The 57,671-nt window shown below is 57.4% G+C and carries 48 protein-coding genes and 4 tRNA genes (2 of these 52 cut by a window edge); 22 read left to right on the top strand and 30 right to left on the bottom strand.

Going from position 1 to position 57,671, the window contains the following annotated elements; translation table 11 throughout:
- The 6 genes from MHM85_RS10825 to MHM85_RS10800 all read right to left on the bottom strand — a co-directional run.
- Positions 1-230, bottom strand: the 5' end (the start) of a protein-coding gene (locus MHM85_RS10825) for a VacJ family lipoprotein (RefSeq protein WP_231125525.1). Its footprint begins 574 nt before the window's first position; 230 of the gene's 804 nt are visible here — the first part of the coding sequence; the start codon lies at positions 228-230; its stop codon lies beyond the left edge, outside the window.
- Between the two features lie 79 nt (positions 231-309).
- Positions 310-1,431, bottom strand: coding sequence for a beta-ketoacyl-ACP synthase III (locus MHM85_RS10820; protein WP_239285905.1), 1,122 nt, complete (start codon positions 1,429-1,431; stop codon positions 310-312).
- Between the two features lie 97 nt (positions 1,432-1,528).
- Complete coding sequence (hrpA, locus tag MHM85_RS10815; protein ID WP_239285915.1) at positions 1,529-5,440, bottom strand: ATP-dependent RNA helicase HrpA; 3,912 nt, start codon at positions 5,438-5,440, stop codon at positions 1,529-1,531.
- 203 nt (positions 5,441-5,643) lie between these two features.
- Positions 5,644-7,317: an AMP-binding protein gene (locus tag MHM85_RS10810; protein ID WP_139525629.1), complete on the bottom strand. Its 1,674-nt coding sequence runs from the start codon at positions 7,315-7,317 to the stop codon at positions 5,644-5,646.
- Between the two features lie 164 nt (positions 7,318-7,481).
- The gene (locus MHM85_RS10805; RefSeq protein WP_139525628.1) at positions 7,482-8,261 is read right to left on the bottom strand and encodes a class II glutamine amidotransferase; all 780 of its coding nucleotides are present in this window, start codon (positions 8,259-8,261) and stop codon (positions 7,482-7,484) included.
- Between the two features lie 27 nt (positions 8,262-8,288).
- A complete protein-coding gene (locus tag MHM85_RS10800) occupies positions 8,289-8,714 on the bottom strand; it encodes a hypothetical protein (RefSeq protein WP_139525627.1) in 426 nt (141 codons plus the stop codon).
- Positions 8,715-8,776: 62 nt separating this feature from the next.
- On the opposite strand from MHM85_RS10800, the gene MHM85_RS10795 reads away from it, so the two are divergent.
- A complete protein-coding gene (locus tag MHM85_RS10795; RefSeq protein WP_239285903.1) occupies positions 8,777-10,852 on the top strand; it encodes a prolyl oligopeptidase family serine peptidase in 2,076 nt (691 codons plus the stop codon).
- On the opposite strand, the gene MHM85_RS10790 is transcribed toward MHM85_RS10795, so the two are convergent.
- The 4 genes from MHM85_RS10790 to MHM85_RS10775 are packed head-to-tail and all read right to left on the bottom strand — an operon-like array spanning position 10,824 to position 17,470.
- Positions 10,824-11,438: a biliverdin-producing heme oxygenase gene (locus MHM85_RS10790; protein WP_139525625.1), complete on the bottom strand. Its 615-nt coding sequence runs from the start codon at positions 11,436-11,438 to the stop codon at positions 10,824-10,826. The genes MHM85_RS10795 and MHM85_RS10790 overlap by 29 nt on opposite strands.
- The gene (locus tag MHM85_RS10785; RefSeq protein WP_239285901.1) at positions 11,428-12,918 is read right to left on the bottom strand and encodes a GAF domain-containing protein; all 1,491 of its coding nucleotides are present in this window, start codon (positions 12,916-12,918) and stop codon (positions 11,428-11,430) included. Before MHM85_RS10785 ends, MHM85_RS10790 begins: the two co-directional genes overlap by 11 nt.
- Positions 12,915-14,432, bottom strand: coding sequence for an EAL domain-containing protein (locus MHM85_RS10780; protein WP_239285899.1), 1,518 nt, complete (start codon positions 14,430-14,432; stop codon positions 12,915-12,917). The genes MHM85_RS10785 and MHM85_RS10780 overlap by 4 nt, the downstream gene beginning before the upstream one ends.
- Positions 14,342-17,470 (bottom strand): chemotaxis protein CheB, encoded by a 3,129-nt coding sequence (locus MHM85_RS10775; RefSeq protein WP_239285897.1) that lies wholly within the window; start codon positions 17,468-17,470, stop codon positions 14,342-14,344. The genes MHM85_RS10780 and MHM85_RS10775 overlap by 91 nt, the downstream gene beginning before the upstream one ends.
- A gap of 243 nt (positions 17,471-17,713) precedes the next feature.
- Here MHM85_RS10775 and MHM85_RS10770 point away from each other — a divergent pair, with 243 nt between their 5' ends.
- Together MHM85_RS10770 and MHM85_RS10765 are read left to right on the top strand one after the other, a co-directional pair.
- Entirely contained in the window at positions 17,714-21,688 is a 3,975-nt protein-coding gene (locus tag MHM85_RS10770; protein WP_239285895.1) for an EAL domain-containing protein, read from the top strand.
- 173 nt (positions 21,689-21,861) lie between these two features.
- A complete protein-coding gene (locus tag MHM85_RS10765; RefSeq protein ID WP_168444442.1) occupies positions 21,862-22,032 on the top strand; it encodes a hypothetical protein in 171 nt (56 codons plus the stop codon).
- 60 nt (positions 22,033-22,092) lie between these two features.
- Here MHM85_RS10765 and MHM85_RS10760 read toward each other — a convergent pair whose 3' ends face one another.
- From MHM85_RS10760 to grxD, 8 genes are all read right to left on the bottom strand, one after another.
- Positions 22,093-22,551 carry a YcgN family cysteine cluster protein gene (locus MHM85_RS10760; protein ID WP_239285893.1) on the bottom strand — a complete coding sequence of 153 codons (459 nt, stop codon included), beginning with the start codon at positions 22,549-22,551 and terminating at the stop codon, positions 22,093-22,095.
- A gap of 31 nt (positions 22,552-22,582) precedes the next feature.
- Positions 22,583-23,161: an ACP phosphodiesterase gene (locus tag MHM85_RS10755; protein ID WP_239285891.1), complete on the bottom strand. Its 579-nt coding sequence runs from the start codon at positions 23,159-23,161 to the stop codon at positions 22,583-22,585.
- A gap of 25 nt (positions 23,162-23,186) precedes the next feature.
- The gene (locus MHM85_RS10750) at positions 23,187-23,480 is read right to left on the bottom strand and encodes a YcgL domain-containing protein (protein ID WP_153842435.1); all 294 of its coding nucleotides are present in this window, start codon (positions 23,478-23,480) and stop codon (positions 23,187-23,189) included.
- The gene (gene rnd / locus MHM85_RS10745; RefSeq protein ID WP_239285889.1) at positions 23,477-24,610 is read right to left on the bottom strand and encodes a ribonuclease D; all 1,134 of its coding nucleotides are present in this window, start codon (positions 24,608-24,610) and stop codon (positions 23,477-23,479) included. The genes MHM85_RS10750 and rnd overlap by 4 nt, the downstream gene beginning before the upstream one ends.
- A 47-nt stretch (positions 24,611-24,657) precedes the next feature.
- Positions 24,658-25,269, bottom strand: coding sequence for a recombination mediator RecR (recR, locus tag MHM85_RS10740; RefSeq protein WP_139525617.1), 612 nt, complete (start codon positions 25,267-25,269; stop codon positions 24,658-24,660).
- A 3-nt stretch (positions 25,270-25,272) separates the two neighbouring features.
- Positions 25,273-25,599, bottom strand: coding sequence for a YbaB/EbfC family nucleoid-associated protein (locus MHM85_RS10735; RefSeq protein WP_139525616.1), 327 nt, complete (start codon positions 25,597-25,599; stop codon positions 25,273-25,275).
- A 48-nt stretch (positions 25,600-25,647) separates the two neighbouring features.
- Positions 25,648-27,573: a DNA polymerase III subunit gamma/tau gene (dnaX, locus tag MHM85_RS10730; RefSeq protein ID WP_239377726.1), complete on the bottom strand. Its 1,926-nt coding sequence runs from the start codon at positions 27,571-27,573 to the stop codon at positions 25,648-25,650.
- A 160-nt stretch (positions 27,574-27,733) separates the two neighbouring features.
- Positions 27,734-28,084: a Grx4 family monothiol glutaredoxin gene (grxD, locus tag MHM85_RS10725; protein WP_139525614.1), complete on the bottom strand. Its 351-nt coding sequence runs from the start codon at positions 28,082-28,084 to the stop codon at positions 27,734-27,736.
- A gap of 218 nt (positions 28,085-28,302) precedes the next feature.
- Here grxD and argF point away from each other — a divergent pair, with 218 nt between their 5' ends.
- Complete coding sequence (gene argF / locus MHM85_RS10720) at positions 28,303-29,223, top strand: ornithine carbamoyltransferase (protein WP_139525613.1); 921 nt, start codon at positions 28,303-28,305, stop codon at positions 29,221-29,223.
- Between the two features lie 135 nt (positions 29,224-29,358).
- Here argF and MHM85_RS10715 read toward each other — a convergent pair.
- A tRNA-Ala gene (locus MHM85_RS10715) sits at positions 29,359-29,434 on the bottom strand.
- Between the two features lie 174 nt (positions 29,435-29,608).
- On the opposite strand from MHM85_RS10715, the gene uvrY reads away from it, so the two are divergent.
- The 7 genes from uvrY (at position 29,609) to nadB (ending at position 34,938) form a co-directional block, all read left to right on the top strand.
- The gene (uvrY, locus tag MHM85_RS10710; RefSeq protein WP_139525612.1) at positions 29,609-30,259 is read left to right on the top strand and encodes a UvrY/SirA/GacA family response regulator transcription factor; all 651 of its coding nucleotides are present in this window, start codon (positions 29,609-29,611) and stop codon (positions 30,257-30,259) included.
- Positions 30,260-30,305: 46 nt separating this feature from the next.
- Positions 30,306-32,120 carry an excinuclease ABC subunit UvrC gene (uvrC, locus tag MHM85_RS10705; RefSeq protein ID WP_239285885.1) on the top strand — a complete coding sequence of 605 codons (1,815 nt, stop codon included), beginning with the start codon at positions 30,306-30,308 and terminating at the stop codon, positions 32,118-32,120.
- A 98-nt stretch (positions 32,121-32,218) separates the two neighbouring features.
- Complete coding sequence (pgsA, locus tag MHM85_RS10700; protein WP_139525610.1) at positions 32,219-32,767, top strand: CDP-diacylglycerol--glycerol-3-phosphate 3-phosphatidyltransferase; 549 nt, start codon at positions 32,219-32,221, stop codon at positions 32,765-32,767.
- Between the two features lie 98 nt (positions 32,768-32,865).
- Positions 32,866-32,940, top strand: a tRNA-Gly gene (locus MHM85_RS10695).
- Between the two features lie 31 nt (positions 32,941-32,971).
- Positions 32,972-33,045: transfer RNA gene (locus MHM85_RS10690), tRNA-Cys, on the top strand.
- A 39-nt stretch (positions 33,046-33,084) separates the two neighbouring features.
- A tRNA-Leu gene (locus tag MHM85_RS10685) sits at positions 33,085-33,171 on the top strand.
- Between the two features lie 180 nt (positions 33,172-33,351).
- Positions 33,352-34,938: an L-aspartate oxidase gene (nadB, locus tag MHM85_RS10680; protein WP_239285883.1), complete on the top strand. Its 1,587-nt coding sequence runs from the start codon at positions 33,352-33,354 to the stop codon at positions 34,936-34,938.
- 4 nt (positions 34,939-34,942) lie between these two features.
- On the opposite strand, the gene MHM85_RS10675 is transcribed toward nadB, so the two are convergent.
- Both MHM85_RS10675 and MHM85_RS10670 read right to left on the bottom strand, forming a co-directional pair.
- Positions 34,943-35,341, bottom strand: a complete 399-nt coding sequence (locus MHM85_RS10675; protein WP_239285881.1) for a hypothetical protein — start codon at positions 35,339-35,341, stop codon at positions 34,943-34,945.
- Positions 35,301-35,594, bottom strand: a complete 294-nt coding sequence (locus tag MHM85_RS10670; RefSeq protein WP_139525608.1) for a succinate dehydrogenase assembly factor 2 — start codon at positions 35,592-35,594, stop codon at positions 35,301-35,303. Before MHM85_RS10670 ends, MHM85_RS10675 begins: the two co-directional genes overlap by 41 nt.
- Positions 35,595-35,812: 218 nt before the next feature.
- Between MHM85_RS10670 and MHM85_RS10665 the strand changes: the two genes are divergently transcribed.
- From MHM85_RS10665 to lapB, 3 genes are all read left to right on the top strand, one after another.
- Positions 35,813-36,109: an integration host factor subunit beta gene (locus MHM85_RS10665; RefSeq protein ID WP_139525607.1), complete on the top strand. Its 297-nt coding sequence runs from the start codon at positions 35,813-35,815 to the stop codon at positions 36,107-36,109.
- 95 nt (positions 36,110-36,204) lie between these two features.
- Positions 36,205-36,510, top strand: coding sequence for a LapA family protein (locus tag MHM85_RS10660; protein ID WP_139525606.1), 306 nt, complete (start codon positions 36,205-36,207; stop codon positions 36,508-36,510).
- Positions 36,511-37,704, top strand: a complete 1,194-nt coding sequence (gene lapB, locus MHM85_RS10655; RefSeq protein ID WP_239285879.1) for a lipopolysaccharide assembly protein LapB — start codon at positions 36,511-36,513, stop codon at positions 37,702-37,704.
- On the opposite strand, the gene pyrF is transcribed toward lapB, so the two are convergent.
- On the bottom strand, positions 37,705-38,406 hold the full coding sequence (gene pyrF / locus MHM85_RS10650; RefSeq protein ID WP_139525604.1) for an orotidine-5'-phosphate decarboxylase: 702 nt from the start codon (positions 38,404-38,406) through the stop codon (positions 37,705-37,707).
- Positions 38,407-38,680: 274 nt separating this feature from the next.
- Between pyrF and MHM85_RS10645 the strand changes: the two genes are divergently transcribed.
- Positions 38,681-38,965, top strand: coding sequence for a ComEA family DNA-binding protein (locus MHM85_RS10645; protein WP_239285877.1), 285 nt, complete (start codon positions 38,681-38,683; stop codon positions 38,963-38,965).
- Between the two features lie 66 nt (positions 38,966-39,031).
- Here MHM85_RS10645 and prpF read toward each other — a convergent pair whose 3' ends face one another.
- From prpF to MHM85_RS10620, 5 genes are all read right to left on the bottom strand, one after another.
- Positions 39,032-40,210 (bottom strand): 2-methylaconitate cis-trans isomerase PrpF, encoded by a 1,179-nt coding sequence (gene prpF, locus MHM85_RS10640; RefSeq protein WP_239285875.1) that lies wholly within the window; start codon positions 40,208-40,210, stop codon positions 39,032-39,034.
- Positions 40,211-40,289: 79 nt separating this feature from the next.
- Entirely contained in the window at positions 40,290-42,929 is a 2,640-nt protein-coding gene (gene acnD / locus MHM85_RS10635; protein ID WP_239285873.1) for a Fe/S-dependent 2-methylisocitrate dehydratase AcnD, read from the bottom strand.
- Between the two features lie 31 nt (positions 42,930-42,960).
- Entirely contained in the window at positions 42,961-44,088 is a 1,128-nt protein-coding gene (prpC, locus tag MHM85_RS10630) for a 2-methylcitrate synthase (RefSeq protein ID WP_139525600.1), read from the bottom strand.
- Positions 44,089-44,143: 55 nt separating this feature from the next.
- A complete protein-coding gene (gene prpB, locus MHM85_RS10625; RefSeq protein WP_153842428.1) occupies positions 44,144-45,043 on the bottom strand; it encodes a methylisocitrate lyase in 900 nt (299 codons plus the stop codon).
- 12 nt (positions 45,044-45,055) lie between these two features.
- Positions 45,056-45,841, bottom strand: a complete 786-nt coding sequence (locus tag MHM85_RS10620; RefSeq protein WP_139525598.1) for a GntR family transcriptional regulator — start codon at positions 45,839-45,841, stop codon at positions 45,056-45,058.
- 252 nt (positions 45,842-46,093) lie between these two features.
- On the opposite strand from MHM85_RS10620, the gene pabB reads away from it, so the two are divergent.
- A complete protein-coding gene (pabB, locus tag MHM85_RS10615) occupies positions 46,094-47,452 on the top strand; it encodes an aminodeoxychorismate synthase component I (protein ID WP_139525597.1) in 1,359 nt (452 codons plus the stop codon).
- 118 nt (positions 47,453-47,570) lie between these two features.
- Positions 47,571-48,191 (top strand): phosphoadenosine phosphosulfate reductase family protein, encoded by a 621-nt coding sequence (locus MHM85_RS10610; protein ID WP_139525596.1) that lies wholly within the window; start codon positions 47,571-47,573, stop codon positions 48,189-48,191.
- A 93-nt stretch (positions 48,192-48,284) separates the two neighbouring features.
- Here the strand turns inward: MHM85_RS10610 and cysB are convergent, their stop codons facing one another.
- Positions 48,285-49,259 carry an HTH-type transcriptional regulator CysB gene (cysB, locus tag MHM85_RS10605; protein ID WP_139525595.1) on the bottom strand — a complete coding sequence of 325 codons (975 nt, stop codon included), beginning with the start codon at positions 49,257-49,259 and terminating at the stop codon, positions 48,285-48,287.
- A gap of 276 nt (positions 49,260-49,535) precedes the next feature.
- On the opposite strand from cysB, the gene trxA reads away from it, so the two are divergent.
- Complete coding sequence (gene trxA / locus MHM85_RS10600) at positions 49,536-49,919, top strand: thioredoxin (protein ID WP_009722702.1); 384 nt, start codon at positions 49,536-49,538, stop codon at positions 49,917-49,919.
- Positions 49,920-49,981: 62 nt separating this feature from the next.
- Here the strand turns inward: trxA and MHM85_RS10595 are convergent, their stop codons facing one another.
- Positions 49,982-51,103, bottom strand: a complete 1,122-nt coding sequence (locus MHM85_RS10595; protein ID WP_139525594.1) for an AI-2E family transporter — start codon at positions 51,101-51,103, stop codon at positions 49,982-49,984.
- Between the two features lie 194 nt (positions 51,104-51,297).
- Here MHM85_RS10595 and MHM85_RS10590 point away from each other — a divergent pair, with 194 nt between their 5' ends.
- Positions 51,298-52,128, top strand: coding sequence for an SIMPL domain-containing protein (locus MHM85_RS10590; protein ID WP_239285871.1), 831 nt, complete (start codon positions 51,298-51,300; stop codon positions 52,126-52,128).
- Here MHM85_RS10590 and serS read toward each other — a convergent pair.
- A complete protein-coding gene (gene serS / locus MHM85_RS10585) occupies positions 52,070-53,347 on the bottom strand; it encodes a serine--tRNA ligase (RefSeq protein ID WP_153842426.1) in 1,278 nt (425 codons plus the stop codon). The genes MHM85_RS10590 and serS overlap by 59 nt on opposite strands.
- A 242-nt stretch (positions 53,348-53,589) precedes the next feature.
- Between serS and MHM85_RS10580 the strand changes: the two genes are divergently transcribed.
- The 3 genes from MHM85_RS10580 to MHM85_RS10570 all read left to right on the top strand — a co-directional run.
- Positions 53,590-54,843, top strand: a complete 1,254-nt coding sequence (locus MHM85_RS10580; RefSeq protein ID WP_239285869.1) for a dicarboxylate/amino acid:cation symporter — start codon at positions 53,590-53,592, stop codon at positions 54,841-54,843.
- A 111-nt stretch (positions 54,844-54,954) separates the two neighbouring features.
- Complete coding sequence (locus MHM85_RS10575) at positions 54,955-55,545, top strand: DUF4202 domain-containing protein (RefSeq protein WP_239285867.1); 591 nt, start codon at positions 54,955-54,957, stop codon at positions 55,543-55,545.
- A gap of 89 nt (positions 55,546-55,634) precedes the next feature.
- Positions 55,635-57,671, top strand: the 5' portion of a protein-coding gene (locus MHM85_RS10570; RefSeq protein WP_239285865.1) for an FAD-binding and (Fe-S)-binding domain-containing protein. Its footprint extends 1,065 nt past the window's final position; only the first 2,037 of its 3,102 coding nucleotides appear in the window; it begins with the start codon at positions 55,635-55,637; its stop codon lies beyond the right edge, outside the window.

Genomic DNA, 57,671 nt, shown 5'->3' with positions numbered 1-57,671 from the left:
TTATACCCCTGCGCTACCGGCTTGAGAGCGTAGCGGTCCAATACGTCGTTGAACGCAAACACGCGTCGATTGAAACCTTCCCATGGATCCTGTGGATCAGCGGCCACTTGCGCCTCCGCCGCTCCCTCCTCTTGAGAAGCCCCTGTGCTCGCGCAGCCGCCCATGCCGAGCATCGTGAATAGCAGAAGCGGCAACAGCTTCTGCCATCCATTTCCCGCTTGTCTTTGCATTGCCCACCCCTTCAGCATGCGTTGTCCTCTTCCCGTATTGCTCGCGCTTCTCAACATTCACTCTCGAATCGCCACACGCTTACTGACGGCGCACCACCACGCTGCCCGCACTGTAACCTGCACCGAACGAGCAGATAACGCCGATATCCCCGTCCGTTAACGCCTCGCGGTGAAGGTGGAAAGCGATGATCGAGCCTGCCGAGCTAGTGTTGGCATAGCGATCGAGAATGATCGGGGCCTGTGTCTCGCTAGGTTCTACACCCAGCACTTTACGTGCAATCAAATCATTCATATGGCGGTTGGCCTGATGAAGCCACATACGCGTCAGATCAGCACCCGACAGCTCGAGCGAGGCAAGATGGTCGGTGATGAGCTTAGCCACCATCGGGCAGACCTCTTTGAAAACGCGTCGTCCCTCTTGCACGAATAGCTTGTCCAACGCCTGCGGATCACTGTCGGTCACACGGTTCAAAAACCCAGCATTGTTGCGAATCGCGTTGGAAAATTTGGTGACTAGCCGCGTGCCAAGGATCTCATAGCGTTCCCGGGCCACCGCCACGTCGTCATTTTCCAGTACCATAGCCGTACAAGCATCGCCGAAAATAAAGTGGCTGTCACGGTCTCTAAAGTTCAAATGCGCCGAACAGATCTCCGGGTTGACGATCAAGGCCCGCTTGACACTGCCTGCCGCAATCGCATTCGCCGCCGTCTCCAGCGCAAACGTGGCGGAGCTGCAGGCAACGTTCATATCGAATCCGTAGCCAGACGTACCCAATGCTTGCTGTACTTCTACCGCTACCGCTGGATAAGCGCGTTCTAAGTTAGAGCACGCTACGATGACCAGCTCGATATCTGCGGCATCCACCTCAGCCGCCGACAAGGCTTGGCGTGCCGCCTGGGTGGCCATCTCACACTGGATGGAGGGCTCGTCATTACGACGCTGCGGCAGTTTGGGTCGCATGCGCTGGGGATCAAGGATGCCGTCAGCATCGAGCACGTAGCGGCTTTTGATACCCGAGGCTTTTTCGATGAACTCACTGCTAGAATATGCCAATGCTTCTTGTTCGCCCCGTGCGATGGCGTTGGCATGCTGGGCGTTGTGCTGATCGACCCAAGCATTGAAAGCAGCGACCAACGCCGCGTTGTCAATGGCGTTTTCCGGCGTGTAAAGCCCAGTACCGGTGATCACTACGTTGGCCATGCTGTCTCCTTAAGAGGCCTCGACACGTCAAGCCGAAACCATCAGTCAAATAGTATCGTGCAGGCAGACCATCCTGCTCTGTCTGACGAGCGCTGTGTTAGGGATGCGTGATCTCTTCCCAGCGTTTTTCCAGGCGCTTTACTGACACCGGCATTTTTGTTCCGAGCTGCTGCGCAAACAGAGAAACACGCAGCTCCTGGAGCCACCAGCCGAATGCCACGAGTGCCGGGTCTTCAGCGTTACCGCGTCGCTCGCTTTTGCGTCGCGCATCGAAGCGTTCTTCGAGCGCCTGGACATCCTGCATCATCATTTGATCACGACCTCGTTCGCGGGCCGCCTTTTCAAGGCGAATCAACGCGGCTTCGGTATAGCGTGGATACTCATCGAGCCACTCCCCAGCATCGCGAATGAAGCCAGGATAGACCAACCGCTGCATCTGTGCGCTCACATCACTGTAAACGAGGGCTAGCGCAAAATTGAGTTTCCCTTTTAGCACCTTGGTGACGGCTAAATGCCCTTTCAAGGCGTTTTCAACCCGCTCCAAAAGCGTTACCGCATAGGGAATCAGCGAGTCGCCGGTCCTATCGAGACGCTCGGCGAGCTCAGGGGCAGAGCGGGGCAGCGGATGTGTCGCCACCACCTGGGTAAACACTGCTAGCATCAAGTCGTCCACGAGCACCTGCTTAGTGCCTACTTTAGCAAATAGCAGCGCGCACTTTTCCACCCCAGGCAAGCGTTTGATCGCTTTCACTTGCTCGGGCTGCTTTGCGATGGCTAACCGGGCAACGCCCTCTTGGTGGGCCGCAGTGGCTTTCGCAGGGTGATCGAACAGGCTGACGTTGAAATGATGCCCATTGGCGACTAGCGCTGGATAGGCTTCTACACGAATGCCCGCTTGCGTGGTCACACGCGACTCGGGCAGCGGTGTCTGAGGTAGTTCGTCCATCGAAGGCGCTTGGCTTGCCTGATCGGCCAACGCCTGGGCCCCTGCACTAGCCGCCTCTTCGAAACGCTTCTCTAGTGCCCTCACGTCGCGCCCCTGGCCAAGCATGTCACCCGCATGATCGACCACTCGCACGTTCATGATCAGGTGCGGGGGTAGCAAATCGAGACGCCAATCGTCTGGATGAACACGGGTGCCGGTACGTCGGCGAATGAACTCACCCAACGCTTCGGTAAGCGGCCGCTCATCGGGCGCTAGCGTCTCCAATGCAGCATCGACCCAGTCAGGAATGGGCACTACCTGACGACGAATGCTTTTCGGCAGCGATTTCAAAAGTGCAATACACTTCTCGCGTAGAAGCCCCGGCACCAACCACTCAAGGGCATGAACGGGCAACTGCGGTAGCATGGCCGCAGGCACGGTTAGGGTCACGCCATCGTCGGCGGCATCCGGGTCGAAGTGGTAACTGACCGGGTACGCGACGCCAGACAGCGTTAAATGATCTGGATACTGCGCCAGAGTGACGTCATGGGCATCCCGGGCCTTGAGAGCATCGATATCGAACTTGAGCAGCTCAGGGTCCTGACGCTCGGCCTGCTTACGCCAGTGCTCGAAGCCCTTGCCATTGACGACATCTGCGGGTATGCGCTCGTCGTAGAAGGCAAAGAGCGTCTCTTCGTCAACGAGAATATCCCGCCGACGGGCGCGATCTTCTAGCGCTTCGACTTCATCGATTAGCGCACGATTATGGGCGAAGAACGCCCCTTTGGTTTGAAACTCGCCTTCCACTAGCGCCCGGCGGATGAACAGCTCCCGCGACTCCTGTGGCGCAATGGGCCCATAATGAACACGACGGCGCGCTACGATAGGTAGGCCAAACAGAGTGACCTGCTCGAAGGCGACCACCTGGGCACGCTTCATCTCCCAGTGAGGCTCACTGTAGCTGCGTTTCACCAAGTGTTCCGCCTGCGGTTCGATCCATTGGGGGTCGATTTTGGCGACGGTGCGGGCAAACAGCTTGGTGGTTTCGATCAACTCGAAGGCCATGACCCATTTGGGGGTTTTCTTGGCCAGCCCTGAGCCTGGATGAATCATGAACTTGCGGTTTCGCGCGCCGAGGTACTCGCGGTTTTCAAGTAACGTGCCCAAATGGGAGAGCAGACCCGATAGTAACGCCTGATGCAGCTTACCGGACGTTTTCCGTCTGGCTTGCTTGGCCTGCTCTTCGCTTTCGTTCTCATCACGGGGTAGCGGCGCGGGCACCTCGATATCCATATCCCGCAACAGCTGGCGTAGCTGGCGAAACGTATCGTGCCACTCGCGCATGCGCAGGTAGTTGATGTAGTGCTCGCGACACCAGCGGCGCAGCTGGTTGCCGGATAGCGCATCGCGGGCGTTATCAATGCCATGCCACAAGTTCAACAACGCCACGAAGTCGGAATCCGGATCGTGCCAGCGCTGATGCGCCTGGTCGGCGGCTTGGCGCTTGTCGGCGGGCCGATCGCGGGGGTCTTGAATCGCCAGCGCCGATACGACAATCAGTACGTCACGCAGGCAGCCCCGCTCTGCACCAGCCAACACCATACGGGCCAAGCGAGGGTCGATGGGCAGCTTCGCCAGCTTACGGCCCAGTGTGCTCAGTTGCTGCTTCTCGTTGACGGCACCGAGCTCGAAAAGCAGCCTAAAGCCATCTTTGACGAAGCGACTATCGGGCGGGTCGACGAAGGGGAAGTCTTCGATACTGCCTAGCTTGAGTGCCAGCATCGACAAAATGACCGACGCCAGGTTGGTACGCTGGATCTCCGGGTCGGTGAACGCGGGCCGAGACAGAAAATCCTCTTCGTCGTAAAGACGAATACAGACGCCTTCGGCGATCCGGCCGCAGCGGCCCTTGCGCTGATTGGCGCTGGCCTGGCTGACTGGCTCGATGGGCAGTCGCTGAATTTTTGCCCGGTAGCTGTAACGGCTGATGCGCACAAGGCCCGGATCAATGACGTAGCGTATCCCCGGCACGGTGAGTGAGGTTTCGGCCACGTTCGTCGCCAGTACGATCCGCCGTCCCCGGTGAGGAGCAAACACCCGATTCTGCTCTTCGTTGGAGAGGCGCGCGTACAGCGGCAAAATCTCGGTGCCTTTCAAGTCAGCACGGCGCAACGTATCGGCAGTTTCACGGATCTCCCGCTCGCCGGGTAAAAACACCAGTACGTCCCGGGGGCCATGCAGCCAGCCTTTTTCTCGTTCGATCGTTTCGATTTCTCGCACGGCGTGAACGATGCCTTCTTGCAGTGTGCGGTCCTCTTCATCCTCATCGCTGCGCGCCAACGGACGGTAATGCACGTCTACCGGGAACGTTCGGCCCGACACCTCGACCACCGGCGCTGGCGTTTCAGGCGTGCCGAAATGCGCCGCAAAACGCTCCACATCGATTGTGGCCGAGGTGATGATGACTTTCAGATCAGGACGCTTAGGCAGCAACCGTTTGAGGTAGCCAAGCAAGAAATCGATGTTCAGGCTGCGCTCGTGGGCTTCGTCAATGATCAGCGTGTCGTAACGGAGCAGCAGAGGATCGTGTTGAGTCTCGGCCAGCAGGATTCCGTCGGTCATCAGCTTGACGAGCGTGCTCGTTGAGCTTTGGTCGTTGAAACGGACCTGATAGCCCACTTGCTCGCCTAGTGGTACGCTCAACTCCTCCGCCAGACGCCCCGCGACGCTGCGCGCCGCCAGACGCCGTGGCTGAGTATGGCCAATCAACCCTTTACGGCCACGACCCAGCTCCAGACACATTTTAGGTAACTGAGTGGTTTTACCCGACCCCGTCTCCCCGGCCACGACCACCACTTGATGGTCACGGATCGCGGCGAGAATATCCTCACGGCGCTCTACCACCGGCAGCTCTGCCGGGTAATCCAGCGTCACGCGGAGGCTTTCCCGCTGGGCCAGCAATTGCTTGGCTTGGTCGACCTCCCGCTCCACCTCGTTCAAACCGCGGTCGATCGGTTTGTTCTCTCGCTGCCGCCGCCGTAGGCCCGCCACCCGACGCGAGAGCCGCTCCTGATCACGCCGCATGACGTGATCTAGCGACGCCTTGAGCGTTGCTAGTGAGGAAGCGTTGTCTTGCAGGGTGTCGATACGGGATGAGTGCGTGTCGGTGGTCACGTTAGGCTCGGTTCCATCTCAGAATAAACGTCGGCCCACTTGCAAGTGGGCCGACCATTGTAACGCTTTCGCGAACGAGACGCCTAACGTCCGCTTGACCGAGTACTCACGCTTTATGGCGTAGAAGGCTTTTCCTGATCACGCAGTTGGCGGCGCAGCACCTTGCCCACGTTGGTCTTCGGTAGCTCATCGCGGAACTCGATGTATTTGGGCACTTTGTACGCAGTTAGCTCTTTCTTGCACCAAGCCCGTAACGTCTCGGCATCGAGCTGGCTGTTTTTCGACACCACGAATAGCTTGATGGCCTCACCCGCGTTCTCATCGGCGACGCCCACGGCCGCTGCTTCCAACACATCTGGATGTGCTGCGACGACGTCCTCGACCTCATTGGGGTAGACGTTGAAACCCGACACCAAAATCATGTCCTTCTTACGATCCACGATTTTGATGTAGCCGTCGCTCTGTAATACAGCGATATCTCCTGTCCGGAACCAGCCGTCATCATCGATGGCGTTACGCGTTTCCTCTTCACGCTGCCAATAACCTTTCATGACCTGAGGGCCCTTCACACACAGCTCCCCTGGCTCTCCAAACGGCATATCTTGGCCATCGCCATCCACCACTTTCACCGACGTACCCGCGACCGGTTTGCCAATGGTGCCCAATTGAATGGCATCGTTGGGGTTGAAGCTGACGATAGGCGACGTCTCGGTAAGGCCGTAGCCTTCGGCAATCGGGCAACCGGTGGTCTCTTCCCAGCGCTGAGCAGCCGCCTTGGTCAGCGCCATGCCGCCGGAAATGGTCAGTTTCAATTTGGAGAAGTCGAGCTGTTTGAAGTCATCACGATTACATAGCGCGTTAAATAGCGTGTTGAGGCCGATAAAACCGGTAAACGGCAGCCCTTTGAGTTCTTTAACGAAATTGGGCAAATCTCGAGGATTGGTGATGAGCAGCGAGTGATTGCCGGTTTCCATCAGGAACAAGCAGTTCACGGTAAAGGTGTAGATGTGGTAGACAGGCAACGGCGCAATCACCAGCTCTTCACCATCGGTGAGATGTTCACCGATGGCTGAACGGGCCTGTAGCATGTTCGCCACCAAATTGCGGTGGGTCAGCATGGCCCCTTTAGGCATACCGGTCGTGCCGCCCGTGTACTGCAGCGCCGCCAAATCCTCCAACGTGCGCTCCACAGGGGTGTGCTTTAGCGACGCGCCTTTCTTCAGTGCGTCTCTAAAGCCAACGGCGCTGGGCAGCGAGTAGGCAGGCACCATTTTCTTGACGTGCTTCACGACGGCATTGATGAGCCAACGCTTGGGGGCATCGTGCAGGTCGGCAAGCTGCGTTACCAATACATGCTTGATGTCCGTTTTATCGAGCACTTTTTCTAGCTTGTCGGCCATATTGGCCAAGATCACGATGGCCTTGGCATTGGAGTCTTTGAACTGGTGCGCCATCTCCCGCTCGGTATACAGCGGGTTGGTGTTGACCACCACGAGCCCCGCCCGCAAGGCACCAAACACTGCCACGGGGAACTGAAGCACGTTCGGCAACTGGATGGCGATCCTGTCTCCTGGCACCAAGTCGGTCTCATGCTGAAGCCAAGCCGCGAAGTGAGCCGAAAGACGGTCAAGGTCGGAAAAACTCAGCGTTTTGCCCATGCAGGTAAACGCGGGCTTGCTTGAAAAACGTGAGACGGCTGAGTGAAAAACATCCGTAATAGAGTGGTAGTCTTCCAACCCTTCAAGCGCTGGTCCGCTTAAAATAGAGGTGTTGGCGTGTTCGCTCATGGGCTATCTCCGCTATCCGTGTCGATATGAGACCGACCTTGTTATTGTGGTGGGGTTGTATAAAGCGACTAAATGCCAACGATATACGACGTTTAGGGCACTGTAAAACGATCGATTGAAACTTACGTTTCAACTTTAGCTTATACCCTTCGAACCCTATTGCATTATGGACAATATCGCGCGCTGATTTCTCCCTCACGCCATACCAGTAACTCCCCTGGCACCATGCGCTGCCATGCCTCGTTTTGAGTGAGCGGCTCAGTCGCAATGACCGATACGATATCGTTGGGCGTCGTATGCTCGATGAAATTGACCGTCATCTCAGCATCAGATAGCTCCGCCTCACCAAAGGGCGCACGCCGAGTGATGTGCGCCAACTTGGTGGTGCAATAGCTATAAAGATAGACGCCGTCAGAAAGGAGTAAATTAAAAACGCCTAAACCCCTGAGCTGCTCACATAGTGAATGCAGTGTTTCCCATAGTGCCTCTGGCGAAGCCGGTGGCATAGGAAACGTGCGCCGCAGTTCACCCATGATCCAGCAAAACGCATGCTCGCTATCGGTATTGCCCACCGGGGTGTACATCCCTAAGGGCAGCGACTGCCAGTTGCTCAGTTGACCATTATGAGCGTAACACCAAGGCCGACCCCACATTTCACGGGTAAACGGATGCGTGTTGGCCAGCCTTACCCCGCCCACGTTGGCTTGGCGAATATGACTGATGACGACGTTGGATTTGATCGGATACTCACAGATCAAGCGGGCAATTGGTGAATCCACGGACGGGTGAGGGTCTCTGAATTCGCGATAGCCGCCCTCCTCATAAAAGGCGATACCCCAACCGTCGCGGTGCGGGCCTGTGCCTCCACCGCGGTGCAAGAAGCCTGAGAAGCTGAAGCAAATATCGGTGGGCACGTTGGCACTCATGCCCAGCAATTCACACATGGGCGCGCTCCTTTGCTGCTTCTCCCACTAGCGGATGACCGGTTCACGGCGACGTGTCGGCTGGGGGGCCTCTTCCGCTTGATGGCGCGGCGGGGTGTGCTCTTCAGGCAACGGGCGACGCCACCACCACAGCGCGATGCCAATGCCTGCCCCCAGCGCTACGCCCAGCACGGCCCACAGCAGCCCGGTGCGCATGGCGCTTGCGCTGTGCTCAAAGAAACCAACGGCCGCCACCATCGCCGAGGGCGCCCAGCCGGTATAAAACTCCCCCTCCTCAACCAGCGGCAAGCGGTAGTTCGCAGGCATCCACATGGCGCCCGCCACGCACCAAGTGATCACTAATCTTGGCAGACGTGGAAACAGGGCCAACGCAAAGTACACCGCTAACAGAACCAGCAGTGAAAGACCGTAATAACTTAACCACAGCAGTGACATTGAGTCTGCAAACAGCATAATACCCCTCATGTGGGTGGAATCACCCGACGTTGATTTCCCGTTATGGTACCTGTCAATTTATGAAAGCACAGCCTGGTATGCACGAAGGCTCGCCCGTCGCGCACTATTATCGCGCCGATGATCCTGAATGGCACTGGTTAGAAGACCGCGAGAGCACCGACGTCAGCGATTTCATCACTGCGGCCAACCAGCAGCATGCCGACTGGTTTGCCCCCCTCTCACCCCTAGCGGATACGCTCTACCGTTCGCACCTTGCACGCAGGGAGTTAGCGGTCAAGAGTCTAGAGACAGCGCTTGACCACTTTACGTTCTGGAGCGAGACCGGCGCGGAAGATGATTACCCTTGCTGGTGGCGTTACCCCAACGGCCAGCCAGAGCAAAAAACCTGTTTTCTCGATGTCCGCGAGCGCGCTGCTCATCAGCCGTTCTTTGATATGGGGGACATGGCCCTCTCTCCCGACGAGCAGTGGCTGGCCTGGACGGAAGATACTCAGGGTGACGAGCGTTTTACGCTGTGGTTGAAAAGGCTGCCTAACGGAGCGCCCCGTCAGCTACTTAGCGATATCGGCCCTAGCGTTTGCTGGGCGGAAGACCAAAGCGCCGAGGGTGCCACGCTTCTATTCACCCGCTTCGACGACACCCAACGACCAGACAGCTTATGGCGTCTGTGGGTCGCTTTTGCCAAGGACGGGGGTCAGCCATCTCCTGAATTGATCTTCCGCGAAGCCGATCCGGAATTCTGGGTCGGCGTGGGCAAAACACGCTCGAAAGCCTGGTTAATGATCGAAACTGGGTCGAAGGAGACCACGGAAGTGCTTGCTCTTCCAGCCCACCGGCCAGCCGTCCCGCCGGTATGTCTTCATGCTCGCCAACCGGGTGTAGAGGTAAGTATCGATCATCGCCCTGGCACGTTCTATCGCTTGAACAACCAAACGGGACCACACTTCCAGTTAGACATCCGCACCGATTCGTTGAGCAACCCACAGGCGCCTTGGCAAACGCTGATTCCTCACCGCGACGATGCAACGCTCGAAGGTATGGATGCATTCTCATGGGGGCTAATTCTGGCCGAGCGCAGCCATCAAGATGCACAGGTAAGGTTGCGCCGTGTGGAACTGGATGCGCAACATCATTTCCTATTCGATGGCTATTTGGCGCTGCCGGAAACGCTTTGCTCACAGCTTCTGGAAGACTCGCCCCACTTCGATACGCGCACGCTGCATCTTCGAGAAGAGTCGTTCACCCGCCCGCCAAGCTGGTACGCCCTGGATCTCGATAGCGGTCAACGCAAACTGTTGAAGCGCGTCGCCGTTCACGGCCACCTGACACCTGAGCAATTGACCAGTCGCCGAATATGGGCGACCAGCCACGATGGGGAGCAGGTGCCCATCTCGGTGGTCATGCGGACCGACTTGACCGACCAACCGCTGCCCACTCTGCTGTACGGTTATGGTGCCTACGGGGACGCACTGGACCCCTGGTTTTCGATTGCCCGACTGGAGCTTCTGGAACGCGGCGTCGCGTTTGCCGTGGCTCATGTGCGGGGTGGTGGTGAGCGCGGCGAACCGTGGTACTTGAAGGGCAAGATGGCCCACAAAGAAAACAGCTTTCACGACTTTTTAGCCGCCCGTGAGGCCCTCGTCACCGCCCATGTCAGTCAACCTGAGCGGGTGATCGCCTATGGGGCCAGCGCCGGTGGGCTACTGGTAGGCACCTGCCTTAACCGCGCGCCCGAGGCGTTCTGTGCCGCCGTATTGGATGTGCCTTTTCTGGATGTGCTGCGCACCATGCAAAACCCAGCGCTGCCGCTCACCACGGCCGAGTACACGGAATGGGGGAATCCTGAAGACCCAAATGTCGCCAAGCGTATCGCGGGCTACTCGCCTATCGACAACATCCAACCGCAGCGTTACCCAGCGCTGTGGGTCGAAGGAAGCTGGTTCGATACTCGGGTGAGCTACTGGGAGCCTGCCAAGTTCTACGCCCGCGTCACACAGGCGCAGCAGGGAGACGCGCCCATTCTGCTGCATACCGACATGAGCAGTGGGCACGGTGGCGCCTCGGGCAGGTTCAAAGCCTGGCGGGATGCCGCACGCCAAGACGCATTCATTCTATGGGCGCTAGGGCTGGCGTAATGGCGTCGTCGGCGGGAAGCGCCGCAGTGAGCGCTTGGTTGAACTCACCAAAGGCTTGGCGAGCGCCCATAACGACGTCGGGCCATGTGGACTCAGGACACACGGCTTCGGCATAGTGCCAAAAAGCAGCCCATGCGTGGGGAGTCAGCGGCACATCGGTAAAAAAACGGCATGGCACCTGCTCCCCCAGTAAGCGCCGAACATGCCGACCAATCAGCTGTCCGCCCAGTCGAGACCCCTCTAGCACGTACATCATTCCCACCTTTTCGTATGCGTTGGCGGGGGCGGTGAACGGCCAAGCCGACTGCTGCGGTTGATTCAGGCCTACGAGGTCCTGGCGAAGCAGTGGCTCCCGCAGGGTCAATGGATAGCGCGCTTCGTCATCTACTGGCGACTGATCTAACGTAAACTCCAGCCCGGCAATGGCAGGATAAAGCGCCGCAAGCCCACGTCCAAAGCGGGTCCTATCAAGGTGAGGACTCAGCAGTGTCACCAATGCCGGATGATGGTCGATGCAGCGATGGTCGGCTTTCGTCGCGAGCCTTAGTGTCTGCGCCAGTAGCCCCCCTGCATCTTTATGCTTCATTTTGCCGCCACGGTATTGTCTTGGCTTGCTGGAGCAGCGCACGTAGTTTTAAAAGATGAAGACGGGTACTTTTGGTCCAGGGTCGGCTGTGCCCCAGTCGCTGTTCGACCCAAGCTTCGAAGGACCGCCTTGGTGACACCATGCTGCCTCCTTCGCGGTAATCCACCGGCTTATCGGGATTACCTCCCCAGGTGACGTTGTAAATGTGCTCCACGCGGCATAAGTAAAGATTGACGGTATGATGCGAGTCGAAGGGAAGATCGCTGATCAATGCCACACCCGCCACTTCACTAAGCGGCATCCCCGGGCAGTCACGCTGCAGACACTCGCTGACCCAAACATTGCTGGACTCCTTCGCAGCCTGGGTTGCGACCATCGCCATCACATGAGGCGTCAACCCTACGCCTTGCTGGTAGTACTCCTCCCCCATCTGCAGTATGACGCCATCTACACTGAAGGTGTCCATCAACCACTCGCTCAACTCGTCCCAGGCGCTTTCAAGCTCGCCGTGACGCATCAGCACCGACTTAGCGTGATCGAAGTAGCGCTGCAGACCATCGATGACTTGCTGACGCCGACGCGCTTTGAAATCGCGCAGACGTAAGTTAAACCCCTCACTCAACGTACGTATGGACTCAAGCTGGCTGAGCGTAAGCTGTTTGGGCATAGCAGCATGGCAAGAGATAAGCGCATCCAACTCTCCCCCCTGGATGATCGGTAGCGAGACGGCACCCTCAATGCCCATATTGGCCATGTACTCCAAGTGCACTGGCGAGGCACTGCGCAGGTCGACGTAGCTCAAGTCAGGCGTTGCATCGGCCTGGGTCGCATAGATCGGTACAGGGGCGGCCGTGGCATCGGGAATCGTACGCCACGGGTTCTTCAAATAGAGTTGGCGAGCGATATAGGGTATGTCGCTGGCGGGAAAACGCAGCCCACGATAGCTGCCCGTCACGCCCTCGCGGCGCGCCTCGGCGATCACCTCACCATCACCCTCTGGCATGAAACGGTAATAGAGCACCCGGTCGAAACCACTCACCGCCAGCAGGCTATCCATTAGCGCCTGACACTGGCTTGCCAGCTCATCAGCACTCTCCGGCACAGCCGTAGGAGGGCTGACGGCAACCATCGGTGCGGCATGGGCATCGACAGGATACAATTCATAGATCCAACCGCGCCCATGATGCTGAGTCACCACGACATCGAACTCTTGCCGGGGCGTTTCGCATTGACCCGCATGCCGCTCTCCAGGACCTAGGTTGGGGAGCGTTTTGACGATACCGTCAAGAAAGGCGGGCAACGGCTTTCCCAGGGCTACTTGGGGCTCCACATCCCTCAATAGAGTCTCTGCATTGGCCGAAACGTGTGAGACCGTGCCATCGACATCGGTAATCAGCAGCACACCATGGGGCTGAATGGCGCCAGAAAGGTGTAGCGCCTCCTGCTCACAGTGGTGGATAAAGCCACGGGATTGGGTCATGACACTACATCCTGAGAGGGGGCATCGTGGGGGTGACCACTGCCGGTAATCAAGGCCGTGAATTCGGCCAGCGGTAACGGTTTCGAGAGTAGGTAACCTTGAACAAAGTCACAGTCGTTTTCAATCAACCACGCTAATTGAGAGGAGGTTTCGACCCCCTCCCCCACGGTGCGAATGCCCAAGGCCTTTGCCATACCCAAAATCGCCAGCGCAATGGCGCGATCACCCTCGTCTTTTTCCCCTAAACCATCCACGAAGCTTTTGTCTATTTTCAACTCGGCCAAGGGCAGCCGCTTCAAGTACGCTAGCGATGAGTAACCAGTGCCGAAGTCGTCCACGGCCAGTTTAATGCCCGCTTCACGCAGTTTTTCGATATTGCCCAACGCCGAACTCGACCGATCCACTAGGGTACTTTCCGTGATTTCCACCTGAATCAGCGAGCAAGGCACCCGGTACTGTTTCAAGCAGCCGAACAGATGCGTAATGAAGCGCTCCTCTTGAAAACTACGCGCGGATACGTTCATGGCCACTGGCGGCGGCGTCAGTCCATTGTCACGCCACTTGGCCAATTGGCGAATCAATTGCAATGCTACGTAGCGGTCCAGCTCCAGAATCAGGCCGGTCGCTTCGGCCACCGGTATGAAATCGACAGGACTTACCTGTCCCAGCGTGGGATCGACCCACCGCAGCAGCGCCTCGGCTCCGGATAACGCGCCTTGGTCGACACAGACGAATTTCGGCTGGTACACCAGCTGTAAACGGTCGTGTTCCATTCCGTCGCGCAGGGCATGCTCGATGGCGACATCACGCATCAGGCGTGCTTGAAGCTCGGGTTTAAACAATTCGAACCGATCACGACCATTTTCTTTGGCTCGATACATTGCCGTATCAGCGGCTTTGGTGAGCCCAGCCACGTCGTCACCATCATCGGGGCAGAACGCCAAGCCAACGCTAGAGGTCACGAACAGCGCATGACGGCGCACGTCGAAAGGCTTGGAGAGTGCCTCGACAATCCGCTTAGCGACCTGCTCGGCCCCTTCGATGGAGGTATCCACGAGGATGACCGTAAACTCGTCACCGCCTAGGCGGGCAACGGTATCCATGTCCCGCACCAGCTCTTTCAGACGATGCGCGACTTGAATGAGCAGCTCATCCCCAACGTCATGCCCCAGGGTATCGTTGATACTCTTAAAGTTGTCCAAATCCAAAAACATTAGTGCGCTGGCCTGCTCACTACGCTTGGCGTGAGCAATCGCTACTTTGAGACGGTCCTGAAACAGCGTTCGATTCGGCAAGCCGGTCAGCGCATCGTGGGTGGCCAAATACTCTGCTTGGCGCTGCGACTCCTTGATATGGCTGATGTCCGAAAAGACCGCTACACATAGCGCTTCGTCTTGGCTATCGGGCTCGATCATATTGAGCGTTAGCCACTGCGAAAATAGCGTGCCGTCTCGGCGTTTGTTGAACACTTCACCCTGCCAATATCCGTGCTGTTTGACGATGTCCCACAGCACATAGCAAGTGCCCCGTCGTTGCCTACCCTCCTGGCTGTCATCGTCGCGGTACAGCAAGGGTAGCGCGGGCTGTCCCTCGACAGCGTCAGCCGCGTACCCGTAATGCGACTAAACGCATTATTGACCGACCTAACATTGCCTTGGGCATCGATGACGACAATCGCCTCGCCAGCTTGCTCGAAGACCTTCGAGGCCACCAGCATTTCTCGTTCGGCGTGTTTACGCGCGGTAATATCTTCAGACTCAGTCAAAATCAAGTAGGGATGGCCTTGCTCGTCACGTAGCACTTGATGCACGCAGGACAAGACACGCGCAGTGCCGTGATCGCTGGGGAGCGTATGCTCAGCCTCAACGATTTTTTGAAAGCGCACCGCATCCATGTCCCGCGCCCATACCGAGCCTGCGTATGCGTCTGGGAAAAGCTCGAAGACACTTCGCCCAATCAATTGCTCTTTCGTGAGACCAAACGTTTTGAGAAACTGCGGATTGGCAAACGTGTAGCGTCCGTTGAGATCTTTCAACGCGACCATGATCGTGCTGTTTTCCATCAGCGCTTGCATTTGCGCTTGAGATTGTCTGAGCTTCGCTTGCACTTGGCTCAGGTCGGTCACGTCCATCAACGTAACGACCAGTAGCTCCACCGTCCCTTGCTGATTGATGCCGGGGGTGATCAGCCGCTGTAGTAGTCGCCCTTCGAGTTCGATAACGCTCTCCACCGGTGCAGCCTGCCGGGCAACGTCTGCCATGGCGTTCTCTAGATCATCGAACACCTGCGGTAAGCGAAGCCCCGACACATGGCGCATCAGCGCGGTTGGACGAACATTGAACGAGCGTGCAGCAGGCGCATTGTAGCGTTTGAGAAAAAGTGCACCATCGAATACTAGTAGCGGAAAATCGAGCGCATCGTACAGATAGGTATATTCTTCGTTGAGCTTCGTCAGCTCGCCGGTTTTCACGTTGAGCTCTTCATTCAAGCTGATCAGTTCTTCGTTCGTCGCTTGCAGCTCTTCGTTGGACGCTTCCAACTCTTCGTTCGTGGCCTGAAGCTCTTCATTAGACGCTTGGGCCTCTTCGTTGAGCGACTGCATCTCCTCATTGGCGGTCGCTAGCTCTTCAATGAGCGACTGTAAATGTTCGCGAGTGGCCTCTAGCTCATCCTCTAAACTATCGGCGCCATCGAGTAAAGGTGGCTCCATGAGCTGGTCGAGCGGCATTCGAGTTGGCTTTTCGATATCCGCCAGCGGTGCCAAAACGATCAAGATACGCCGCTCGTCTCCTTGGTCGGTAAGCCCACGAACGCTGAGCTGCCACCACTCATCGTCAAGCCGCCGACGTCGCCCTAGCTGTGGCGTTCGCTGTTTGTTGAACTGGTGTAACAAGGACATCAGTTCACCGCAAAAAGGGTCGATCATGACATCCTGAATGCCCACCTGCGTGCGTCCGGCAGGAAAGCGTAAGAAACGTTTTACCTCCCCGGCGGTATGCTGAACGTTACCCTGAGCATCGCATAAGGCCACGGTGATCCCCATGTGCGCAACTAGGGCATCCAATAGCTGCTGCAGGTCTCGATCTTGGCGCTTCACGGGAGACATGATGCTTCTGGACGTCGGCGCGTTATTCATGATCTCGTGACTTTCGCCCTGTTTGGCAAATAGTCGTTCGCGACGGTCGACTGGAGTAAACAGTGGCTCACAGTGTCCAATGCTCTCGGAACGCCCTAAAAACAGAGTGCCTTTTACCCTGAGACCAAAATGGAAGCGCTGCAGGACTTTAGACTGAAGCTCACTATCGAAGTAAATCAAGACGTTCCGGCAGGTAATCAGACTCAAGCGCAAAAAGGGTGGGTCGTCGACCAAATTGTGCTTTGCAAACACAATCATATCCCGCAAGGTTTTGTTCACTTCATAAAAGTGTTCGAGGCGTGTGAAATAGCGGGCCAATAGGTCGGGCGATAGCGCCTCTAATGCAGCGCTTAGGTAACGACCACGCCGGGCTATCTCTAGTGCATATTCGTCAATGTCCGTGGCAAAAATCTGCACCACCACGCTGCTATCGAGCATGCGCTTCGCTTCAGCGATCAACAGCGCAAGGGAGTATGCCTCCTCGCCGGTCGCACAGCCCGCTACCCAGATACGCAGCGGGCCCGCATCGGCCTCTTCTACCATGGAATGAATCACTCGTTTGAGCGCGTCAAACGCCGTGGTATCTCGAAAAAAAGCCGTTACGGAGATCAATATATCGCGTCCAAGCTGTTCAAGCTCAGAGGGGTCGCGCTCCAACAATGCAACGTACTGCTGAATGTCCGCGACGTGAGTGGCCACCATACGACGGCGGATCCGGCGACTCAACGTGCCCAGTTTGTAGCCGGAAAAATCCAGATGGCGACGCTCTTTTAACAACGAAAGCACCCGCGGAGGCACCGCTATTTGGTTTCCTTCGAGGCTCGCGCACTCTAGGCGCGCCAACTCAGACAGCCGAGCAGCCATCTCGTCGACGTCGAGAATATAGTCGATGACCCCGGCATCAATCGCCGATTGGGGCATCCCATCGTACTTGGCGCTACTTGGCGTTTGCACCATGGTGATGCCACCGGCGGCTAAGATCGCCCGCAACCCGGCAGTGCCGTCCGATCCCGTCCCAGATAGCACGATGCCGACGGCAGATTCATGTGCATCACTGGCTAATGATGAGAAAAAATCGTTGATTGAGGGCTTAGGCACGATATGGGGCAACGCGGGCGTCGTGTGAAACGCACCTTCTTTGATCGTCGCGTTGGTGTTGGCGGGCACGACATAGATGACCCCTGGCTCAGGGCGCTGTAGATGTTCGAGCCTCACCACCTGCAGCCGTGTTTCTCGGCTGAGGATTTCCACCAGCATACTCTTGTGATTAGGAGACACATGCTGCAGCACAACAAACGCCATAGGCAACGCAGGGTCGAGCGGTCGGATCAGGTTGGAAATGGCTTCGAGCCCGCCAGCCGAGGCTCCGACCCCTACCACAATGGGCGGTACAGGCGCAGAAGTTGCAGCGGTCATGAGGTGTCCTTGCAAATCGAGAGGTCTTTCCCCAGTCTACACAGCTCTATGGTAAAGCTATATGTCCCCAACCGATAAACTATAAACGCAGTCGCTATTTAGCGTTGATAGGCGCACCTTGTAGAGCCGACTTTCGACGGATGGCGCCTTGCCAGCCTAGGGGATCGCTGAGAGTATTGGCCTGTACTGTGCAATCGCTATATCGATATCGATTCCCACCCTGTTTTAGGTGGCCGCTGCCTAATGGATGTCAATAACCGTGAGTTAGCGTTACAGACGGGCCTACTCATGCTGTTAACCACCACGGTCATTATCGGTGGTGCCAGCTTGATATTTGGTACTGTGCCTCGCCTGCCCCAGCCGCAAGCACTGGCGATACTTCCCGATAGTTCGCTCGTCATCCTACTCTCGGGATTGGGCTTGAGCGCCGTCATGGCAAACGCCCCTCGCTGGCGACGTATCGCGGGCATTACCCTGTTGTTGTTGGCGCTTTATACGGCTATCCATAACACCTTTGCTGGCAGCTCGGGCGTCTCTTGGCTCACCGGGCAGCCCAGGCTACCCAGCCAAGCCGCGCCTATTTCTCTGCTCGCGGCGTTCTGTTTATGGGTCGGACCCAAAGGTGCCTGGCAACGTCGCATATGGCAGAGCGGGGGGATGGTGCTGTGGGGGATCGGTGCAATAACGCTCCTCCACAATTTAGGTGTCGCACTGCCTAACTGGCTGCCTCGCGCCAGTGCTCCGTTACCCGCTTTTTTGTGTTTCTCGTTTGGCTTGGCCATGATCATGGTGAGTCGGCACGTCCCACACTTGGCGGCCTCGTTGAGCAAAGCCGCTGTTGCTGCAGGCATCGTGGGTGTAGCGCTGAGCATGAGCGCTTGGTTTTTATTGAGTTGGAGTCAGCATGCCACCATCCGCACAGAAGCAGAGAACACGCTCGCCAGTGTCACCACCAGTGTCGAACGTACACTGAACTCTCGTGCCGTCATCCTTGAACGTCTCGCTGAACGCTGGCAAAACCTGCCCGAAGAGGAGACCTTTCGCCAACAGGAAGTGGCTCGCTACTGGCGTGATTATCCCAGCATCCGCGCCCTGGCCTACTTCCTCCCCTCAGCGCGAGACGTCTGGCGACATGCTCAGCAGGAAAACGAACTTTTATGGCTGGATGACCAGCTCGTCAGTCAGCCGGTATTACGCTGGCTGAATCAGCCACGAACCGTTCAGTGGCTCTTTCCTGATCCACAGCGCCCTGATATGGCTCTTTTGGCAGTGACCCCCTCGGTCGAGGAGCGGGCTCAGCTCGTGGCCGTCATCGATATAGCCTATCTCATTACTCAAGAGACCCAAATTGCGGATCAAGCTTTCTCGCTTTCGATCAGCCATGCAGGCGGTTCCATCCTCTCAGCCGACACCGCGACAGATGAGCAAGAAGCACGACCACAGGACGCCCCCCTTAGCGAACAGCGACTTGGGCTGCCAGGTGATGCGGCGCTAAACTTGAGCCTTTGGTCGCGCCCTTCACCTACGTTCGATGTCGCTCAATTCCTTGCTGCCAGTATCGGCATAGCGGGTTTGCTACTCACCTATCAACTGGTGCTTAGCTTCGCCTTGATCGCGGCAAGAGCTCAGCGGACACGGGAGCTTGCCAAAGCCAAAGAGGCACTGGAGGATCAGCACCGCATCCAAGCCATGATTGCTCGCGACGAGCCCTGCAGCGCCACCCTTCTGCAAATTTGCCGGCTCTTGGAACAACAAAGCCCACACTGCCACGCGGCCATATGGCGGCTAGACAACACAGCGACCTACCGAGTGGAAGTACTCTCCAGCAGTCTACCGTTTGCCCTCCAAGACTCGCTATCCTTCAGCGAGAGCCTCGTCACGCTGGCCAGAGAACTACATCAGCAAGGGCAATCGACGACGCGTCTTACCCCAGATACCAACATGTCGCTGACGTTTACCCAAATGGCGGCCGAGAATGGCTATGTTTGCGCCGACGTACATATCATAAGCGGCTCAGAGGCACTGCCTTTGGGCGTGGTGGTACTGCTGTCGCAGCAGATGCCCGCATCGGCAGCCAACCACACCGCCGATACCGAACCAACGCTGCTACCTAGCGCTCTGCGATTAATGCGTTTGGCTATCGAGCGTTATCACCACCAGCAAACCCTACAAGACAGCGAACAGCGCTTTCGCTCACTGTTTACTCAAAATCCAGACGGCGTGTTTTCGCTGGATATCGACGGCCACTTCCTCAGCGTGAACCAATCACTTCTGACGCTGATGGGCATGAGCGAAGCCGATATCATCGGTCAACACCTTGACAGTTTCGTGCCCACCGAGCAGCGCGAATCGATCGACGAAGTCTTTGGCCAGGCGCTCACCGGCGTGGCACAGCGTATAGAAATCGAGCTTCCTAGCCAAACGGGGCAACTGCACTTCGTCGATATCTCGTTTCTACCGACAGTGGTCATGGAAACGGTGGTAGGCGTGTACGGCGTGGTAAAAGAGATGACCGCCCTGCGTTTCAACGAGGCGCAATTGCGTATCTTTCAGCGCAGCCTGGAGGCGAGCAGTAATGGCGTGTTGATTTGTGAGGCTCGCGGCGACGACTTCCCAATCATTTACGTCAACCCCGCCTTCGTTGCGATCACCGGCTATGAACTCGACGATGCCCAGCAACAAAATTATGACTTTTTAAAGGGACCAGATACTGACCCCAAACAGGTACAAGAGATCCAAGACGCGCTCACCCGTCAGCAAGACATCAGCTTGACGATTCGTCACTATCGTAAAGATGGACGCGCATTCTGGAACAACGTGTTCATATCCCCCGTGCGTGCGCAAGATGGCAAAGCGACCCACTTTGTGGGCATTATCAACGATATTTCAGAACGAAAAGATCACGAAAACGAGCTGGCATTTCATGCCACGCACGATGCGCTTACTGGACTTGGCAACCGGGCGCTGTTCGAAGATCGTTTACGCCATGACGTCGACTTAGCCAAGCGACACCATCAGCAGCTCGCCGTGCTGTTCATCGATTTGGACGAATTCAAGCCGATCAATGACACCTTGGGCCATGCCATCGGCGATCAAGTATTGATCCACGTGGCACGTCGTTTGGAGGACGTGATTCGCCCTTCGGATACGCTTTGTCGCTTTGGCGGCGACGAATTCGTGCTTCTGCTGCCTGATTTGGACGCTCCCCATCAAGCACAAGAGGTGGCCGAACGCTTGCTCTTAGAACTCGCCCAGCCCTATCGCATCGACCGGCACGAACTCTATCTCTCGGCGAGTATCGGTATCGCGCTCGGCGATGAGGGCCTCGATAATCCGGCGGCTCTGCTTCAACAGGCAGACATGGCGATGTACAAAGCCAAACAGCAAGGGCGAAATACCCAGCAAATCTTTACACACGATATCAATCAGAAGTTGACACAGCGCGTCACGTTGAGAAACGACCTTCAAGAAGCCATCAGCCAAGAGCAATTCGAACTGCATTATCAACCACTGCTGGGTCGAGAGGGCGATGTACGCGGTTTCGAGGCGCTTCTTCGTTGGAATCATCCTATCAAAGGCCCCATTTCACCTGCGCTATTCATTCCCATCGCCGAGGAGACGGGACAAATCATCGGCTTGAGCCAGTGGGTCATGGAGCGTGCCGCCCAAGACTTCATGAAACTGCCACCAGATCTACCAAGCGACTGCCGCATGGCGATCAACCTATCTCCCATGCAATTTCATCGCCCTAGCTTTTTGAGCTCGCTACGCAACACCCTCGACGCCGCCGGTCTCCCGCCCACCGCACTGGAGCTGGAACTGACCGAAGGTATTTTAATGAACGACACCGACGCCGCCATCGATACGCTGCACGCGCTGCGAAACATGGGGATCAGTATTGCGATCGATGACTTTGGCACGGGGTTTTCGAGTCTTAGCTACCTACGCCACTTACCCATCGATAAAATCAAGATCGATCGCAGCTTCATTATCAATATTGGTGACAACGGCAAAGATGCCGCCGTCGTGCAGGGAATCATTGCACTCGCTCATCATTTAGAGCTCACCGTGGTTGCCGAGGGTGTCGAAACCCACCAACAGGAGCGACATTTACTGTCGCTGGAGTGCGACGTGCTACAGGGGTATTTGTTCGCCAAACCCATGCCATTCAATACCCTCATTGGTTGGCTAGCCAAGCATAGGACTCCCCAAGGGTGAGTCTTGACACCAGCAAACCAGCAGCGCCGAGGCGCTGCTTTTTTATGAGTACGTGTTGGCGTCGAGTTTATTTATGAAAACATTTTCCATAAAACTTCACAGGGCGCTTTTTTTACGTCATACTAGCCATAAGTTTCATATACCAACGTCTAACCAACATGACGAGGCACACCATGAATTATCAAGATAAGTTTCTGACCATCTGGGACGCACCGGTCACATCAGCGGCGCAAGAAAAAGCCAAGCAAAGCGTTCAGCAGCGTGCCAACAGGCCTCAATCTTCGGCGCTGAAAGAAGCGTTCCTAACGATTTGGGACAGCACGAAAAGCAAAACCGCCAGCTAACCCAGAGGGCAGCTAGCGGCCGAATTGCCAAGGAAGGCAAACACCACAACGAGCATCACATCATGTCATCGGGATCACGGCAATAATGTGCTCTTCGAGATATTTCTCTGGCACGTCATCCTGCGACACGGCAAACCCACGCACACTCACGCCTTTGCGGTGCACCCGCTCGGCATCGTTACTCAACAATGGGTGCCAACCCGCCAGCTTTCGCCCTTCCGCTACGCGCCGATAACCACAGGTGTGCGGCAACCAAGTAAACTCTTTGACCAGCTCAGGCGTTAGCTGCGTACAATCCGGCACGCTGTCAAAGCGGTTCTCATAATCACTGCACTGACAGCTATGGGTATCCAGCAGCCTACAAGCTACGTTCAGAATGGCGAGCTCTTTCGTCTCGTCATCGTGCAGCTTGAGCAAACAGCACTGGCCGCAACCATGACACAGCGCTTCCCACTCGGGCTGAGTGAGCTCTTCCAGGGGATAGCGTTCCCAGAAGCGCTCGCGTAGCGCGGTATTCATCTCTTATCACCTCAGCAAACCGTTACGTCTATTAGTGACTACTCTCAGCGCCATCGCTGGTTAGCTCGGCGCGGCACTCGCTCCACAGTCGACTGAAATCGCATTCCAGTGCAGCGTAATCTTCACGCAGCCAGGGAACGAGCTCGGCCAAGCGGTTAGTGCCTGACAGCCGCTGCCCAATGCCCGATACCGCACGGCAGGTAAAGTCGAAATCCGCATAGCGGCGGAGCCAGTCTTGCTCGACCAGGACCGGCATCATCGTCGACAGCCGCTGGGGTGCAGGCCAAGCACTCAGTAGACGATAGCAGCGCTCGACCAAGGCGTGCTGCTCTGTGCCTGCATGCTGGCGGGCAATGAAGTGATCCCAGACGATATCCAGCGCAATGCCCGCGTAGCGTCGCTGCGTCTTCGGGGCACGCCGTTTGGCCAACAAAACACTCGGGTGCTGATCTACCCAGGCATCCACCCGGCGATGATGGCGAATACCGCCTGCAACACTCGGCGACCACCCAGAGAGATCGCTGCCTTTTACGCCATCGGCAATCAAATTGCCGTACAAAAAGCCATCGTCGCCTGGCTGTGCCAGCCAGGCGTGGGCCAGAAAGTTCATAATGCCCTACGCTGCCTTCGTTCGTTCACGAGCGGTCAGCTGACTGTGCTCGATGAATGTCGAGTAAGTAAGGCTCTTTGGCAGGCGGCATTTGCAAATAAAACCCCTGTTCATCGATGGCCGTCATTACGTCGGCTGCTTTGACTCGGGCAAGCGTCTTGTCCGCCGTCAGGATCATGGTCAGCACGGGCAATGGCTTACCAAACGTAGCCATCAGCGCGTCAGGCACACTCTCCAGACCTTGACGCTTGTCCACATAAAGATACATTTCGTCTTTGCGCGAACTTTTAAAGATCTCGCAAAGTAACTTTTCACTCATAAAGATGACTCCTCGAGCGCTTGGTGAATCGCCTGGGTAAGGCAGCGGGCCCGCCAGCCGCTAAGCTCCGTCAGCGGCTGGTGCGCGAGCCGCTGCATGACCAGCGCCTCGATATCCCGTCGGCGCAGTAACATTTCAGGCGCGATGTTCAGCTCAGACGCCGTTTCCGTCACCACGCCTTTGATGATTTTGAATCGGCGTTTGAAAGCAGGTTGCATCGGGTCAGGCCAGGGTGTTGGCAACGCGTTATCGGGACAGTGAAGCGCCTGTTTGACGAGCGCCAACAGGGCATCGCCCTCTTTTTTGACCAGCGACGGTTTGACGCCGTCTATCTCGGCGAGCTCATAGCGGTTTTTAGGCATCTTCTCGGCGATGGCAAACAGCAGCTTATCGCTCACCAGCCAGTTACGCGGCAGATCGCGGCGACGCGTTTCACCCTCACGCCAGATGGTCATCAGCCGGTACGCCTCGAGTTGGCGTGGTGAAAGCCGCCACAACTGACGCTGGCGAGTATACCACTGACCATCGTTCTCCTCGCTGCGCCCTGCCTGCTCAATCAAATGGGTGCACTCGCTGTCTAGCCACTCCCGTCGTCCTAGACCGTCCAGTTTCTCAGATTGAAGTTGCCATACCTGGAGTAGATAGATGACGTCCAGCGCCGCATATTCGCACTGAGACGGCGTCAACGGCCGCTCCAACCAGTTGGAGCGCGTTTCTTCTTTTGGCAGCGTCTCACCTACCCAGTGCTCGACCAGCTTTTGATAGCCCATGCCGGGGTTTTCCCCCAAAAAGGCCTGCGCGACTTGGGTATCCACCAGCGGTGTAGGGAGAACGCCCGCCCAATGCTGGAAGACCTCCAGATCTTCGCTGCAAGCATGCAGCAGTTTCACCGCATCGTTTTGCAGCAGCGCTTTGAACGAGGTCGTGCAGGGTGTACAGAGCGGATCGACCAAATAAGCGACGTCATCACTTGCAAACTGAATCAACGCTGGGACGGGGAAGAAGGTGTTCTCACGGAAAAACTCGGTATCGAGGGCAATGACACTAGCACCGGCTACCGCTTCACAGGCGGCATCCAATGCCTCGGCATTTTCAATCCATTGATAGTAAGAAGAGCTTGAAGAGGACAAAGCAGTTTTCCGGGTTGGCACAACCGCATCAGCGCTTGCGTTTCTTGTCAGTATTCGTCGCTAGCGAAAGGCTGGCGACCGTTAAAGGCGCGACTCAGTGTGCCACCATCGACATACTCCAGCTCACCGCCCATGGGCACCCCGTAAGCAAGACGCGAGAAAGCGACGCCGTAATGTGCTAACTGAGACGCAATGAAGTGGGCGGTCGCTTCACCTTCTACCGTGGGATTGGTAGCCAACACCACTTCACGAACGCTGCCCTCGGCCACGATACTCTCGAGCACATCGAGCCCAATAGCATCTGGCCCAATACCGTCGAGCGGCGAGAGATGGCCATGTAGCACGAAATAGCGCCCTTGAAAGCCACCGGCCTCTTCGATCGCTAGCTGATCAGCAGGGGACTCGACGACACAAAGTAGCGCATCGTCTCTGCGCGGACTCTCACACAGCGCACATATCTCGGCTTCAGTCAGCGTTCGACAGCGCTGGCAATAACCGACCTCATCGATCGCTTGCTGGATCACGGCGGCCAAACGCTTACCCCCCGGGCGCTCACGCTCCAAGAGATGCATGGCCATACGTTGAGCCGTTTTCGGCCCAACGCCGGGCAGCACGCGAAAGGCGTCCATCAATTGCTCGACAAGCGGAGAAAAACGCATGGTTTAGAAGGGCATCTTAAAGCCAGGCGGTAAATTCAGGCCGGCCGTTGCTTCTTCCATCTTCGCTTTAGAGTTGGCTTCTACTTTGCGAACGGCATCGTTCACTGCGGCGGCCAGTAAATCTTCCAGAAGCTCCTTGTCTTCTTCCAGCACGCTAGGGTCAATCGTCACATCGATGACATCGTGACGGCCGTTCATGGTGATTTTGACCATCCCAGCGCCTGCCTCACCATGTACCTCCGCCTGAGCGACTTCTTCCTGTACACGCTGCATTTTTTCCTGCATTTCTTGGGCTTGCTTCATGATGTTGCCCATTCCGCCTTTGAACATGCGGTGTTCTCCTCAATTATTGAAACGGATAAAGATAGCCGGTAGCCATTAAGAGCGTGCCGCTGGCGTCGGTTTGACGGACGACTCAATGAGCGTAGCCCCAAACGCCTGCTGTAGCTTCTGGATATTGGGGTCGTGATGCAATAGATCAACTGCCTGTGCGTGGCGCTCCTGCAGCAGGCGTTCTTCTTGCTGGCGAGGCGTTTCCAGCGCCGTGTCTAGCTCGGCGACGCTGAACTGAAGCTTTCTTGTCAACCCCAACGCCTTGAGCGCACGCTCGATTCGTCCATTGTGCACATCGGCTTGCATGGCCGACTGACTGGGGTCGAGCCGCAGTATCACGGTCTGCCCATCATCGCTCTCCAACTGGCAATGTGCCGCCAAATTGCGCGTCAAGCCTCCCAAGCCCAACGCGTCAAAATGGGCTAACCACGTCTTATGGTCCCAACGACCAAGCTCGGTCACGGGTTCGGGTGTGACTTCAGACGTAGCAGCAACCAAAGAGGCGTCATGTGGCTCTGGCTCTGGCTCTGGCTCTGGCTCTGGCTCTGGCTCTGGCTCTGGCTCTGGCGCGAGCGTAGCCGTATGTTCCACTTCTTCAAGCGACCAGGGCGGGGGCTCCGACTCGTCTCGTTCGGCGCCAGTCGGCAAAGACAAGGCCGAGCCCGCATCATCCTCATGAGCCGCTGAGGCCTGCACCTCAGCAGGCGCTTGGGGCGAGTCCCCGGCGACTACGGATGCAGGCTCAGGCTTTTTTGTGCTAGATCCGTCGACAGAAGTAGCGGTCTCGGTTGATGCCTCGGCGGGTGCGCTCGTATCGGAGGCGGGCTCGCGGCGTAGCGGTAACGGCGTTACCGGCGGTTTCGGCACGCCCTGGGGGCGGAAGGCCAGCATACGCAACAAGGTCATTTCCAAGGCGCTGCGCAAATCCGGGGCATGCACCATGTCGCCACGTCCCTGAATACCAATCTGGTAGTAGAGCTGAATGTCTTCGGCGGTAAAACGGCTGGCCAACTGCTGGATCTGCGCACGATCACCGTGACTGTTATCCACAGCATCGGGCACCATCTGCGCCACGGCCAAGCGATGAAGAGTGGCCGTCAGCTCGTCTAGCACGGCGGCAAAATCCGGCCCCTGTTCGGCCAACTGCGCCACTTCCGCCAACAGCTTCTGCACGTCCACATCTGCCAAGGCATCGACGAGCGCGAGCACATGGCGATGATCCAGCGTACCCAGCATGGCCGCCACATCGGCGTGCCGAACGGCGCCTTGGCCGAACGCAATCGCTTGATCGGTCAGACTCATAGCGTCACGCATGGAGCCTTCGGCGGCTTTGCCCAGCAGCCACAGCGCGCTCTCGTCGTAATCGACGCCCTCTTGCCCCAGCACGTAGGTCAAATGCTCGACGACACGCTCAGGCGGCATGTGCTTGAGCGTAAACTGCAGACAACGTGATAAAACGGTGGCCGGGAGTTTCTGCGGGTCGGTCGTCGCCAGCAGAAACTTGACGTGGGGCGGGGGTTCTTCCAGCGTTTTCAGCAGCGCGTTGAAACTGCTGGTGGACAGCATGTGCACCTCATCGATGAGATACACTTTATAGCGCCCTTGTGTAGGCGCGTACTGGACATTATCGAGCAGCTCGCGGGTGTCTTCCACTTTGGTACGCGAGGCAGCATCGACTTCGATCAGGTCGACGAAGCGCCCCTCGTCGATGGCTTGGCAGCTATCACACTGACCACAGGGGGTCGAGGTAATGCCTTCGTCGCCGCGCCCATTCGCCGTGCAGTTGAGGCACTTTGCCAAGATGCGCGCCAGGGTGGTTTTGCCGACGCCTCGCGTGCCGGTAAAGAGGTAGGCATGATGCAAACGGCCCTGGTCAAGAGCATTGACCAGGGCGCGTTGAACATGGGCCTGGCCCACGAGCTCGTGGAATGTACGTGGCCGCCACTTGCGGGCCAGAACCTGATAGCTCATTGAGCAACACTTCCTTTGGCGGGCTGACAATCGGTGCGACGCGGCCCATCGTGAACCGCGTTTGCTAAGAGTAAGCGCTTAGTGATTGCGCACCATTCTAGCGGCTGCACCGCAGCCCGCCAACCGCCGGGCGGTCTTCAAACGGCTTGTGGCATCACGCTCAAGCGTTTTCACCACCTTCGGCGGCTGCAGCGCGCTGGGCGGCTTCTTTGACGAGTTTTTCCAGCTCGCCGTTTTGATGCATTTCGACCACGATATCGCAACCGCCAACCAGTTCGCCCTCTACCCACAGTTGCGGAAATGTCGGCCAGTTGGCAATTTTGGGAAGTTCTGCACGGATATCCGGATTGTCCAGAACGTTGACGAAGGCAAAGCGCTCACCGCAGCTCATCAGCGCCTGAACGGTCTGCGCGGAGAAACCACACTGGGGCAACTGAGGTGTGCCTTTCATGTAGATCAGAATCGGGTTTTCGCTGATTTGACGCTGAATGTTTTCGGCAGTCGTGCTCATGATGTGCTCCTAACGAGTGTTGTGTTCCGCGCCAGTCTACGCGATCCGCTCACTGGCTTTAACCCCATGACCGGCAGAGTAAGGTAGGCGCGGCTGCCGCCAATACCCGAGCAAACGACTCGGTCTTAACGCGTGGCCGCCATTCTACGCATGCTGCTCGCGTTGCGCATCCCCTGCCGCATCGCTAGGATGGTGTTTTTGTGTGGAGAGCAGTCATCATGGCGACACGCCATTTCCTTACTTTACTGGATTTATCCCCAGACGAGCTGGCGTATTTGATCCAGCGTGCCATCAAGATCAAAACGGATTTGAAAGCCAACGGTCCGGTTTATACACCGCTGCCCAACCGCACGCTGGCAATGATTTTCGAAAAATCCTCCACGCGTACTCGTGTCTCTTTCGAGACGGGTATGGCGCAGTTTGGTGGCCACGCGCTCTTCCTCTCTCCCCGCGATACCCAGCTGGGCCGCGGCGAGCCCATCGAAGATACCGCTCGCGTGCTCTCTGAAATGGTCGACGCCGTGATGATTCGCACCTTCTCCCACGAAGGATTGGAAACCTACGCCAGTGCCAGCAGCGTGCCGGTGATCAATGCGCTCAGCGACGACTATCACCCCTGCCAACTGCTGGCAGACGTCATGACCTGGACCGAGCTTCGCGGCAGCGTGAAAGGCCGTACCGCCGTATGGGTGGGCGATGGCAACAATATGTGTCACTCCTGGATCAATGCCGCTCGCCAGTTCGGCTTCCATTTGAGGGTATGTTGTCCGAGAGGATACGAGCCTCGCGCTGACATCATGGAAGCGGCTGGCAACTGCGTCACGCTACTCCACGACCCCAAAGAAGCGGCCAAAGACGCTGACTTGATCACCACCGACGTGTGGGCATCGATGGGCCAGGAAGCAGAGCAAGCAAAGCGCGAGGCAGATTTCGCCGACTTTCAAGTCACCGAAGCCATGCTCGATACCGCCAAGCCCGACGCCCTCTTCCTGCACTGTCTACCAGCTCACCGCGGCGAAGAGATTAGCCATACACTGCTGGACGACCCGCGCGCCGTGGTTTGGCAAGAGGCAGGCAACCGTCTGCACGCCCAGAAGGCACTGATCGAATTCCTGCTGCTCGGGCAAATCGAAGGCTAAGTTCTTCGTAACCCAAGCTCCTCGAAGCCTAAGCTCTGGTGCTTTCCACCCACACTCGGGTGGAAAGCAGAGGAGCAAAGCTCGAGAGCAGGCATACGAAAACGCCGCGTTATAAATAACGCGGCGTTTAGAATTTGGTGGAGCCTAGCGGGATCGAACCGCTGACCTCAACACTGCCAGTGTTGCGCTCTCCCAGCTGAGCTAAGGCCCCAATCACTGCAGCAACCTGCAGCGGAGCGAATACTAAGCGACAAGCAGTGCAAGGTCAAGGTTTAAAGTAAACAAGCATCAACTAATTCTCCTTTGCCAAGAGCTGTGGCACTCTATAGTTTCGCAGCACGCGTATCGCCCGAGCCAACGATGACTACCTGCAGGAGCCAGACCCTTGATCAACGTTTTAATTGCCGATGATCACCACCTGGTGAGAACCAGTATCGCCCACCTGCTCAACGAAGAGTGCGATATCAAGATCGTGGGTGAGGTTGACGATGGCGAAAGCGCCGTGACTCAGTGTCGCCAGTTAAAGCCTGATATCGTACTCATGGATATCCGCATGCCGGGAATCGGCGGGCTCGAAGCCACACGCCGTATCCACCGCACCTTGGCCGATGTCAAAGTGATTATTCTTACCGCGCATTTGGAGGATAGCGTGCTGCGACGGATGCTCGAGGCCGGCGCATCAGGCTTTCTTAGCAAAGGGGCAGACGCCGTTGAAATGACCGAAGCCATTCGGCAGGTCTTCCACGGACGCCGTTATGTCAGCCAAGAGATTGCCCAGCGGCTTGCCTTGGCGCACTTCACTGACGAGGATAACCCCTTTAGCCACCTCTCCCACCGTGAACTACAAATAGCGCTGATGATCGTCAACTGCCAGCGTGTACAAGACATTTCCGATCGCCTGCACCTGAGCCCAAAGACCGTCAACACGTACCGTTACCGCCTGTTTGACAAGCTGCAAGTCGCCACGGACGTCGAACTCACTCACCTTGCCTTACGCCACGGGCTCGTCGAGGGCTTTGACGCGATCCTGGGATAGACCTACCATCGCCTCTTCTGACGTTTGAGAGCGCCGATGCCCAGCCATGACTTTTGATGCCAAGCAGTTTCTAAGCTCCGTCAGCTCGTCGCCGGGCGTTTACCGCATGCTCGACGAGGAGCAGAATACGCTCTATGTAGGGAAAGCAAAACGCCTGAAAGCTCGGCTGGCAAGTTATTTCCGTGGCCAACTCAATGCGAAAACTCAGGCGATGGTGGCGCGCATTGCCGACATTCAAATCACTGTGACCCGCAGTGAAACCGAGGCCCTGTTACTCGAACAAACGCTGATCAAGGAACTTCGCCCGCCCTATAACATTCTGCTGCGCGACGATAAGTCGTATCCTTTCGTCTTCGTCACTGATCGCCACCCCTACCCGGCTCTGGAGTACAAGCGTGCACGCCAGCGTCGCGATGACGGCCGCTACCTAGGCCCTTACCCCAGCAGCGGCGCGGTCAAGGAGAGCCTCACGCTGATGCAGAAAATATTCCGCATCCGCAACTGCGAAGACAGCGTCTTTGCCCACCGTTCTCGTCCTTGCTTGCAGTATCAAATCCAGCGCTGCAGCGCCCCATGCGTGGACTATATTTCCGAGGAAGAGTACCGGCGAGATGTGGAGCACGCCGTCATGTGCTTGGAAGGCAAGAGTGAGCACGTCACGCAGCTATTGACTCAAGAGATGGAAATCGCCAGCCAGGCGCTCGACTTCGAAGAAGCCGCTCGTCTGCGCGATCAAATTCAGCAGCTGCGTCAGCTTCAGCAGCGCCAATTCGTCGATAACGAGAGTGGCGATGCCGATGTGTTTGCGCTGGCCCAGCGACCGGGTGCACTCGGCATCTCTATCCTAAGCGTGAGAGATGGACGCTTACTAGGCGCGCGCCATCACACGCCAAAAAACGATCTCGACCTACCGCCGGAGATGCTGTTGACCGAAGTCGTCAGCCAGTACTACTTTGGACAGCCCCATAATGTTCCTGGGGAAGTGATTACGAGCCACCCCCTAGAGGATAGTGCGCTGATTGCCGATGCGCTCTCGCAACTGGCAGGCAAAAAAATCAGGGTCACCAGCCAGGTACGCGGACATCGCGCCCAGTGGCAGCACTTGGCCATGACCAACGCCGAGCAGCAGCTCGCCTCGCAGCTTGCCAACAAGTCTCAACTGACCCAGCGTTTCGAGGCCCTACAAAGAGCGCTCGGCCTTGACAGCCTGCCAGAACGGCTGGAGTGCTTTGACATCAGTCATAGCCAAGGCGAGGCGACGGTAGCGTCATGCGTCGTTTTTGATCATCAAGGCCCGCGTAAGAGCGACTATCGCCATTTTCGCATCGAAGGCGTTGCCGCCGGGGATGATTACGCTGCCATGCAGCAAGCGCTCACTCGGCGGCTGAAGCGAGTAAAAAGCGGTGAAGCGGTGGCTCCAGACATCTTGATTGTGGATGGCGGCAAAGGGCAGCTCAATATGGCGCGTGGCGTATTGAACGACTTAGCCGTTACCAACATCGTGCTGCTGGGCGTCGCCAAGGGCACTACCCGTAAAGCGGGTCTAGAAACGCTATTCTTAGAGACCAGCGATAACCCGTTACCGATGGACCCTGCTTCCCCAGCGCTGCACCTGATACAGCACATTCGCGACGAGTCGCACCGCTTTGCCATTGCCGGGCACCGCGCCGCCAGAGACAAAGCGCGGCGCACCTCTACTCTGCAAGACATCCCCGGCATTGGGCCAAAACGGCGGCGCGAACTATTGCGCTTCTTCGGGGGGCTACAGGGCGTACAAAAGGCAAGCCGCGATGAGCTGGCCAGAGTGCCTGGCATCAACGCCGCGCTGGCTGAGACGATTTATACGTCATTGAACGGATAAACGCGTTCTTAACATGGATGCAATGCGCTAAGGGGGATAGAATGACCCCACGCTTCACTCCGACTTTCATGATTCTCCGGCAAGGATCGCGCCCTGCGATGAATATACCCAACATACTCACACTGGCAAGAATCGTTTTCATTCCGCTACTGGTCGTACTGTTCTATCTACCCTTTAGCTGGAGCATGCCAGTCGCTGCGGGCTTGTTTGCCCTTGCTTCCGTGACGGATTGGTTAGACGGCTACCTCGCCCGTCGCTGGAATCAATCCACTCCCTTTGGCGCTTTCCTAGACCCTGTTGCAGATAAGCTCATGGTCGCCGTGGCACTCGCCCTGCTGATCGAACGCTTTGACACGCTGGTCTTGACGCTCCCAGCCTTGGTCATCATTGGGCGTGAAATCGTCATTTCGGCGCTTCGAGAGTGGATGGCAGAGATGGGCAAACGCGGCATGGTCGCTGTGTCCTGGATTGGCAAACTCAAAACCACGCTGCAAATGATGGCCATTCTGGTACTTCTGGCCTTCCCCCCAGGACATTTTATTGCCCTTTTAGGCGTGGTGGTGCTTTACATCGCCGCCGCCCTGACACTGCTCTCCATGGTCCAATACCTCAAAGCTGCTTGGCCTCACCTTAGCCGCTCCATGTAAAGGGCATTGCCTCAGTTTTACAATAGCTCTTTGAACCCATTGGTAAATTGATTGTTTGACAAGCGCGTGGTGATGCGTATAATTCGCCCTCGAGTCGAGCGGGAATAGCTCAGTGGTAGAGCATCGCCTTGCCAAGGCGAGGGTCGGGAGTTCGAATCTCCTTTCCCGCTCCAATTTGGTTGACCCCAATGAAACGACTTGCTTGGCTGGATGGCAGAGTGGTTATGCAGCGGACTGCAACTCCGTGTACGCCGGTTCGATTCCGACTCCAGCCTCCATTTTCAGTGTAACGATGGCTTTCATAGCATCGATACACTGCCCGGATGGCGAAATTGGTAGACGCAAGAGACTTAAAATCTCTCGGAGGTAACTCCGTGCCGGTTCAAGTCCGGCTCCGGGCACCATTGATAAACCATTAATTTAGATTGAAAGTAACGCTGCGAGATAGAGGCTATCTACGCGGCTTTTTTGTATTTGCCCCTCCCCTCCAACTCCCTGTTTTTTTACCAAACGCATCGCCTAGTCCGAAACGTCACGCTATCATGCCCTCCTGACTATTGTCGCAAAGAGAGGAAACGGGCCAAATGAGCACGCCAACATCTGACATATTGATTATTGGCGGCGGTGTCGCTGGTCTAACCTTGGCATTGGAAGTTGCTGATCATTTGTCCGTTACCCTGGTTCGTCCTAAACAGGATGATCAAGGGGCCAGTCGCTGGGCTCAAGGCGGCATCGCAGCGGTGCTTTCCCCAGATGATTGCCTGGATGATCATGTACGGGACACGCTGATTGCAGGCGACGGTCTGTGCGACGAAGAAGCCGTTCGCTTTACCGTATCTCACGGACCTGAGGCCATTCAGTGGCTCATCGACAGGGGCGTGCCTTTCACCCTCGACCCCGACCCTCAGGCTCGCTACCCCTACCACCTCACCCGAGAAGGCGGGCACAATGCGCGGCGCATCATTCACGCCGACGATGCAACAGGCCGCGCCGTCGTCGATACCCTGGTCAGCAGCGTCACCGCGCACCCACGCATTATCCAACGCAGCGATCTCACCATCGTCAACCTGTTGCAAGATGCCAAGGGCCGTTGCATTGGCGCCCAGGGCGTCGACAGTAGCCAGCGGCGACAATTGCTTTTCGCCCAACACACGGTACTGGCGACCGGCGGAGCCAGTGGGCTCTATCGCCACACCACTACCCCTTCGCCCAGCAGCGGCGAAGGGATGATAATGGCAGCCGAGCTGGGCGCCTCGCTCTGCAACCTCGAGTTTCAGCAGTTTCACCCCACCTGCCTTTACGACCCGCACGGCCCGGCTTTCCTCATTAGCGAAGCAGTACGAGGTGAAGGGGGACATTTGCTCGACGAGACGGGCCACCGTTTCATGCCCGACCTGGACCCGCGCGCCGAACTTGCCCCACGAGACGTGGTGGCGCGCGCCATCGATGCGCACCTTCAGCAAGGCACACTGGGGCACGTTTGGCTAGACATTCGTCACCTCGGGCAGGCAGCCATACGCCATCATTTCCCCACGATTTTGACGCATTGCGCCTCACGGGGAATCGACATTACGCGCCAGCCGATCCCCGTTGTTCCCGCCGCCCACTATAGCTGCGGCGGTGTCGCAACGGATCACGTGGGCGCCACACAGGTCGCCAACCTCTACGCGATCGGAGAAACCGCCTACACCGGCCTGCACGGAGCCAACCGTATGGCCAGCAACTCGCTCCTGGAGTGCTTGGTGTATGCTAGAAGCTGTGCGCAGCACATCCTTGCGTCCCCTAAGCACGCGCGCGAGACGGTCACGCAAGAAACCGTCCCCCCCCCTCCCTTAACCCCAGACGCCCCTTTTGACGCTAAGCAGCTCGACCGGTATCGCCACACGATGCGTAGCATCATGAGCCAACATGTTTCCATCGTTCGGAGCGATCAAGGCCTAGAAGCTGCCCGCAGAGCGTTAGCCGCTCTGAGCGATGAATGGGAGTCGAACGAATCCGCCAAGGCACATCCAGAGAGCATTCGCTTCCAGCAGGCCCTGGCATTGGCCAAAATGACAGTGATGGCCGCCGCAAAGCGCCACGAATCACGGGGGTTGCACTACTCGAAGGATTGGCCGCGCTCCGCACTGGATACTCAGCCATCGTGGATAAAGCTAGATGACCTGGTCTAAAGGATCAGCGGCCCGGCCGATGAAAGCAGCGACGCAATGCGCGCTGACTGGCATTCGGCAATGAGTCGGGCCACACCCACATTCGCAGGGCACCGATACGCAGACCGACCAGCCAAGGCCCAAGGTAGTCACAGCTTACACCTAATCTCACGCCCGGCTCACCCGTGCTCTGCAGCCAGTAACCTTCCCACTGACTGCCGTTTTGCACCAAATGAAGCTCACCACACCGTTGTGTACGATAAGCCCTAACAATCAGCCACACGCTGATCACGAGCATACCTGACGATACCCAGACGCTTAACGCCCGAGCGGTGAGTAGCGCCAAGCCCAGCACCAAAGCAACTTGAACACCAACGGCTAATTTAGAGCGTACGATAGGCAGCGTTATCGGTGGTTTCAGCATGCTCGACGATCATCTGGACGAGATGGCGAAGCTCAGGGTCTTCGGGCCATTCTCGATGCATCAACCACACGAACAGATCTTGATCCTCTTCTTCGATCAAGCGCTGGTAAGTGCGCTGTTCCTGTTCGCTTAGCGCGTCGAATCGCTGCTCCAAAAAGGGAATCAATAGCAGATCCAGCTCCCACATACCGCGCCGGGAGTGCCAATAAAGCCGCTTTCGTAGAACGGCAGCAGGGGAAGTGTCGTCGCTCAACGGTCGCTTCTCCGAGTCAGTGAAATGAAAGGCCAGTATACCGAAGCTGCAGGGTCGCGCCAGCGCCGAGCATCGCCTATGCTGTTAATCAGCTTTGTACTTACCTAGTACCTTGTTTTATCTGAATTGTTTTATGCGTTTATGCGCAGTATGCTGATTTCGATGTTATCGAGGTCGCATGTGCGTCACGGCCTTTAAAGTTCGCAGGGAGCCAACCGATGACCAAATCTGAATTAATCGAACAAATTGCGATGCGTCAACCGGAGCTATCCGCCAAAGAAGTCGAGACGGCGGTGCGTATTATCTTGGACGATATGACCGATGCGCTTGCCAACGGAGGGCGAGTGGAGATACGTGGTTTTGGCAGTTTCTCGCTTCACTATCGCGAGCCGCGCACAGGGCGCAATCCTAAAACCGGTGACCCGGTGGACCTGGATGGCAAGTACGTCCCGCATTTCAAACCGGGCAAGGAGTTGCGCGAGCAAGTCGACGCCAGTCGTGCGCTCGGCTACTGACCGCGAAAGTAGCGGTATCCGACCTTCTGCGGGATGACGCCGTGCCGAGACTCAGACACAATAGCACCATGAATGTCACTGACTAGGAAACTCTCATGCGTTGGATCAAAGGGCTGATTCTGGCCGTCATTTTATTGGTAGTGCTGCTGGTCGGCATTTTGTTCGCCGTCAATAATCAGCAGGCCATCCCCTTGAACCTGATCTGGGCCGAACTACCTCCGGTCTCGCTATCGGTGTGGTTGCTGGCCACGTTGGCGGTTGGCGTCATCGTCGGCATGCTGGCCATGCTCGGTGTGTACGTCCGCCTAAAAGCGCAGCTCGCCCGTAGCGAGCGCCACAACAAACAGCAGCGTAAAGAGCTAGACCGTTTACGTACGCAGGGGTTTAAGGAACTTGCCTAAATGCAGGATGCGGTGCTGCTAGGCGTTCTCTTGGCAGCCATAGCCATTGGCTTTGGCCTGGGTTTTCGCTACGCCCACCGCCGCGCCCAGCGACCCTCCCGCGCTCCGGGCCTCTCCAGAGAATACTTCGTCGGGCTGAACTACTTATTGAACGAGCAGCCTGACGAAGCCATCAAAACGTTCATCCATGCACTAGATGTCAACAGCGAAACCGTTGAGACACACATTGCCTTGGGGAAGCTGTTTCGCTCGCGGGGTGAAGCGGACAAAGCCGTCGGCATCCACCAAAACCTGCTCGCCCGCCCCGCCCTCTCTACCACGACCAATGAAATCGTTCAGCTCGAACTCGCACGGGATTTCATCGCCCTGGGCGTGCATGATAGAGCGCAGCGTTTGCTGCGTGCACTGCTGGAGCACTCCAGCCAAGAGGACCTGCGCCTGGAAGCTAAACGACTATTGATCGACCTGCTCGAGCGTGAAAAAGAGTGGCAGGATGCCTTAGAAATCGTACAACCGCTCATGAAACAGCAGCCCGCCATGCGCCGACCTGCCTCTCACTGGCTATGCGAGCTTGCTCAGCAAGAGATCGACCAATCTAGCCGTGCTTTGGCACGTAAACATCTCAAAAAAGCGCTACAGCTAGACGAGCGTTGTGTACGTGCGACGCTGATGCTTGCCGATCTGGACATGGATAATGGCCAATACGCCAAAGCCATCGAACGTCTCAGCCATATTCCCCAACAGGATATCGCTCACATCCCGACCATGTTACCAGCCTTGCAACGCGCCTATGCACGCCACGACGACCTAGCTGGATTGGAAACCCACCTCTACCAACTATTAGGCGAAGCCCCCTACACTAGCGTCATCGTGGCACTAGGCGCACTGGTACATCAACGAGATGGCGTCGACAGCGCTATCGAGCGCACCGGCGAATGGCTAGCAGAAGCCCCTAGCTTGGGGGGACTGGATTATCTGGTAGACCTTTACTTGGAGAGCGAGCGCCTCATGGGTAAAGAGACGCCCGATACACGCTTGCTGCTGCTCAAACATCACACCAAGGCCCTGATGGGCGGGAGGCCCCGCCAACGCTGTCGCCGCTGCGGCTTTAGCAGCGACAGTTTGGCATGGCAGTGCCCAAGCTGTCGCCGCTGGGGAACGATCAAACCGATTACCGGCGTAGAGGGCGAGTGATCACACGCCCGAAAGCTCGGCCTCGATGGCTGCCAACGCTGCCATGGGATCCTCGGCCTGGGTCACCGGACGACCAATCACCAAATGCGTACTGCCCGCGCGCATCGCATCAGCGGGTGTCATGATGCGCTGTTGATCGTTCGCTGCAGCAAAGCTTGGCCGTATGCCCGGGGTGACTTTCAAAAACGCCTCGCCACACTTCGCACGAATCTGGGCCGCCTCCTGGGCCGAACATACGACGCCGTTCAAACCACTTTGCTGCGTCAAAGCCGCCAAGTGCATGACATGCTCAGCAGGGCTTGCCGTTAAGCCCACCTCCGCCAAATCCTCTTTGCCCATACTGGTTAACACTGTGACGGCGATCAAGTGAGTCGCGAGCCGATGATCGGATAACCGTTTGGCGGCTGTTTCCATCATTTTGCGCCCGCCCGATGCGTGTACGTTCACCATCCAAACCCCCTGTTCCGCTGCCGCCTGAACGGCACTGGCCACCGTGTTGGGAATATCATGGAATTTAAGATCCAGAAATACCTGGAAGCCACGACCGTGAAGCGCTTCCAGCACCGCAGGGCCACTGCGCGTAAAGAGTTCTTTACCGACTTTGACACGACAGCGAGCCGGGTCGAGCTGGTCGGCCATGCAGAGCGCCGCATCGAGCGAGGGATAGTCGAGGGCAATAATCAGTGGGGAATCGGTGGACACGCGCTTACTCCGTGTTCGTGAACGCTGTTGAAAAATCACGTCTTGGACGCAGGGGCAAGCGCCTAGTGTACCAGCCTCGCCATATAAGCTGTGTAAGCGATTCGCCATTACCCTGTAGCGAAAGACTTACAAAAGTTATCGTTGATCGCTTACAGCACTTACGTTTTGAAAAGTTTAAGTTCATTAAGGCGGCGACCATGAAGGTGACCGCGACTACTCGCCATCACGTTGAGCACGTGGCTGGCACCTAAGCACCAAATAAGGGACATGAACCATGCACACAGCCGTCAAACGCTTTGTCGTTGCACTTCTCATCAGTCTGAGCCTAGGACTTTCCAGTGCAGCATTTGCCCAAACCGTGGCTCCCATCAACGTCAACAGCGCCGATGAAGAACTGTTAGCTGAATTACCAGGCATCGGCCCAAGCCGCGCCGCCGCCATCATCGAAGAGCGCGAAACCAACGGCGCCTTTACGGATGCCGATGACCTCACTCGGGTGAGCGGCATTGGCCCTGCCACGGTAGACCGTATGCGCGATCAGGTCACGTTCGAAGAGTAACGTGAGCCATCACCGTGCTCTGCCGCCGCTTGACAATAGCCAGCGGCGGCAGACTACCTCTACCGATCAGAACGTATCGCTGGGGATACGGACCTCACCCTCCATCAATACCCTGGCACTGCGGCTCATCAACGCTTGATCGATTTGCCAACGGCCATCAACCAAGCTGGCTTTTGCTCCCACTCGAAGGGTACCTGACGGATGCCCAAACGTGACCGCCTCGCGCTCGATGCCTCCTGCGGCCAGGTTCACTAACGTGCCTTGAATGGCCGCGGCTGCGCCAATCGCCACCGCCGCTGTGCCCATCATGGCATGGTGCAGTTTACCCATCGATAGGGCTCGCACGACCAGGTCGACATCCTCCACACGAACGGCTTTACCGCTTGACGCGGTATAGCTCGCGGCCGGCGCGACAAAGGCGACTTTCGGGGTGTGTTGGCGGCTAGCCGCCTCCTCCACACGCTGAATGAGCCCCATTCTAACCGCCGCGTGGGCACGAATCGTCTCAAACATCGCCAGCGCCTTGGCGTCCCCGTTGATCGCGTCTTGCAGTTCGCATCCGGTGTAACCCAACGCCTCGGCATTGACGAACACGGTCGGGATCCCCGCGTTAATCAGCGTCGCCTTCAGGACACCAACGCCCGGCACCTCTAGGTCATCGACCACGCTGCCGGTGGGGAAAATCGCTCCCTCTCCGTCCGCCGGGTCCATAAACGCGACGGGAATTTCTGCGGCAGGAAAAGTGACGCCATCCAGCTCGAAATCACCGGTCTCTTGCACCTCACCCTCCGCCATGGGTACTTGGGCAACGATGGTTTTCTGAATATTGACCTGCCAAATACGCACTTCCGCGATGCCGTTTCGAGGCACCTTGGCGGGATCGACCAAGCCGTTGGCGATAGCGTAAGGCCCTACCGCCGCGGATAGATTTCCGCAGTTACCGCTCCAGTCCACGAAGGGTTTATCGATCGAGACTTGGCCGAATAGGTAATCCACATCGTGATCGGGCGAGTCACTCTTCGAGAGAATCACCGTTTTGCTGGTGCTGGACGTAGCTCCTCCCATGCCATCAATCTGTTTTTCATAAGGATCGGGGCTACCAATCACGCGCAGTAGCAGCTTATCGCGCGCTTCACCCGGCACCTGAGCGGCGGTGGGCAGGTCACTCAAAGTGAAAAACACCCCTTTACTGGTGCCGCCCCGCATATAGGTGGCGGGAATACGCATTTGTGCTTGATGAGCCATGACGCACCTCTTAAACAATAGCCTGGCTACAGCCAGGCTATTCGCTATTCATCACCCCCTTACCATCGCGCTGAGACGACTAGGCAACGGAGGATTCCAAAAAGTCCTGAGCAAAACGCTGCAGCACGCCACCGGCAGAATAGATGGTCACTTCTTCGGCCGTATCCAATCGGCAAACCACTGGCACGCGCTCGGTGCTGCCACTCGTGCGGTGAATGACTAGGGTGAGCATGGCGCGCGGTTCGGGCGTGCCTTCCACATCGAAGACTTCCGTGCCGTCCAACTCTAGGGTTTTCCGCGTGGTCCCTTCCTCGAACTGCAGCGGCATAACACCCATACCGATCAAGTTCGTGCGGTGAATACGCTCAAAGCCCTCGGCGACGATGGCCTCTACCCCCGCAAGGGCAACGCCTTTTGCCGCCCAGTCACGGGATGAGCCCTGCCCGTAATCCGCCCCGGCAATGATGATGAGCGGCTGCTTACGTGCCATATAGGTTTCGATGGCTTCCCACATGCGAGTCACCTTGCCTTCCGGCTCGATCCGCGCCAGCGACCCCTGCAGCACCTTACCCTGCTCATCGTGGACCATTTCGTTGAACAGTTTTGGATTCGCCAGGGTGGCCCGCTGGGCGGTCAGGTGGTCGCCACGGTGGGTGGCGTAGGAGTTGAAGTCCTCCTCCGGCAGGCCCATCTTGTGCAGATACTCCCCCGCCGCACTATCTAGCATGATGGCATTGGAGGGAGACAGGTGATCGGTGGTGATGTTGTCCGGCAAAATCGCTAGCGGACGCATGCCCTTTAGTCCACGCTCTTTTGCCATGTTGCCTTCCCAATAGGGCGGGCGGCGGATGTAAGTGCTTTGGGGCCGCCATTCGTACAGCGCGCTTACCTTGGTACGCGCGCTCTTGTCCAGGTCGAACATCGGGATATAGGTTTGGCGGAATTGCTCGGGCTTCACCGCCGACTTTACGATGGCGTCGATTTCGCTATCGTCGGGCCAGATGTCTTTGAGCGTGACCGGATTCCCCTGAGGATCGTACCCCAACACGTCTTTTTCGATATCGAAGCGGATCGTGCCCGCAATGGCATACGCCACCACCAGCGGCGGCGAGGCCAAGAACGCCTGTTTGGCGTAGGGGTGGATACGTCCATCGAAGTTACGGTTACCGGACAGCACCGCCGTGGCGTACAGGTCGCGGTCGATGATCTCCTGCTGAATGCTGGGCTCCAGCGCCCCCGACATGCCGTTACACGTCGTACAGGCATAGGCCACGACGCCAAAGCCGAGGTTTTCCAGCTCGTCCATCAAGTGCGCCTCTTCCAGGTACATCTTGACGGTTTTCGAGCCGGGCGCCAGGGACGATTTCACCCACGGCTTGCGCGTCAGCCCCAATCGGTTGGCATTGCGGGCAATCAACCCTGCCGCGACCATATTGCGCGGATTGGAAGTGTTGGTGCAGCTGGTGATGGCGGCAATGATGACGGCGCCATCCGGCATTTTCCCGGCCTGTTCATCGGCTCGGGCTTTATCCAAATCGATGGCAATGCCGCGCTTGGCGAGCTCCGAGGTCGGCAAATGGGCGTGGGGGTTCGAGGGGCCCGCCAACGTGCGTGCCACGCGGGAGAGATCGAAGCGGAGTACCCGCTCGTACTCGGCCGTCGTCAAACTATCGGCCCATAGGCCGGTCTGCTTGGCGTACGCTTCGACCAGCGCCACTTGTTCGTCTTCGCGCCCGGTGAGCTTGAGGTACTCGATGGTTTGATCATCGATGTAGAACATCGCCGCCGTGGCACCATACTCCGGTGTCATATTGGAGATGGTGGCACGGTCGCCAACGGTCAGCGCATCGGCCCCTTCGCCATAAAACTCCAGATAAGCGCCCACGACCCGCTCTTTACGCAGAAACTCGGTAATCGCCAGCACCATGTCGGTGCCGGTGACGCCCGGCTGTAGCTTACCGGTGAGTTCGACACCGACGATGTCCGGCAGGCGCATCATAGAGGCGCGCCCCAGCATGACGCTTTCGGCTTCCAAGCCACCCACACCCACGGAGATCACGCCTAACGCGTCGACCATGGGCGTATGGCTATCGGTGCCCACGCAGGTATCGGGATAAGCAATACGCAACCCTTGTTCATCTGGGCGGCACTGCACCACTGGCGACATCTTCTCCAGATTGATCTGGTGCATGATGCCGTTGCCGGGAGGAATCACGTCGACGTTCTCGAACGCCAGCTTGGTCCAGTTGATGAAATGGAAGCGATCATCGTTGCGACGATCTTCCACTTGACGGTTTTTCTCGAAGGCATCCTTCTCGAACCCCGCGTGCTCCACCGCCAAGGAGTGATCGACGATGAGCTGGGTAGGCACCACGGGATTCACTTTGGCGGGGTCGCCACCTTTTTCGGCAATGGCGTCACGCAGCCCCGCCAGATCCACCAGCGCCGTCTGGCCGAGAATGTCGTGGCACACCACCCGCGCCGGATACCAGGGAAAGTCCAGCTCCTGCTTGCGCTCGATGAGCTGTTTTAGCGCATCGCTAAGCAGCTCAGGGTCGCAGCGACGCACCAACTGTTCGGCCAATACCCGTGAGGTATAGGGCAGCGTGGCATAGGCGCCGGGCTGTATGTCCTCGACCGCCTGACGTGCATCGAAGAACTCTACCGGCTCGCCCTCTACCAGAACGCCCGATAGCGGCTTGCGATAATTCGTGTTCATAACGCCTCTCACTTAGTCACCACGCGACCGATCAATCACGCGCTTCGATGGGTACCCATTCGCTCTTCTCAGGGCCGATATAGTCTGCGCTGGGGCGAATAATGCGGTTATTGGCGCGCTGCTCGAATACGTGCGCAGCCCAGCCGGTCACCCGCGACATAACGAAAATGGGCGTGAACAGCTTGGTGGGAATATCCATGAAGTGGTAGGCGCTGGCATGGAAGAAATCCGCGTTACAGAACAGCTTCTTCTCCCGCCACATCACCTCTTCACAGCGGACGGAGACCGGATAGAGCACGCTGTCGCCAACGTCGTCGGCCAGCTTCTTCGACCACTCTTTGATGATGGCATTACGCGGATCCGACTCCCGATAGATCGCATGGCCAAAGCCCATGATCTTCTCTTTACGCTCCAACATACCCAGCATTTCCCGCTCGGCTTCTTCGGGAGACGTCCATTGCTCGATCATCGCCATGGCCGCTTCGTTGGCTCCGCCGTGCAACGGGCCGCGCAGCGAACCGATCGCACCGGTCACGCAGGAATGCATGTCGGACAGCGTCGACGCGCACACTCGGGCAGTGAAGGTAGAGGCGTTGAACTCGTGCTCGGCATACAGAATCAGCGAGACGTTCATCACCCGGGCATGCAGTTCGGAGGCGGGCTCGCCGCGTAGCATATGCAGAAAATGGCCGCCTACCGAGGCATCATCGGTGTCGGTGTCGATACGCACGCCATCATGACTGAAGCGGTACCAGTAGCAAATGATCGAGGGCAGTACGGCCAACAGGCGATCCGCGACATCCTGCTGCTCGTCGAAGCTCTCCTCGGTTTCCAGGTTGCCCAGCATGGAGGCACCCGTGCGCATCACATCCATCGGGTGGGCGTCTTTGGGAATCTGCTCCAGCACGGTTTTCAGCGCATCGGGGAGACTACGAAGGCCTTTCAGTTTGGCAATGTAGTGATCGAGTTCGGCTTGGTTGGGCAGCTTGCCTTTCAACAACAGGTAAGCGACCTCCTCGAACTTGGCTTTTTCTGCCAGTTCTTTGATATCGAAGCCGCGGTAGGTTAGGCCTGATCCGGTTTTACCCACCGTACACAGGGCCGTCGTCCCCGCACTTTGTCCTCGTAACCCTGCACCTGCTAACGGTTTATCGCTCATGTGTTGTCTCCTGACGTACGTATTTATAAGAATTGTTGGTCAATAGGGGTAACGTTTAGGCGTCTTTTTGCTCGGCAAACAGCGCGTCGAGCTTCTGCTCGAAATCGTGATAATTCAAAAAGTCATACAGCTCATCGCGGGTTTGCATGGTGTCGATGACCTCACGCTGATGGCCATGCGTCATGATGCTCTGGTACACCTTCAAGGCAGCGGCGTTCATGGCGCGGAAAGCCGAGAGCGGGTAGAGCACCATGCGGCAGCCCACATCGCCCAGCTCCTGCTGACTAAACAGCGGCGTCGCGCCGAATTCGGTAATGTTGGCCAGAATGGGGGCGTTCACTCGCTGGCAGAATGCCTTGTAGTCGTCCAGCGTATGCACTGCCTCGGCAAAAATAGCGTCTGCACCTGCTTCTACGCAGGCATTTGCCCGCTCGATGGCGGCGTCCAGGCCCTCTTTTTGGAATGCGTCGGTGCGAGCAATGAGATAAAAATCAGAGTCCAACTTGGCATCCGCAGCGGCTTTGATGCGGTCGACCATCTCTTGCTGCGACACGATGGCTTTGTTGGGGCGATGGCCACAGCGTTTTTGCGCTACCTGATCTTCCAGGTGAACGGCGGCCACGCCCGCACGCTGCATCTCTTTGACCGTGCGGGCAATGTTGAACGCACCGCCCCAGCCGGTATCGATATCCACTAGCAGTGGTAAGTCCGTCGCGCCGCAAATCCGGTGAGCGTCTTCCACCACATCGTTCATGGTCGTCATGCCCAAATCTGGCAAACCAAACGAGGCGTTCGCCACGCCGCCACCGGACAGATAAATAGCGTGATGCCCCACTCGTTCGGCCATCATGGCCGTATAGGCGTTGATGGTACCTAGAATGGGTAGCGGCTGGTTGGCATTCAGCGCGGCACGAAAGCGTGCTCCAGGGGTTGACGAGGGTGATGATGACGGCATGGGCGTAAGCTCCTAATCAGACGTTGTTGTGGCTTGTTGTTCGTTCTTTGTAGACGCCGGTACGCTTGCCGCAGGCGATTGCTCAAGAATCGCGGCGTAGCGGTCGGCGACATTGGCGCGGGAGGCGCTGACATGACGGCGCATTAGCAGTTCGGCCAGCTCGGCATCGCCCGCCTCAATGGCGTCGACGATACGATGGTGCTCGACGAATGCCCGCTGAGGCCGTGTGCCGCTGGCGCTAAACTGCGTGCGATAAAGACGCACGAGGTAATAAAGGTCGTCGCACAGCAAGTTCATGAGCATTTTGTTGTGACTGCCCTGAACGATGCGATAGTGGAAATCCAGGTCGCCTTCACGCTGGTAGTAAGCTTCACCACGCTTCAGGTCACCCTGTCTTTCATGGAGCGCCAACACGTCGCGCAGTCCTTGAATCTCCTCGGCCGACATGTGCTCCGCCGCCAACCGAGCCGCCATGCTCTCCAGAGCTTCACGCACGTCGAAAAGCTCCAGCAGCTCTTTCATGGAGAGTTTGACCACCCGTGCGCCCACATGGGGCACTCGCTCGATCAAGCGGTGCGCCTCCAAACGACGCATGGCTTCTCGCAGCGGCCCACGTGAGATACCGTAAGTTTTAGAGAGCCCAGGCTCGGTAATTTTGCTGCCCGGTGCCAATTCGCCACGTACGATATCGCTCTGTAACTGATGAAACACGCGCTCCGCGAGCGTACGCACCTCTGGCGACACCGGTTCAGCAGAGCCGTCATGGGAGGTCGAGGAAGTAGTTGCAAGTAACGTCATGGGGAATTGTCGACAATTAGGGAATAAAAGAACTTTAGCCCGCCGCATTTCCCTCGTCAACCATGCAAAAAGGCCGTTTTTGTTCACCTTTCGTTGCAAGTCCTTTCTTCACCGCCCAACCAATGTCAACAATCAGCGATGCCATATCCTGAATGGAGTTTGCTGCGTGAGAAAGGCGTCGACGGCCATACTGGTGTCATGAGGTTACGGCCTCTAAAATACGTCGCCCCCCACTGGCTTGGCGTTTGCTTCATGACAACGGCGTTGACGATTTCAGCCCTGCCCTACTCTACTGACCCTTTGGCGCTCTTCGCCAAATTGCGGCACCGCCCCGGCGCAGTGCTGCTTGATAGCGGCCGCCCAAAAGCGACGACCGGCCGTTTCGACATCGTCAGCAGCGATCCGCTGGCAACGCTGACAATGACCCCAGAGGGCGACACTCGACTGTCGTCTGACATGCTCACTCTTCCCGCCTCACTTGCCGAGGACGTCACCGCGCAACAGCAGTGGTTGATCGAACAGCTACCCGCGGTCAACGTAAAGAGCGAATTGCCTTTTCTGGGCGGGCTGATGGGCTACTGGAGCTATGACCTGGGCCGCAATCGCGCCGATATCGCCAGTCAACACCCTGCTGCCACTCGTCTCCCGTTATTACGTGTGGGGCTATTTGATTGGTGCATCACACTAGATCATGTCAAAGAGCAAGCGTGGTTCGTTGGCAGCCCGGCGCGACGTGAACAAGTAGCGGCATGGCTGGCGGCGCCCGACACGCCAACAACGCCTTTCAAGCTCACTCAGCGATTTTCCCCGGAGTTGACTCAGGCGGCCTACACCGAGCGTTTCGATGCCGTTCAGCGCTACATTCGTGCTGGGGACTGTTATCAAATTAACCTCGCCCAACGTTTTACAGCGCATTACGAAGGCGATGAGTGGCAAGCGTATCTTCAGTTGCGTAAAGCAACCCCCACGCCATTTTCTGGTTTTATGGCCTGGGGTCATCAGGCTGTGCTATCGCTCTCTCCCGAGCGCTTCATTCAAAGCCGTGACGGCTTAGTGGAAACACGCCCCATCAAAGGCACACGGCCACGAGGCAAAACGCCCGACCAGGACCGTGCCCTGGCGAATGATTTGCTCAGCAGCACCAAAGACCGTGCAGAGAACGTGATGATCGTGGATTTGCTGCGCAATGATTTGGGTCGCGTTTGTGTCCCCGGCTCCATTCGCGTGCCGCAGCTATGCCAGTTAGAGAGCTATCCCAACGTCCATCACTTAGTCAGCGTGGTGCAAGGCCAACTGGCGTCCCAACACTCACCGCTTTCATTGCTCACGGCAGCGTTTCCCGGCGGCTCGATTACCGGCGCACCCAAAATACGGGCAATGCAAATAATCGATGAACTGGAGCCCTGCCAGCGCAGCGTCTATTGCGGCAGCTTGGGCTATATCGACGTGCGCGGCAGCATGGATACGTCGATTGCCATACGCACAATGGTGGCTGACGATGGCGCTCTCCACGTGTGGGGCGGCGGCGGGTTGGTGGCAGATTCACAAGCCGAGGAAGAGTACACCGAGACATTGGACAAGATTCGTCATTTGATTGGCGCCTTGGAATAAACAAACTACTTTTTTAAATCCAAAAGAAATATAAAAGCCTAACCAAACGGTATTGGGGAGAAGTCCTTCGCTTTTGGTAGCCTAGAGACATTGCACGCTTTTTCACATAGGAGGCCGCATGTCCTCAACGCTCGAACAGATCAATCGCGATTTCGCCAACGACCCGCAAGGGCTTATCGAGTGGGCGTTCAGCCAGGGTGAGCGCCCTATTTGCACTACCAATTTTCGCCCCTTCGAAGCCGTCATTTTGCACATGGTGACGCAGGTGCGTCCGGATATTCCCATCGTATGGATGGATAGCGGCTATAACACCGAGGCGACCTATCAGTTCGCAGACGCACTCATTCAGCGTTTGAATTTGAACATCGTCAGCTTCCTACCCCAACGCACCCGCGCCCATCGTGAAGCCTTGGATGGGCCAATGCCTGGCATCGATGACCCGCGGCACAACGCCTTTACGCAAGAAGTGAAGCTAGAGCCTTTCGAACGGGCGCTTCGAGAAATGAAGCCTGACGTATGGTTCACAGCCCTGCGCGCCGAAGACACGCCAGAGCGAGCGAAAATGCAGGTCGTCAGCCGTAATAGCGACGGCTTACTGAAAGTGGCGCCGCTGCTTCAGTGGACGGCCAAAGATATGTACTACTACCTGGAAGCACATGATCTACCCAACAACTTCGACTACTTCGACCCCACCAAGGTGGAAGAGAAGCGCGAGTGCGGCCTACATCTTCAGCACTAAGATCAGCACGGATCAAAGCGCCACGTAACATAAAGTTCGTCATGCCTCCCTTCACCTGCTTCGGCCTAACTTCCGAAGCAGGTTTTTTTGGGATCAATACTCTGGCAGCTCGACGCCTTCGAACAGCGTCTGTTCGAAGCGCGGCCCGGCCATTAGCGCCTCATCCACTCGGTCACGGGTCAAATGAGGTGCAAAACGCGCTAGAAAATCGTACATGTAGCCACGCATGAAGGTCCCGCGCCGAATACCAATTTTCGTCGTCGAACTGGCAAACAGATGGCGGGCATCCAGGGCGACCAAATCACTATCCAGTGCCGGGTCGACCGCCATGTGCGCGACGATACCCACGCCCATTCCCAAGCGCACGTAGGTTTTGATCACGTCCGCGTCGGCCGCCGTTAGGACGACATTGGGCGTCAAGCCCTTGGCTTTGAACGCATCGTCGAGCTGAGAGCGTCCGGTAAAACCAAACACGTACGTCACTAGCGGGTGTTCGGCCAATGCGTCCAGGGTCAAGGGTCCGTCGAGGGTGGCCAGCGGGTGCTCCTTAGGCACCAGCACACAGCGATTCCAACGATAGCAGGGCAGCAACACTAGGTCGGTGAATAACTCCAATGACTCCGTGGCAATGGCAAAGTCCGCCTGCCCTTCGCTGACCATTTGAGCAATTTGTTTGGGCGTGCCCTGCTGCATGTGCAGCGCCACTTCAGGATACTTCAGCGTGAATTCGCTGATGATCGGTGGCAGCGCATAGCGCGCTTGTGTATGTGTGGTGGCAATCGCCAGGCTACCGCGACGCTCATCGCTGTGCTCTTGCGCTACTTGCTTGATGTTTTCGGTGAGTTTGAGCACCTGCCCCGCCAATTCGATGATCGACTGTCCGGCAGGCGTGACACGGGTGAGGTGTTTTCCGCTCCGAGCAAAAATCTCGACACCGAGCTCATCTTCCAGCAGGCGAATCTGTTTGGAAATGCCCGGCTGGGAAGTAAATAAACTTTGAGCTGTCGCCGAGACATTGAGGTTGTGTCGATTGACTTCCCAAATATAGCGAAGTTGCTGTAGCTTCATATCCTCACCTTATTGTCTATGCCGTAAGCACGTCATAGCGCATCCTCGTGCTGCGACTCCGTGCTTGGCCAAGCACCCGATAACCGTGCTTCAATGAGCACATTTTTGAATAAAAAAACGCCTCATAATTCCCTTATAGTATAAAAAATAGCGCCTATGAGCATCTATTAATTTTTTCTATTTAAGGCTGAATCGTATCAGGAATTTGCCAGCACCCTTCTCGCCCGCTAACATCTGGCAACTTGGCGCGGTGAAAGTGCGCTAATATATCGCGTAATGACCGTTGCTCCATTTGAGGCAACGAAACAGCAAGAGCAACGCAAACGGGAGAAGCAAATGGCTAATAATGTTGATGTCACCAACGCCAATTTCGAGCAAGAAGTCCTCAACGCCGAACAGCCTGTCCTGCTGAAATTCTGGGCCCCCTGGTGCGGCCCATGTAAAGTCATGGCGCCTGTTGTCGATGAAGTGGCCGCCGAGCGTGGCGACAACTTGAAAGTCGTCAGCGTGAACGTTGACGATGCCCCGGAAATCGCTGCCGAGCAAGGTGTTCGCGGCGTCCCCACCGTCATGTTGTTCAAGTCGGGCACCAAGGTCGCTTCTCTAGTAGGTGCGCAGTCCAAGTCTCAGTTGACGCAGTTCATCGACCAGAACGCTTAAGCCGTTCACGTTACCGCTGGCATGGCCAGCGGTAACGACGCTTCCTCTTCTCCTTCTCCGCCTTATTCACGCTTCGACCATACACCTCGTCGCCAGGGTGGACGACGCGCATCGCCAGGTCGCCTTACCTGCACGTTCCGTTGCCTGCCAGGTCCTAACAAGTGAGCGATCCAGCGCGTTTGTGGATGGCTATCCAACGCGATTTTCAGCGTCATAGTGAGCACCACCGACAGCAACATACCCGCCGCACCAAAGATCCAACCCCACACCACTAGCGAGAGAAACGCCACGAACGTGGATAATCCCAGCGCTTGGCCCATCACTCGTGGCTCGATCAAGTTTCCCAAAATGAAGTTGATGACAAGATACGCTGAAGCCAATAAGAATGCCTGAAGTAAACCGCCATCCTGAGAGACCAAGAGCAACAGCACCGGCGGAATGGCCGCGAGCGCGGAACCGATATTGGGAATGAAGTTGAGCGCAAAGGCCAGCACTCCCCAGAGCAGCGGAAATTCCACGCCCACCATGAGGCATGAGAGCCACACCAGCACGCCGGTCGCCAAACTAATCACGGTCTTCACCGCCAAATAGCGCTTTAACGTCACACTGAACTCGCTGAACCGTTTGAGGCTCGGCGCCGGATTCTCTAGCGCGCGCGACACTTTATCGCGGAAGTGCAGTGTTTCGAACAGCATGAAGATCACCAGCAGTGCAACGATACTGCCCTGCATGAACAGCGAACCCAGCTCGCCCAGAAGCGTAGCGACCCAAGAACCGTCATCTTCCATGGCGAACATCGAACTGAGCTGATCAGGATCGATGGCCAGCCCGTGGGAGGCCAGCGTATTGAGAAGATCCCAATAGTGCTCGTAAAGCCTTGACTCGATATCCGGCAGCGCCTCGATGAACGTACTGAAACTGTTCACGACCAGTAAACCGATCAGGGAAAGAAAGCCCATCAACACCAGTAGCGTAATCAGCGCCGACATTCGTCGACTCAGGCCGCAGTGATGCAGCCACTGAACGGGAGAGGTACACACCACGGCGATGAATACCGCCAGCAGCAGCGGCACCAATAAATCGGCACCTATTTTCATACCCGCGATGATCACGACTAGCGCAGCAATCGCCAGGGTGGCGTTGAGGGGAATACTTCGATAATCCTCATCCGACAACTTCGACATAGCCCTTTCCTTAGCATGTTATCCATACATGATGGTCGTTTAGATGACGTTGCACAAACCATGCAAACATTCAGCAACCGCTTTTCGTTTTCGCTTAGCCTGTGAACTTTATGTCCACGCCCCCTTCAAAGCAGCGACATCTCACGCTATTTAGCGCACACAACGTATTGGCTCTCTCAGCAAGGAAGTGACCGATGAAAACAGCAACACACTCGTTGAAACGGCTTCGTCATGGCGTGCTGGCCGGCGCGTTACTAGCCCTTTTGGCAGCCCCTAGTGCACAAGCGGCACCACCCGCGCCCCCCAGCCTCAGCGTCCAGGCACAGTCGTGGGTAGAGGTCGAACCCGACAAGGCCACGCTCTCTGCTCGCCTTTGGGAAAACACGCCGGCAGTGTCCACCCTCGAAGAGACGGACAGCGCCGCGCTTGGCAGCGCTCGTGAACGCCTCGAAGAGCGTGCCAGTGAACTCATCACCGCCATGGAATCACTGGGCATCGAGCAGCGTGCGATCCACGCCGGCTCATTGAACGTTTACCCTGAGCACGTTGCAGAACCGCACAACGAAAATGGCGAGCAGGAACCGCTGATGCGCACCCGTTTGGAGCGTCCCTTCAGCGTCGAGCTAACTAATATAGACCAATTAGGCGATGTGCTGGACGCGCTGATTGGCGCTGGCGTCAATGCGTTGGATGGCGTGCAGTTCGATCTACAAGACCGGGAAGCAGCTACCGACGAGGCATTGACCAAGGCGCTGGAAAAAGCCCGCCATAAAGCCGACCTCATGGCGAGCACCCTCAACGTCACGCTTGGCCCCGTTCAGCGTATCGAAGAGACGCAATCGCCCATTTTCCAGCCCCGGATGATGGCCATGCGCGCCGAAAGTGACACAGTCGGCGGCGGTGCCGCCAGCGACTACCGCCCCGGCACCATTCGCATCGATGCCGGGGTAAACGTCGAGTGGGCGCTTAGAGGACAAGACGCTCGAGGCCGCCCAGGTAGGGTTGCAGGGGAGCCGGAACAGTAATCGATCCATCTGCCTGCTGGTGGTTTTCGAGCACCGCCAGCAGGCAGCGCCCTACCGCAAGGCCAGAGCCGTTGAGCGTATGCAGTAACTGCGGCTTTTTGACATCTGGATGACGGTAACGCGCTTGCATCCGGCGCGCCTGGAAGTCCTCGCAGTTAGAGACAGACGAGATTTCCCGGTAGGTGTTTTGGCTTGGCAGCCACACTTCCAGATCGTAGGTTTTCGCTGCGCCGAATCCCATGTCGCCGGTACATAACGTCACTACGCGATACGGCAACTCGAGTGCCTGCAGAATGGCTTCTGCATGCCCACGCATCTCTTCCAACGCGTCGTAGCTCTTCTCCGGCTCCACGATCTGTACCATTTCGACTTTGTCGAACTGGTGTTGACGAATCATGCCGCGCGTATCGCGTCCATAAGCGCCAGCTTCCGAACGGAAACATGGTGTATGCGCCGTGAGCTTCATCGGCAGTGCGGCCAGCTCGACGATCTCATCACGCACGAAGTTGGTCAGCGGCACTTCAGAGGTGGGAATTAAGTGGTACTCCCGCTCATCGTTCAGCTTGAAGAGATCCTCGCCAAACTTGGGCAGCTGACCCGTGCCCATCAGCGAATCGCGGTTGACCATGTAAGGCACATAGCACTCTTCATAGCCGTGCTGCTGGGTTTGCGTATCGAGCATAAACTGCGCCAACGCACGATGCAGTCGCGCAACGGGCCCGCGCATCACTGCAAAGCGCGCGCCGGTCAGCTTGGCCGCCAGCTCGAAATCGAGATAACCAGACTTCTTGCCCAAATCCACGTGATCCAGCACGTCGAAATCGAACTCTCGCGGCGTCCCCCAGCGGTGCAGCTCGACGTTATCGTCTTCGCTCTTGCCTTCCGGCACGCTTTCATGGGGCAGGTTGGGGATACCGCTGATGGCCTCGTCCCACTCCTCCTGCACGTCAGCCAATTCTTTTTTGGCTTTATCCAGGCGGTCGCCTAAATCGCTGACTTCATCCAGCAGCGGTTGAATATCTTCACCGCTGGCCTTGGCCTTACCAATCGCCTTAGAGCGCATATTGCGCTCGTTCTGCAGTTGCTCGGTCTGAGTTTGCAGTTCACGACGACGCGACTCTAGCGCCTTAAGCGCTGCAGTATCGAGTTCAAAGCCCCGGCGGGCCAGTCGTTGCGCAGTCGCATCAAGATCACCGCGCAGCAGTTTCGGATCGAGCATGGATTATCCCTTGGCCTGAATTCAGTGGAACACGGCACATCGACGCCGTGGCAAAGGGGCCTATTGTAGGCAAAAGCGAGACAAGGGGCTATGGGGCATGGCCACCACAACCACTAGGTAAAGCGCCGGTATGCGCTATGAACAATTTACATACCCATCCCCGATCATTAGGCAAAAGTGATAGAGTGCCCGCCCTTCGTCAGCAAGAACCACTAACAACGGATCTAAAAAGGAGAAACAACGTGCAGGAAACCGCACCGAAAGGAGCATGGGGATGGTGGCGTCGCATTGCCCTGTGGAAAAAAATACTGGCGGGCTTGGCCCTCGGGGTGGTGGCAGGAGCGCTGCTCGGTGAAACCGCCAGCATCTTCAAACCGCTGGGCGATATCTTCATCAACGCCATCATGATGCTGATCGTACCGCTGGTCTTTTCTACCCTGGTGGTCGGCATTACTTCAATGCGCGACCCGCAAAAGATGGGCCGAATCGGCGCTCGTACGATAACGCTTTATTTGGTGACCACCGCCTTCGCGATCACCATTGGCCTCGTGCTCTCGACGCTTTTGCAGCCTGGGGTAGGCGTGGGGCTGAGCTTCGATGCCGAGGTATCGGCCAACGAAGCGCCCTCTCTGGTCTCCATCCTAGTCAACCTCGTGCCGCGAAATCCGCTGGATGCTCTGGCCAACGGCAACATCATGCAGATCATCGTGTTTGCCATTGGGTTGGGAATTTCACTCACCCTGATCGGCGAGAAAGGCGAGCCGGTCATGAGGGTCTTCGATAGCTTCGCAGAAGCCATGTACAAACTCACCGGCTTGGTGATGGCGTTCGCCCCGTTCGGGGTCTTTGGCTTGATTGCCCACGTCTCCGGTCAGTACGGCCTGGAGATCCTGCTGCCGCTCGCCAAGCTAATTGGCGTGGTCTATGTAGCCAGCATTCTGCATGTTCTGGTGATTTACTCAGGTTTTATCTCCCTGCTGGGTCGTTTGAATCCCGTGCGCTACCTGAAAGGCAGCCTGGACGCCATTGTCGTCGCTTTCTCCTCTGCTTCCTCTGCGGGCACCCTGCCCGTATCGATTCGCTGTGCGCAGAAAAACCTGGGCGTATCGGAAGGGGTATCGGGCTTCGTCCTGCCCGTGGGCGCCACCATCAACATGGACGGCACTGCGCTCTACCAAGGTGTGGTGGTGCTGTTCATTGCCCAGATGACCGGCACCGACCTGAGCATGATGGATTACGCCATGATCGTTGCTACCGGCACACTGGCTTCGATTGGCACGGCGGGCGTGCCCGGTGCGGGGCTGATCATGCTCTCCATCGTCATGGCGCAAATTGGCCTGCCTCTGGAAGCCATTGCCGTGGTAGCGGGGATCGACCGCATTCTAGACATGGCACGCACCAGCGTGAACGTGGCCGGTGATTTGATGGTCACCACGCTGGTGGGTAAAAGCGAAGGTGAGCTCAACGAAGAGATTTACAATACCAGCCGTTCTTGACATCGGCTTTCTGACCCTAGCGCGCCCGCTGCCCCTGGCAGCGGGCGTTTTTTATCGTGGCCGACAAGCTGCTAGGATACCTCCATTCCACTCCCTCCAAGCGAGCCCGCCATGTCGTCCGCTTTTGACAAGACCCTTGCCACCCTCGACGCGCTGCACGCCCAAGATCCCCAGACGACCACCCTCTCGGATGGCACTGCCCAGCCCCAAGAGCTGGCCTATGCCCAGCGTATGAGCCGGTGGCTAGAGCGACTCCAGGAGACGCCCAGCGACCTATTGGGCATTGCCGTGCGCGCGCAGCATCTGCAGCGTTGGAAGCTGCCGCGTAGCGATTATCCGGAAGGCCGTATTGGCTATTTGACTTGGCGACGCGACCAGAGCGCTCGAGCAGGCGATACCACGGCAGCGATCATGGAAGAAGCGGGCTACTCCCAAGAGGAGGCCAAGCGCGTCACCAGCATGATCCGCAAGCAGGGCCTGGGGCGCGATAGCAATGTGCAAGCCCTGGAAGACTGTGCCTGTTTGGTGTTCTTGGAAAACTACTTTGCGGACTTCTCCCGCAAGGTAGAGCACGATCACATGGTGCGCATCGTGCAAAAGACTTGGGGTAAGATGTCGCCGCAGGCGCACGCACTGGCCCTGACGCTGCCCATGAACGACACCTGTTCAGCACTCGTCAAAGAGGCTCTCGGCAGCGACTGAGTCCGGCTATCGAGATGCACCGCTACGGTAGCTGCGGTAAAGTAGCGCTTATCCCTTATCCGCTTCCAGCAGTGACGGCTCAACCTCCTATGATTGCATCCCTGGACTCTCGCACGGCCCCTTTCGAACGCCTTGGCAGCCACTACGTGCGTTTTCTCGACGCTCTGCGTGCCCGCGGTTTCGAAGGCGAAATAGCGCCGGATTACGCCCACCGCACCGTGCTGGCGACGGATAACTCGATTTATCAGCGCCTGCCCCAAGCGGCGGTGTTTCCCAAGCATGCCGAGGACCTGGAGCGTCTCGCCAAGCTGGCCTGCGAGCTGCCCCACCGGGATATCGTGCTGACGCCCCGGGGTGGCGGCACCGGCACCAACGGCCAATCGCTGACCGATGGCATCGTGGTGGATGTCTCCCGCCACATGAACCAAATTCTTGAGATCGATGTGGAAGCCCGCCGGGTGCGGGTACAGGCGGGCGTGGTCAAAGACCAGCTCAACGCCGCGCTGAAACCCCACGGGCTGTTTTTCGCCCCGGAGCTCTCGACCTCGAATCGCGCCACCATTGGCGGCATGATTTCCACCGATGCCAGCGGCCAAGGGAGCTGCCAGTACGGCAAAACCCGCCACCACGTGCTGGAGCTGGATACGGTTCTGCTCGGCGGGCAGCATTTACACAGCCGCCCGCTGAGCGCCGATGAGGAGCAGCAAGCGCTGGCCCAAGAGGGTGTGCTCGGCAAGGTACACCGCACCGCCGCGACGATCATCGACCAGCAGCGTGAATTGATCGAGGCGACCTTCCCGCCGCTCAACCGCTGCCTCACCGGCTACGACTTGGCCCACCTGCGCGAAGATGGGCGGCTCAACCTGAACAGCCTGCTGTGCGGTTCGGAGGGCTCGCTGGGCTTCTTGAACGAAGCCGTGCTCAACGTACTGCCAATCCCCAAGCACTCTACGCTCGTCAACGTGCGCTATCCAAGCTTCATGGATGCCCTGCGGGATGCCAAGGCGCTGATGGCCAGCAGCGCCAAGCCCACCTCCATAGAAACGGTAGACGACACCGTCCTACAGCTGGCGATGGACGACTTCGTTTGGGACAGCGTGGCGGAATTTTTTCCCGCAGGCAGCACGCCCATTCAAGGCATCAACCTGATCGAGTTCAACGATGATGACCCCGAACAGCTCGCGGCGCGTGTAGCGGCCTTTACCCAGCACCTGAGCCAGGATGCCACTGTGGAGCGGCTGGGCTACACCCTGGCGGAAGGCCGTCCGCAGATCCAAAAAGTCTACGCCATGCGCAAACGCTCGGTGGGCCTGCTGGGTAACGTTCAGGGGGAGAAACGCCCGCTGCCGTTCGTGGAGGACACCGCCGTCCCGCCGCAGCACCTGGCGGATTTCATTACCGAGTTCCGCGCCGCGCTGGATGCACGCAAGCTCTCCTACGGCATGTTCGGCCATGTGGATGCGGGGGTGCTGCACGTACGCCCGGCGCTGGACATGAAAGACCCGGCCCAGGAAGCGCTGATTCGCGAGATCTCCGATGAAGTCGCCGCCCTCACCCAGAAGTACGGGGGGCTACTGTGGGGCGAACACGGCAAAGGCGTACGCTCCGAATACGGCCCCAAGTTCTTCGGCGAACTTTACCCCTACCTGCAGCAGGTCAAGGCGGCCTTCGATCCGCACAACCAGCTCAACCCCGGCAAGATCGCGTCACCTTCCGAAAGCGCCACGCTGATTGCGAAAGAGAGCGACCCGGAACTGCTCACCATCGACGGCGTGCCTATGCGCGGCCAACTCGACCGCACCATCGACGAGCGGGCCTGGCAGGCCTACGACGCGGCGGTGTACTGCAACGGCAACGGCGCTTGCTACAACTACGATGTGGACGACCCCATGTGCCCCTCGTGGAAAGCCACCCGCGACCGCCGCCACTCTCCTAAAGGCCGCGCCAGCTTGATGCGTGAGTGGTTACGCCTGCAGTCGCAAGCGGGCATCGACGTGGTGGAAGAGTCGCGTAAGAAAAAGCAGGAGCGCACCTGGGGCTTCATCAAAAGCTTCCCCAAGCGGGTGATGAACACCCTTAGCCGCCAGCAGCAACACGACTACTCCCATGAGGTGTACGACGCCATG

Origin of the sequence: Halomonas sp. McD50-4, from assembly GCF_022348135.1 — a bacterium.
Lineage (GTDB): Bacteria > Pseudomonadota > Gammaproteobacteria > Pseudomonadales > Halomonadaceae > Vreelandella > Vreelandella piezotolerans.
Note: the sequence above shows the minus strand (reverse complement) of the source record. Positions and strands in the feature narration are given on the sequence as shown.

Excerpts from the sequence above, each read along its gene's own strand:
- MHM85_RS10610 (WP_139525596.1), top strand. The coding sequence starts at position 47,571 with ATGTCCTCAACGCTCGAACAGATCAATCGCGATTTCGCCAACGACCCG.
- MHM85_RS10665 (WP_139525607.1), top strand. The coding sequence starts at position 35,813 with ATGACCAAATCTGAATTAATCGAACAAATTGCGATGCGTCAACCGGAG.
- MHM85_RS10805 (WP_139525628.1), bottom strand. The coding sequence starts at position 8,261 with ATGTGTGAATTGCTGGGCATGAGTGCCAACGTGCCCACCGATATTTGC.
- prpC (WP_139525600.1), bottom strand. The coding sequence starts at position 44,088 with ATGAGCGATAAACCGTTAGCAGGTGCAGGGTTACGAGGACAAAGTGCG.
- pgsA (WP_139525610.1), top strand. The coding sequence starts at position 32,219 with ATGAATATACCCAACATACTCACACTGGCAAGAATCGTTTTCATTCCG.
- MHM85_RS10790 (WP_139525625.1), bottom strand. The coding sequence starts at position 11,438 with ATGAAGCATAAAGATGCAGGGGGGCTACTGGCGCAGACACTAAGGCTC.
- lapB (WP_239285879.1), top strand. The coding sequence starts at position 36,511 with ATGCAGGATGCGGTGCTGCTAGGCGTTCTCTTGGCAGCCATAGCCATT.
- acnD (WP_239285873.1), bottom strand. The coding sequence starts at position 42,929 with ATGAACACGAATTATCGCAAGCCGCTATCGGGCGTTCTGGTAGAGGGC.
- prpB (WP_153842428.1), bottom strand. The coding sequence starts at position 45,043 with ATGCCGTCATCATCACCCTCGTCAACCCCTGGAGCACGCTTTCGTGCC.
- uvrC (WP_239285885.1), top strand. The coding sequence starts at position 30,306 with ATGACTTTTGATGCCAAGCAGTTTCTAAGCTCCGTCAGCTCGTCGCCG.
- MHM85_RS10785 (WP_239285901.1), bottom strand. The coding sequence starts at position 12,918 with ATGACCCAATCCCGTGGCTTTATCCACCACTGTGAGCAGGAGGCGCTA.
- MHM85_RS10770 (WP_239285895.1), top strand. The coding sequence starts at position 17,714 with ATGGATGTCAATAACCGTGAGTTAGCGTTACAGACGGGCCTACTCATG.
- MHM85_RS10795 (WP_239285903.1), top strand. The coding sequence starts at position 8,777 with ATGAAAGCACAGCCTGGTATGCACGAAGGCTCGCCCGTCGCGCACTAT.
- cysB (WP_139525595.1), bottom strand. The coding sequence starts at position 49,259 with ATGAAGCTACAGCAACTTCGCTATATTTGGGAAGTCAATCGACACAAC.
- MHM85_RS10595 (WP_139525594.1), bottom strand. The coding sequence starts at position 51,103 with ATGTCGAAGTTGTCGGATGAGGATTATCGAAGTATTCCCCTCAACGCC.
- MHM85_RS10660 (WP_139525606.1), top strand. The coding sequence starts at position 36,205 with ATGCGTTGGATCAAAGGGCTGATTCTGGCCGTCATTTTATTGGTAGTG.
- grxD (WP_139525614.1), bottom strand. The coding sequence starts at position 28,084 with ATGAGCACGACTGCCGAAAACATTCAGCGTCAAATCAGCGAAAACCCG.
- MHM85_RS10760 (WP_239285893.1), bottom strand. The coding sequence starts at position 22,551 with ATGAATACCGCGCTACGCGAGCGCTTCTGGGAACGCTATCCCCTGGAA.
- MHM85_RS10675 (WP_239285881.1), bottom strand. The coding sequence starts at position 35,341 with ATGCTGAAACCACCGATAACGCTGCCTATCGTACGCTCTAAATTAGCC.
- hrpA (WP_239285915.1), bottom strand. The coding sequence starts at position 5,440 with ATGCGGCGTGATCAGGAGCGGCTCTCGCGTCGGGTGGCGGGCCTACGG.
- pabB (WP_139525597.1), top strand. The coding sequence starts at position 46,094 with ATGACAACGGCGTTGACGATTTCAGCCCTGCCCTACTCTACTGACCCT.
- dnaX (WP_239377726.1), bottom strand. The coding sequence starts at position 27,573 with ATGAGCTATCAGGTTCTGGCCCGCAAGTGGCGGCCACGTACATTCCAC.
- MHM85_RS10765 (WP_168444442.1), top strand. The coding sequence starts at position 21,862 with ATGAATTATCAAGATAAGTTTCTGACCATCTGGGACGCACCGGTCACA.
- MHM85_RS10755 (WP_239285891.1), bottom strand. The coding sequence starts at position 23,161 with ATGAACTTTCTGGCCCACGCCTGGCTGGCACAGCCAGGCGACGATGGC.
- serS (WP_153842426.1), bottom strand. The coding sequence starts at position 53,347 with ATGCTCGATCCGAAACTGCTGCGCGGTGATCTTGATGCGACTGCGCAA.
- MHM85_RS10800 (WP_139525627.1), bottom strand. The coding sequence starts at position 8,714 with ATGCTGTTTGCAGACTCAATGTCACTGCTGTGGTTAAGTTATTACGGT.
- argF (WP_139525613.1), top strand. The coding sequence starts at position 28,303 with ATGGCGACACGCCATTTCCTTACTTTACTGGATTTATCCCCAGACGAG.
- MHM85_RS10810 (WP_139525629.1), bottom strand. The coding sequence starts at position 7,317 with ATGAGCGAACACGCCAACACCTCTATTTTAAGCGGACCAGCGCTTGAA.
- MHM85_RS10645 (WP_239285877.1), top strand. The coding sequence starts at position 38,681 with ATGCACACAGCCGTCAAACGCTTTGTCGTTGCACTTCTCATCAGTCTG.
- MHM85_RS10620 (WP_139525598.1), bottom strand. The coding sequence starts at position 45,841 with ATGACGTTACTTGCAACTACTTCCTCGACCTCCCATGACGGCTCTGCT.
- MHM85_RS10775 (WP_239285897.1), bottom strand. The coding sequence starts at position 17,470 with ATGACCGCTGCAACTTCTGCGCCTGTACCGCCCATTGTGGTAGGGGTC.
- trxA (WP_009722702.1), top strand. The coding sequence starts at position 49,536 with ATGACCGTTGCTCCATTTGAGGCAACGAAACAGCAAGAGCAACGCAAA.
- MHM85_RS10820 (WP_239285905.1), bottom strand. The coding sequence starts at position 1,431 with ATGGCCAACGTAGTGATCACCGGTACTGGGCTTTACACGCCGGAAAAC.
- prpF (WP_239285875.1), bottom strand. The coding sequence starts at position 40,210 with ATGGCTCATCAAGCACAAATGCGTATTCCCGCCACCTATATGCGGGGC.
- MHM85_RS10750 (WP_153842435.1), bottom strand. The coding sequence starts at position 23,480 with ATGAGTGAAAAGTTACTTTGCGAGATCTTTAAAAGTTCGCGCAAAGAC.
- MHM85_RS10590 (WP_239285871.1), top strand. The coding sequence starts at position 51,298 with ATGAAAACAGCAACACACTCGTTGAAACGGCTTCGTCATGGCGTGCTG.
- MHM85_RS10735 (WP_139525616.1), bottom strand. The coding sequence starts at position 25,599 with ATGTTCAAAGGCGGAATGGGCAACATCATGAAGCAAGCCCAAGAAATG.
- nadB (WP_239285883.1), top strand. The coding sequence starts at position 33,352 with ATGAGCACGCCAACATCTGACATATTGATTATTGGCGGCGGTGTCGCT.
- MHM85_RS10575 (WP_239285867.1), top strand. The coding sequence starts at position 54,955 with ATGTCGTCCGCTTTTGACAAGACCCTTGCCACCCTCGACGCGCTGCAC.
- recR (WP_139525617.1), bottom strand. The coding sequence starts at position 25,269 with ATGCGTTTTTCTCCGCTTGTCGAGCAATTGATGGACGCCTTTCGCGTG.